This window comes from [Bacillus] enclensis (genome assembly GCF_001456935.1).
In the GTDB taxonomy this organism is placed as follows: domain Bacteria; phylum Bacillota; class Bacilli; order Bacillales; family Bacillaceae_B; genus Rossellomorea; species Rossellomorea enclensis.
Window position 1 is genome coordinate 476249 of record NZ_KQ758482.1, and the last position, 57671, is coordinate 533919.

Sequence of the window (57671 nt, forward strand, 5' to 3'; positions counted from 1 at the left end):
GTCGTGTGCTTTTTTCAACTTTTCCAATTCGGAAGGAGTGATGTGCTCACCGGATTGTTCAGCAGCCTTTTTCTCATTGTAAAGTTTGACCCAGCGCATCATGGTAGCATAAGGAATCTCTAACTCATAAGCCACTTCAGTCCCTTTTCTACCTTCTTCAGCAACCATTTTAGCTACGTATTCTTTATATTCGTTTGTATAATACTTTCCCATGGATACACGTCCTTATTAATAATAGTTATAGTTATGCCCTATTATCATCTTTGTGTGTCCACTTTTTAGACTAACTTTAAAATCATTATTAATCTTTGAATTCAGACCATAAATCTTCGAATATTGTTAGATAATCTTTCGAAATCGGCCAATAATCTTTCAAGTTTGACCAATGACCTCCTGAGTCTGACCAATGACTGCTCGTTTACCACTCGGTCTGACAATGACCTCCCGTTTTCCACCAATCAGCTTCCGGGTCTGAACCATGACCTTCCCTTCATTATCAACCGGCACCAAAGTTTGACCATTAATCACCCTGTACAGATCATCACCACATTCCCGTCCGGATCCCTAACCATAAAAAACGAAAAGTCATCAAACCGTACGATGCCTTCAGCAACCTCAATCCCCAACTCATTCACAAACGTGAAAGCCTCATCAATGTCGTCCGTGTGGAAATTAAACAGCGGTTCATCCAACGGATTCAGCTGTTTCCTCTTCCCTGCCGGCCCCGCATCCAGGGTCAGTCCCGTAAAGTGATTCATTTCCAAGTTATAAACGGGATCAGCCACTTCGTTCAAATCGTACTCCTGTCCCAATAATTCCGAATACCACCGTACGGATTCTCTCAAGTTGCTGACATGGACAAACACCGTATTTATCTGGTTACCAACTGGACTTTTCAACAAAAACCACTCCCCTGAATTTTTTCGCCATCACCATTAGAACGTATGGAACACGAAAAACCTTACAGAGGAAATTAATAAATATGATAAAAATAGGCGGCATTGAGCCCGACGCCGAGTTCATCGGCTGCGAGCTTCATGAGATCCCACGAAAAACAGTAAAACTTCCAGTAGGTGATTTCATCCTCATATGCCTCAACATAATGGATGTTGCTCAAATACAGTTTGCCGTCCGCCTTCTTTTCAAATTCGGCCACAACCGGCAAGCCCCACAATTCTCTATATTCAGCCACGATTTCATGCTGCTCGTCCACGATCTGCTTCCAGTCTTTCAGTGAATTCTTCTTCGTTTCATCCAGTCCCATTTCCACTCCAGCATGGGTGATGTCAACGATCACATCTTTACTCAGGATCGAGGCAATGTACTCGGGGTCCTTCGACCTGAATCCCTCGAGCAAAACCGCCAGCGGCCCGTCCGGAGAAAGATCTGCAGTACGAACCTCTCCTGATGCTGGAATGTCGCCAATTTTCTTAAGGACTGCCCTCGCCCTGCTGAGATTGGCATATACCGCGTTCTCCGATGTACCGATAATGCCGGCAGCTTCTTTCGCCTTGAACTGAAAAGCTTCTGTTAAAATTAATGTTACATATTGAACCGGCGTCAAATGGTCGATCAAATAATCCAGATTGTCGATCAATTGAAAATCGAAGGCTGCGCCGTTGTCGTGGTGAAGTTCCTCGATCAGCGGCTGCTCCTGATTACGGTCCCTTCTTTTTTTATCTATCCAAAGATTCGTGGCGATCCTGAATATGTACGCTTTCGTATGAACCGGCTGGTGCATTTTTGCAAGCATTCCGAGGGATTTCAGCAGTGTATCCTGAACGAGGTCCTCTGCATCCCATGGGGACCTCGTCAATTTGTAACAGTACCCCCAAAGTTCGGACCGGAACGGCTCGATCTCCTGTTTGAACCTGTGCTCGATTTCCCTGATTTCATTCCCAAGTGTGTGTAGATTATCCGCTGCCATATCGTCCTCCTACTCATTCTTATCCCAATTATTTCAAACCGGGATCATTAACTCAATAAAAAAGAAAAGGGTTTCTCCTATCAATCTTGAATTAGTTTAAGAGAATTTAATCAAGGAGGAGATAAGTTTGAAGCAACGTGACTTACTTTTATATGTACTGGATTCCGCCTACGATAAAGAGAGTTGGTACGCACCGTTCAAGGATGCAGTCGCAGGGCTGACAGCAGAGCAGGCGATATGGAAACCGTCAGGAAAAGCAGCGAAAAGTATTTGGGAAAATGTAAACCATCTGATGTATTACAAGGAAAGAATGGCTGCAACTCTTGAAGGGCGCGATTGGAATCATCATCTGGACGGCGATGAAACGTTTGCTCTCACGGATCAAAAGGAGTCAGATGAGGAATGGGAAAAAGTCGTTGAACGTGCTGAAAATGCACAGCAACAATTAAGGCAGGCCGTAAGTACGCTGTCTGAAAGCGACATTGAATCCCTTGAAAGAAAATTACTTGACATCTTTATGCACGAAGCCTATCATACCGGGCAAATCATCCAGCTGAGAAAAATGCAGGGATCATGGCCGTCCCAGCGCTAAATTCAACCTCTATCTCCATTCTTTACTCACTCCACAGATTATGTATATAATAAAGATAACAAATTAAACGTAAAAAGGAGCCCCGACTGCCATCAGGACTCCTCCACAACATAAACTGCACCCGGCGTGCAGCGGCTCACAATGAGTCAGCAGAATCGAAGTAATCATCAATTTACCTCATGAGCATGGGGGACGATGGTTACTTCTTTTTTTGCGTAACCGCGATAATTGCTACGATCAATGTTCCGAACCCTATCATGATTTGCAGCACCTCTCCGACAGCAATCATTCAGCGAATCACCTCCCTTCTCCTGGGAGAGTGAGCCGCTGCCCCGCAGCTCTTTATGTTGTGTACTTTCATTATAGCACATACGTTCGGTTTTAATATCCGGCCAAAGGAACCATTATGAAATTTATAAAGGGTGTCAAACCAAAACATTGGAATCTTATGGTAAAATAAAATTATGAAAGGAGATGATCTTCTGACTGTTTTGTTAGAGAACATATTCCAACTTTCCGCTGCCATACTTCTCCTCTGCTCGCTCTTTTACTTCCGTCATTTCAAAAAAACGAAAAAACAACGAAAACTGACTCCATTTGAACTCTCCGTTTATATCATCACTCAAGTGGCAATCTTTCTGTGTGCAGGAAGTTATCTGCTTCTGCTGCTCGATAAATAATTTGGAAGGAAGGGTGGTATCGGCGTGAATTTCTTGCTTTTAATGATATTGGGTTTCTTTTTCATCGGTGTGGCAGGTCTTGTTTATATTAAAAAAAGACTAGAAACCGTTCACTCCATCCTGTGGTGGATTGCGGCCTCCACTGCCTGGGGGATTGTAAACATTTTTCTTGTTGTCTGGTCGTTTCATACGAGTTTATGAGTTTTGTAATTTCTTACAAGGTGGGAACAGATGAAATATGTGAAGGGTATGTATGCCGTGATGGCATTGATGATCGTTATATATTTAATCAGTGAATATATTTTGAAAAGTAATTATTCAGCTATTGCAAGCTGAATCACGGTGGCGTTGTGTTTCTTGGGTACATTGTTTTTCATAAATACGAGATACGTATTTTCAAAGCAAAAGAACGAGAGGTGAATTTCTTGGAGATCGATTATTCGGTGATTCAATCAATGCCGGATGGAGATACGCTCCATGGCATCTTGCAGCTGCATAAGGGGATTTTCGGCAGTGGCGATGATCTAATTAATAAAATGAAGGAAAAACCCCGACTGTTGGTCATGATAGCTAAGCTGAATGAGAATGTAATCGGATATAAAGTCGGGTATGAACTTGACTCCCGCACGTTTTACAGCTGGCTTGGCGGCGTGAGCGCGGATTACCGAAAACACGGGATCGCTTCCCGGTTACTGGGTTTGCAGCATCAGTTTTTAAAAGAAAATGGATATCATATTGTCCAAACTAAGACCATGAACAAGTGGCGGGATATGCTGATACTAAATATCAAACATGGATTTGATGTCATGGAGACATATACCGATAAAAAGGGCCGGCAAAAAATCGTTCTTGAAAAAAAATTAATCGATTTAAAGGAGACAACTTTATGACGAGTACATACGTCAAATGGGGAGAAGCCAGGGTGAAATTGACCTGGAACCCCGTCGCGCAGCTTCCATCAAAAGAGTGTATCACGAGCGTTCACGGATTTTGTTTCAAGGATGACAGGTTGATGCTGGTCAATTTAAATCATCGGGGATGGGATTTTCCCGGAGGTCACATCGAGGAAGGCGAAACCCCTGAGGTATGCATGAAGCGTGAAGCTTATGAAGAAGGATATGTGTCGGGTAGCCTCACCCTTCTGGGGTATATCACTGTCGATCACAATGAAAACCCCGTGTGGGTTGAAAATGGGCTGTATCCAAAAGTAGGGTATCAGGTTTTTTTTCGAATGGATATTGACCAGTTCCATGAATTCAAAGGACAGTATGAGTCGGGTGAGAGAAAGTTGATCAGACCAAGTGAAGTTACTGATTATTATCAGGACTGGAATGGGATTTATCAACAAATTCTGGAGGCAGCTGTAAAGCAGAGGGGATCCTTCTTTTAAGGATAATGCTGACATAGTGTACAGTAAGCCTTTATTTTATGAAGAATGGAGTGGGATGCGTTTGAGGATAAAAATGGTGACGTTGTTTCTGTTGGCAGCTTTATTGTTGTTAACGGCTTGCGGTGCCAAGGATTTCAGTTTTTCCGGAAAATCCGATCACTGGCAGGCTGAGCTGAAGGTGAATCAATCGAGTGATTTTGAGAAGCAGGATTTCGTTTTGAAATATACGGGTGATGAAGTTGAGTCTGTAGAGGATGTCGAGTATGCAGTGGAAAGTATCGATGGATTTGGCAGAACCGGCGCTACGTTAGATAAAAACGGTATAATCAGGGATGGAAACGAAACGGATCCCTCCGGTCGGAAGATTAGTGATGATACAGAAGTCACGGTGACTGTAATGTGGGATGGGCAGTCCGAAACGTTTGATTTGAAGCTTCAAGAATAAGCAAAAAGCTCAGTGTTGAAGCTGAGCTTTTTTTAATGTTTATCGCTTATTGACTGCGGTGTGATTCTGGAAGATGGCTAAGTTTTCTTTGATATGAAGAACCTTCTTCATTCCGACCATGGTTGAGAAAACGCCATTCGTGCGAGTGACAGCCTTTAATACGTTTTGAGGGTCGTTCCCTTCGTCAAAAATCTTTCCCAAATTGAACGGGGCACTGGTAGTCGAATAGATCCCAAGCTCTTGTGCAGCTTCGATGATCGTCAGCCACTTACCGTTTACACGCTGGTTCAGATTTTTGACTGCCTGATTCATCTGTTTATTCAGGGGAAATTGAATGAATTTAAAGTGATGCCCCTCCCCTGCGACTCTTTTTGCGGTGTTCACGGTTTCTTCGATTGAAATATAGCCGTCTTCTTTCGGGGAGTTTAAGAGCCCGCTCCAAGTAGCAAATCCATAGTAGTGGAGATTGCCGCTTTGAACCTGCTCTTCAAAAAACGTGAAAAGCTTTTCCACTTGTTGATAAAATAAATCAGGGCCGAGTGTCATCATGGAGATTTCTGGGTTGTGGATGTAATAAAGATCAATCGTTTCAAGATGGAGATGCTTCTTGCTTTTTTCAATGGCAAACCGGTAATATTCAGGGGCCAGTACGTGTCGGTGTGTGTCGACGATGTTCAGCTCCGATTCTTTGATGATGCCGCCATCCAGGAGGATTTTTTGCAGATAATCCGCCGGGACCAGGTTTGCCTTTATATCCCCGGGTATGATGCCCGCTTTTGTGGAGACGATCACCTCTTCCCTCTTGATTGCGCCACTCTTTATCAAAGAATTTAACACATGGCCGACATCCCGTTCCGATCGCATCCCGCGGTAATTAATCGCCGTATCGATGAAGTTCAGTCCATTCAGCAGCCCATACTCAATCCCTTCACGGTAAAGTGCCGAATCCATCTCATTCATCTCTCCCAGGTGGGTCCCCATGGCTATAGGCGGAGCACAGAACACATGCGACTTACGATAAGGCATCCAGGATTTACTTAGGTATTCACTTGTTCCATTCACTGTCGCGTAACCAGAAATCATCCTTACACCCTCCTTTTTCGTTCTTTTTCAATATAATGGATAAAAAATCCAATTAATAGACTGAACATTTTTTATGGTGTTTGGTATAATTGGGGTATAGGGAAGAACCAAGTCGAATTGACTTGGTTCTTTTTTGTGTTTAAGGAGATATTAAAATGGACTAAATGATTAGGAGTGAAGATATTGCAATCGAAGTTAGTGGTTATTATCCTTCTATGCTCCGTCCTTGTTTCGATAAATGCCGCTCAGGTTATATGTGCCTCTCCCGACTATTTTTATCCTGATAACTGTGACAAAGAGCTGAACGCCTCAAGTGCTTCTGATTACTACTCTTCTCACCCGGCTTTAGAATATAAGGAACTTGATCATGCAGATATTACGATTCGTGAAAAAACCCTCTACCGAGACACATTTAATATTGTTGATCAAGAACTTAAAGGGCATAAACATCTTTTGTGGGAATATAAAAAAAACAAACTTGAAAATGTAAGTCCAAAACGTCAGGTCTATTTTTACTACAGTGTAACGATTAATAAAAAGAATAAGTACCATACACGGAAGGCAATAGTCGATATAGAAACTGGTAATGAAATAGTAGTCGGGGAATCGATTGATTACTGAGCCCCGCTTATAACAGCAGCCATTCTTTTTAAAAATCGACCTTTGGATAAGTCTTTACATGTTTATACCCCACCAACTTCCCGTCTGACCTCACAATGATAATATCCTCCCCGTACGTGATATGACCACGATAATAAGGCTTGACCAGCAGCGTTATGTCGTAGTCCCCTCCAGCTCCGAATATCTGCTTTATCTTCAAAATTTCTGTTTGATAAGCTGCCCAGGTGAGCCCATCCGGTGCACGCTTATCCTCTTTATAAATGATTTCAACAGCCTGATCAATAGGCTCTCTAAGGCTGCTGATTAGAGCATATTTCAGGGTATCGCATAATTCAGTATCAGCTTCAGTTAATGTGGTGGCATCTGCTCGCTGATAATAGCTAAAGAAAAATATTGTCAGACTGAACAGGATTTTAATTTTTTTCAAAGTGGTTCACCTCTTGTTCAGTATTTGTAACTTAAGAAGGGCTATTCCACAATTTATGTGCCTAAATACTTGGATTTATAAGAGTTCTTTGTAAAAATCCGGCTTTTCTAGCCCCCAATCTGGTGGGGTGGGGCATATACGATCCTAATTCAAGATTTATGATCCTAATCTGAGAAATACGATCCTAATTCAAAATTTACGATCCTAAACTTAGAAATACGATCCTAATCCAGGATTTATGATCTTACGAGAATGATTCTAAATAAAAACGCAACCACCCCTCCAAGGCACTACTTACCGGTTAATCAAAGATAGGCACATAACCAAACCAAAAAAGCACTTTTCAAACCAAACCTCACTTCTTATAAACCGTAAACTTCTCCTCAGCTGAAGTCCGCCCGCGTCCCGGCGGCACTTTATCAAAATAGCCCATGTGCAGGAAGCCGGCAATCTTTTCGCCAGGCTCCACACCGAGCAGGTCGCGCACCTTAGGATCATAGATGTGCGGGTTCGTCTTCCAAACTACGCCTAGCTTACGTTCCCAGGCGAGCAGCTGAAAATTTTGAATCAGCGCGCCGACCGCACCAAAATTTTCTTCCCACTGCTTTTGTCTTGGATCTTCTTTCATGACAACGATAAGGAATGCAGCAGGCTGGCTGAAATAGTTCCGTCTGTTTTCCTGCATGTCAGGAGAAAAGGTTTTTACTAAGTCTTCAACAAAGCCGTCCTTTTCTTTTGCAGAAACGAAAATAAATCGCCAAGGTTCGCGAAGCCCATGGTTCGGAGCCCAAACGGCGTCATCTAGAATCTCAAGTACGGTTTCTTCTGTCACTTTTTTATCAAGATAGCCGCTTTTAATCGAGCGGCGCTCACGTATCGTTTTAGCCAAGCTTGAATTTGTTTTATCCATCATTCATTCCTCCGTTGTATAGGATTCTCTCTTTATTTTAAATGATAACAATTATCATTATCACTTTCAAAATGTTTCTGCCTTCCCTCATGAAAAAATCGGCCTATCTTGGAGCCGACCCCACTTCATATTCGCTATGTTTACAAATCCCATCCAAACTCCAAAACCGTATCCATCATCCTATAACCCAACGCCAGATATAAGGAGAGAGCTCCTCCATTATCACCGAAAACACCTAAAGTCGCTTCCTTTTTCCCATGGGCTCTCAGGTGCTTCAAAGCCTCGGTTACAACAGCTTTTGCTACTCCTTTCCGCCTCCATTCAGGAAGAACAAAAATATTCTCAGTTGCGCCGCGTTCTTCTCCCAGGCTCCAGGTCATGACACTGCCGGCCACTTCATTTTTATAGAAAGCGGTAAACTCAGCCCACTCCCCGCCGCCTTTGGTCCATTTCAAGTGGTTGAGACTCCACGGAGCCCCGTTCAAATCTCCCTTCGCTTCCGCTTCAAGATACTGTTCTTCTTCCTGCTGCGAATCCATCTTCCAGTTTTTGATCACCATACCCTCCGGAAGGGGATGATGGGGTATCTCTTCCATCAGATCCCTCTTCATCACTAAGTGCGTCCTTTTCGTATCAAAACCTTTCGACAGATAAAAATCCATTTCCTCCAGGTCTACGGTGGAGATGGTATGGCTGACCCTGACCCTTTTTTCAGGATAACGGTCCCTATATTCAATTGCCCGATTTAAGATGCAGCCCCATAATTCTTCCTGCAGCTTTTCCGGAGGATTCAGGTATTCATTTAACGTAATATCTACATTCAATTTATGCACGAAATCTGCCGGCATGCTGCCATCTTCTATCACAAACCAGGTGGAGTCAGGTACAACGTGAGCGAAACCAAGGATTCCCCCTTCCGCATTTACCGCACAGAAAGTATTTTCTGAAATATAATCATCGTTATATCGATAGGCAAGCATCGCCATAAAATCAACGCCTGCGATTTGGTCTGCATCTTTATCTTGATAATTCCTAATTGTATATGAGTGCCCACGGAATTCTTTCATAGTGACTTCCTCTCTGATTTGTTTGATAGTTTTATATTCTAGGGGCCACTCCTTTTTTCCTTTTTCAGGTAAAAAAAGAAAGCCTGTCCCGGTATGTATTACATACGCCGGGATGGCCTTCATATGACAAGTCAGGATTCTCCCCCAACCAATCACTTCAAATACTCAACTCCGACACCCAACCCCGATAATATCCCAAAATAACCCGGGCAGGTCTTCGACACACAGCCAGGGTCCTGGATGACCACGCCGGGAACCTTTGTCCCGATCAACGCCAGCGACATAGCAACGCGGTGATCGTCGTAGGATTCAAGTGGGGCAGCTTTCGGAATGCCCGGGTGGACGGTCAATCCATCGCAAAACTCCTCGACCCTGATTCCAAGCTTCCCTAACTCTGTACAGATCGCACTGATCCGGTCCGATTCGTGGTGGCGGATATGTTCTACATCCCTGATAGTAATCGGGCCTGATGCGAATGGCGCGATCGCAGCAAGGGTCAGGGCCTGATCGGACATTTCTTTCATGCTGATGTTAAATCCGCCTACTAATGACGGGGTCCCTGTCAGTTCGATATAATCTTCGCCCCTGACAACGGTGCAGCCCATCCTTTCGTACACATCCACCATTCCGATATCAGGCTGATTCGTTTTGATGGAAAGATTATTGATTTTGATCCGACCATTCGTGATGGCTGCCAAAGCCATGAAATAGCTTGCCGTTGAGGCGTCGGCTTCAAGCTCAAGTTCCCTGCCAACATAGTGAGAAACTGGAACCTTCATTTCAGAAAGGTCCTCATTGAAAGCTGCTTTCACACCGAATTGCTCCATCAAGTTCAACGTGATTCTTACATACTCCTTCTGAACGATGGAATCAGGAATCGTCACGGTTACTTCTTTTTTAGCATATGGAGATGCCATGAGGACCCCACTTGTGAATTGACTGGAGACTTTGCCGGAGATGCTCACCCGGCCTCCCTTGATGCCGCATGCTTTTATGCGGATTGGCAGGTACCCTTTTTTATCCAGGTATTCAATCTCGGCACCGAGATGCTCGAGGGCATTCAGCAACGGTTCAATCGGCCGTTCACTCATCCGGCTGCTAGCCTCGATGGTCCAATCGCCTTCTGTATCGGCTGCGAGCGCACCAGGCAGGAAGCGGGCAATCGTTCCAGCAGCCCCGATGTAGACTCCTCCTGCTTTTACCGGCCACTTCCCGCCGCATCCATGGACCGTCACCTTTTCCTGTTCGACTTCGACGTGAACGCCGAGCTTCCGGAGAGCTTCGATGCACCAATAGGAATCATCGCTTTTCAGAATCCCCGTCAAGGTGGTAGTTCCTTCAGCTAAAGCAGCCATAATCAATGCCCGGTTTGTAAAACTTTTGCTCCCGGGTATCGTGATGTCATGGTCAACCCTATTATCTTGTGGTGACAGTTTAACAGCCTGAACATCATTTAATTTGGACCAAGGTGATCTCGCTTTTAGATCTGGACCATTCATGGTAGAACCCCTCTCTATTTATAAAATTGGTCGCTTCCACCGGTTAAAAGTTAAATAACACCAAACTTCCTCAACGCAAACTCTATCCCGTCTTCCCCCGACGGTTTCGTTACGAAATCGGCAGCAGCCTTCAATTTTTCACTCCCGTTGCCCATCGCGATGCCAAGACCGGCCAATTCGAGCATATCAATATCATTTTCGCCGTCGCCAAAGGCAATCGCCTCCGATTGATGGAATCCGAAGTACTCCAGCGTTTTCAAGATCGCCCGTGATTTTGAGACATCCTCCTGCAGAACATTCAAAACATAGGGATGCCATCTCCTGAAAGTAAGATGCGGGAATCTTTTTATGTATTTTTCAACTTTTTCATCATCTGCAAACAGGCACAATAAAAACACATCTTCTTCATGGATGGCGGAATTTGTCTCGGGGTACTCATAAAGAGACAGGGTTTCCTGAAGAGCCGTTGAGATTTTCTCTTCCGCTACCCCATTCATAGTAAACCCTTCGGTATAAAACGACAAACCGTTCTTTTCCAGTTTGGCAAACTCCATTACTTCTTTCACGATTTCCTTCGCCATTGGCACGCTGTGAATTACTTCATGTTGATGCTTGGCGTAACCCCCATTTGCCGTGATAAACGTATCGATTCCCAATTCCTCCAGTTCACTGCACATGGATAACGGCCTTCCAGTCGCAGCCACCACTTTCAACCCTTTGTTTTTCAACTCTTTTACTGCCTCGATTGTGGACTCCGGAATGGTCCCGTCTTCGTGGTGAGTAATCGTTCCGTCTACGTCGAGGAATACGATTTTGTAGGTCATGAATAGCCTCCTTGGAATTCTGTCAATTAACTTAGTAATGATTTACTTGCCTTTAGTTTTATCTAATTCCTTTTCTATTTCTTTATCAGATAATCGTCCTCCAGGGCTTATACCTTTGCTATTAGTTAACAATATCATGCCTATAAGGGCAGCCAAACCTATACAAATCAAGGAAAAAGCGAATCCTTCTTCAGATAACATAACCGATATCAAAGCTGAAGTTAGAAGAACCATTGACATAATTAATGCTCCGAATAACCTGTCCATCGATTGCACCGCTCCCTTTTATCTTGTAATTGTCATACGTTTATCTTTTTTTAATAAATGGAGATGGGATGCCTCATTTCAATCAATATTATGTGGACCATTTGATTTGTTCATTGGTCACTTTTATGATCTCGTTTATTTTAAACTCTACTATTTCTTGAATCTGACCTTCGGAAGTGTAGCCAAGGAAAAATTTCTCGATTTCCCATGCGAGCATCATGGTGGTGTGGTCTATATAAAAGTAATTGAAATCCTGCAGATAATCTTCGAAAGGAATGGCAAGATTTTTTAACTTTTTGTAGTAAGATGTGCTGATGAATTGAATTAAGTTTGGATCATAGATATCCTGGCACAAAATAGTGATATCCCTTAAAGGAGAAGACTTCGCAGCCCACTCCCAATCGATGAACCAAACTTGGCTGTCTTGATAAAAGATGTTTTCTAGATGGGGATCTCCGTGAGTGATGACTTGTGGACATTTCTGCTTGTAATTAGTCACGTTCAACTTTGTATATGTTTGCTCGATCGTCTTACTCCAGTTTGATTCAGCCCAGCTACACTCGTAACATAAACGTTTCAGTTGATTTTTAGCCCATTCCAGCCATACTGAATTCAATGTGTGAACCTTTAACCCTTCTCTTATGTTTACTTTTGAATAATGCAGGGCGGCAAACCTCTTCAAAACTTTTTCTAAAAGAGCTTTTTTATGTTGGGCGGATAAGAGACTGAACTCATTTTTCAAAGGTGAACCCAAGTCATCAATCAAAATAGCCTGGGGGTGTGATGCCCACAGTGTTATTACTTTACTGAAGGGTTCAATACAGGAAGAAAGCATTGAAAAGATTTCAACTTCATTGTTTCGCTCTGATGCGAATTCTTTATAGATCAAACTCGTGTTTTCACCATTTTCCGTCAGAACTTCGAGTCTGTAGATTTCCCCAGCGTGAGCTCCTTGTATAACTTCCATTTTCAGTAACTTCATGTTTTTCTCTGTCAGTCTTTTTTCTATATGGGTCAACGTCTATTTCTCCTTTGTGAAAACGCAGGATACCAGTATTCATCCTACTAAACTCACTGATCCTCGTATTCCTCATATGCGAGATTCATAGCCTGCACTATTTTATGGTCAGCCTCCCCGTGTTCATTTCTATCCGGTACATTCACGACCCCTACAGCAAAGGTATATGGATTATTATTGAAATCACCCATTATACCAAGGTCTACAGCAGCATGTTTCAGACCCCCTGTCATGTGGTTGAGGTGATGTCCTGGAATCGAGCCTATGTCTCCCCTTTGTCTTACCAATCCGTTTATGATCGGAGTCCATAGCATGGGGTGCTTATTGTATCCTTGATAAATCCTCTTCATTAACTCAGCCAATTCAGAAAGCATTCCTTTGTTATCAGGATGTCTCGGATCTTCTTTTACCAGGATAGAACGAAAGTCTGCTTGAATTTCCTCATTTACCTTTTCCCATCCGCCGAATGCACCCACTATACTCTTTGCCGCAAAGCTGTCATGGCAGGCAATCATGACTTCCACCACTTCCCTTAAAGGCAGCGTTTTTCTATCTTGCAGATGGGGATAGAGTTCTTTGCTGTCTTCCTTCGGGTTAAAAGAAACACCCTCTACCATGTCGTCCCAATTCAGACTTCCTTCTTCTGCCCATTTAGCCATGCAATAACCTATGGCCACTTTTGCCGCAGAGGCCATAGGGACTGTGAGTCCTGCATTCCAGGATGCTATCATCTTTTGTTCTTTGATGGAGTAAATCATCATTCCGGCTTGGCCGGTTTCTATTTCTTTTAATTTGTCTATGATTCTATTCAATTGTGTTCACCTGCTTATTTTTACGTCAGTAGATGGGCTGATTCCTGACTTTCTTCTAAAAACCTTCTTACGATTCCATTGTAAATTCCCGGCTCCTCTATATTCGCTGTATGCCCGGTAAAAGGAACTAAGCCCGCATTAATTTTATGGTTTGCTTGCTTCAAGAAGGTGACCGCTTCCACTTCATGCCATTCGCTGCTTCCATTCAGTACTAGCACCGGTACCTTAATCTGTTCAATTTCTGCTTGAGTTACTGCAGGATAATGGAAAGTCATAATATGTAGAACCTTTTTGAGCGTAGCTTTCCACTTTTCTCCGTGCAGGGACATGAAGTGAGCTGCTATATCTCTATCATTCTCCTCAATGTTTAGAAAGTACTCGTTTTGCTTCTCCATACCGCCTTTTAACTCTTCGGGGATAGACGGTGAATAACCTGTAAGGACTATTCCTTTGACTAGATCCGGCTCCCTGAGGGCGATATGCATAGCTAAAGAAGCACCCAATGACAATCCCATGATGAAGCCTTCTCCCTTATTCTTGATTTGAGTGACGACATATTTTAAGGCATCTTCGAAATAATCGTGCGATGCATCAACTGCTGCATTACCGTGCCCCGGTAAATCAATGAGGATGCAATCGTAATCATTACTCATATTGGTAATCTGGTTTGAGAAATGTGTCTCCCCAGTTCCCATAAACCCGTGTAAAAAATAGACCCTTTCTATTGTCATCTCCCCCTCTTATGTACACAATTTATATTAACATATTATTCCATTGTATGGTTAGAACCAGGTGGACAGGTCATGTGACCCATTTTTAAGAGAGTACATAGTAAAAGACAGGTCCGATCAACGGTTCCTGCCCTTTTCAGATATATTTATCTCTGTTACTGAGAAAAATTTGTCTGTTTTAGTTCATTTCTTATCTTAAGCCCTGTTTTTCATCGGAGCTGCCAATCTTTTATGGACTGAAAATGATGAGCGGAACCATTTATGATCCATTTCAGGGATTTATGATCCATTCGACAAAAAATACGCGCCTGTTTCAGGATTTATGATCCATTCCAGAAAAATATGATTCATTTTTGAATTATATGATTCTTTGATAATCATTCTAATCTGCTATGGCACAGCACCACAATAACTTAAGTGGGATCTATCCCACCGACCCGCCGCAAAAGGGGCTGGCCGATTTAAATGACTTTCGCCACTCCCAAGGCATAGTGTTTGAAAAGTATGTTTTCTACCAGTTCGCCTTCAGATTCTTCGCAGTCTATGATCATGATGATTTCGGAATGGAAGCCTTTCAGTACTCTTCTTCTCTTTTTCATTATTTTTTCAGTGAAAAGACGGATGGCAAAGCCGAGGATGAAACCTGCTGCCGCCCCGATCAGTCCCCAATAGATGGGACCCCATTTCAATTCAAAACCAATACTGGCTCCGATTACTGCAAATGCGGTAGCTAGTGCGGCTCCAATATCAATTAAGGAAGTCCCATCAGAACGGTGCATCGTATCGAATACTTTCCGCTCCTCTGTCATGTTATCAAGGGGGACAATGAAGATATTCTCTTTGGCGATCCCTTTCTTCTCCAATGTCGCCACCGCCAATTCTATATGGATGGTATGTTCGAATGTCGAAAAGAGCTGCATTGACTATTTCACCTTCTGCCCCTTTAATACTTTAAAAGATGGAGATTGATAATGCTCCAAAAAAAATTTACGCTGTTCTTTATCATACAGTTTATTGTTTTCAACGGTATTGATATATGAGTCATATATAGAAAACCCATACAAAGAAGGGAAAAACAGCAGCCACTCAGATTCCACCACATTAGTTGCTTTTTCGATTTCTCCCAAAAATAAAAGTGAGATCGCTTCAAGTCCTTGTGAGTAATAAAAAAAGACAACCACCCAAATGATGACAAAGAAGGCGGTTACAATTCGATGTATGTACAGCTGGCCCAGCCCAGGAATGAATAAAGACCAAAGTACCGCCATAACAGGGTTACGTTTATCCAAATAATTGATTTCGAGTGCACCTATACTGAATGAATTGATTTTATGTTCTTCCCGGTCTGCCAGAACAAACACATTGTTCAAGTCCACCGTTGTGCGATAACTATCCCAAATGGCAAATATATAAACCGGAATATATATTAGCAGCCATCGTGTATCAAGGACTTCTTTTGCCAAATCAATTTCACCTTGAAATGAATATACCATTGCCAAATTCAGGTTTGACTGAATATTGACTACTACTTCCCAGATAAACAAAACAAAACCTCTGAGATATTTTGATAACAATAGGTGTCCAAACCCGGGAAATGCAGCACTCCACCATGCCATAATATAAGGATTCTTAAGGTGAATTTGTGTGGTGCCAAGGAGACTCACATGAGCTCTATATCTTCTGGCTGTGTTGTCATTTGTATAATTATCCATTTTCAGTCCTCTTGATCGTTTCTAACAGTACTTCCCAAAAGATATTTTTTTATACTAATGGTTATGAGTTGGCGGATGAGCCATGGATGTCAGGTCCCGTGACCAAGCTTGAAAGAATGCATAGTTAAGGACAGGTCCGATCGCCAGAACCTGCCCTTTTCAGAATTATTTATCTCGATTATTGGCAAAAATTTTTCCGTTTTCGTTCATTGCTTATCCTAAGTCCAATTTTTCAATGGAGATGACTGGTTTTATTGATTGAAGTGATGGCCGAAACCATTTATGATCCATTTCAGGGATTTATGATCCATTCGACAAAAAATACGCGCCTGTTTCAGAATTTATGATCCATTTCAGAAAAATATGATTCATTTTAGAATTATATGATCCTTTGATAATCATTCTAATCTGGGTGCACTTCAGAAGCACAAGCCGCTACCTCTTCTCATTGTGCAACGCCAGATAATCGGGTCAAGGTACCTTTCCCCTCGACCCGGTTAGGAAGCTTAATATAAATGATGAGCAGAGTCCTGAAATGGATAAGATAAGTGCGTTCAGGGCCAGGGAAGTTAAGCTGATTCCGGTCCACCCTCCTGCAGCAAGGCTGATCATCCATGTCAGAACCGATAGAATCGCAAGAATCAAAAAGAATGCAACATGAAAGAACGAGTTTGATTTTGTATATTTCTGTAAAACCTGAAATCCGGTCGCTATCACGATTCCAGCAAGAATAAGATAAATGTAACTCATAGCGCATCTCCCCTTTATCGTCTTTTTTGCATAAGTATGACGGCTGCGGAGTGGTTTTGGTTGTAAATGGCTAAAAAAAATGAAAACGATTGAATAATTTCCAGCTTAGACCGCTGTCCGGCCTACAAAGCTAATACGACCGCACCGGAGAAATCAGATGCAGGCAGGAAGGGTTTCCGACTGGTTCGATCAGGATAGGCTTCATGGAGCCGCCAAAACTTACATTTATTTCTTCTTCCTTTATTGCTTTCAGGGAGTCGATCATAAAATTCGCATCCAGTGAGATGCTTAATTCGCTTCCCCCTTCAATGTTTTTAAAAGGTTGGGTTTCTTCTATTCTGCCTATTTCAGATGAAGTGGAGGAAATCTTCAGCCGTGACCCGTTTATTATTTCCAGATGTACATTATTGTTCTTCCATTCACTTGCGAAAAGACAGGCACGGTCGATCCCTTTTAAAAATTGTTTTGTGTCGAGGGTTATGACTGTCTTGGAATCTTTGGGTATCAGTGCTGAAACGTTTGGATAGTTACCTTCAATCAACCTTGAAAATAGGGATGAATCAGCTGTTTTAAATACGATGTAACTGTCACTCAGAAAGATATGTATGATTTCAGTTTCGCCTGGAATCAACTTTACGAGCTCATTTATGCTTGTGCTTGGGATAATGAATGATCCTCTAATATTTGAATCGATCTTGAGCTCCCTTAATGCTAGGCGGTGGGAATTCGTTGCAGCACATGTTAGATGATTTTCTTTAAAAAACAGGTTAACCCCCGTCAGGACCGGTCGGCTTTCATTCTTTGCAACAGCAAAGGCAGTCTGTTTGATCATTTCGAGTAATTCAGTACTAGGGATTCTGATAGGACTGCTTTCGTCAATCACGGGCATGTTAGGATATTCTTCTGAAGGAAATCCTTTCAGACTGGTGATGATTTCACCGGATTGCAGAGTGATGAGCTGCTTCCCGTCTGCTTTTACATGGATATCTCCGGGTAATTTCTTCACGATTTCACTTATATATTTCGCCGTTACGACGACACTGCCGGTTTGCTTAACCTCCAATACCCTCGCGCCGTCGATTGTCAACGGTATCTTTTTTTCAATAATAAGATCTGAGTTGCTTCCGATCAGGACCAGGGCATCTTCTTCTGCAGTTATCTTAATGCCCGTCAATATCGGGAAAGGTGTCTTCAGGGATACGGCTTTACTGACTTCGGATATAGCTTTATGAAAACACTCACTATTTATGCTGAGTTCCATTATGGGTTCACTCCAATTTTTATATGCTAGTAGAAACATTCGACAAACTTCTCCAATATCCCTTTTATGGTAAATCGCAGCACTCTGCCGCTGATTAGCATAATTCTCAAAAACTTCCAATCAAGAAAAATACCAAATTGTTTTACATAGGTTTCATATTCCTCCATAATCTTCTTTGTAGAAAGGGTGTATGGATATGAAGAAACTATTAATGATGCTTGCAGCTGGGTCACTAATTCTCGGAGCGTGTTCGAGTAGTCCAGCGATAAAAGAGAATGCGAAGGAAACCCAAGATGCGGACAAGAAACAAGGAAAAGACAGTGCAACTGAGAAAAAGGAAAAAGAAGAACCGAAAGAACCAGAACAACCCTTTAAAGCACTGGAACCTTCTGAAGATGCTGTGTCTCTGAAGGAACGCCTTTCCAAAGAGGAGAAGAAGGAAATCCCTGAGGAAGAAAACGAAGAAAACCTTGATGAAGCACAGTCTGATTCTAAAGAAGAAAAACAGGATAAGGATACAGAACGAAAAGTACCTGTTGGTGAAACGCTCGCAAACGGAAAGGAAGATCTCTCCGATGGGCCATTGAAGGATCACAGGCTGGTTACCTACTACGGGACACCCCAGTCTAAAAATATGGGGATCCTGGGTACGGTGGAACCTGAAGCGTTCATGAAAAAATTGAAGGAACAAACTCAGGCTTACTCTGACCTCGATCCCGAACGTCCGGCGGTGCCGACGATTGAGCTGATTACAACGATGGCCCAAAATGAAGCGGGTCCAGACGGGGATTATGTGCGGATGACCGCAGAAAAGAATATTGAAACCTATGTGAAACTTGCTGAAAAGCATGATGCGCTTGTGATCCTTGATATTCAGCTCGGCACGGACACCGTCATGAATCAGGTGAAGATGGTCGAGAAATGGCTGAAGCACCCTCAGGTCCACCTTGCGATAGATACCGAATTTCACGTCGCAGAAGGGGAGAAGCCCGGCGAGGATCTCGGTCAGGTTGATGGAAGGAAGATACAGGAGGCAGTCGAGTATATTTCCGAGCTGACAGAAAAGAACAATCTGCCCGATAAACTTGTAATGGTCCACCAGTTCACAGGGCCCGTTTTGACCCATAAAGATAAGATCCAGGGAACGGAAAACGTCCAGGTCGCCATCAACTTTGACGGTTGGGGACCGGCTGCGGACAAACAGGCCCTATACGGAAAGTACATACGTGAAGAACCGAATCAATATGGAGGATTCAAGATTTTTTATGATAAGGATGTACCGGTCCTGACACCTGAAGAAGTGTTGAAGATGGATCCGAGTCCGGCGGTTGTTAATTATCAGTAATGGAAAAAACACAGGGACGAGTCGCACGAGCCGTCCCTGTGTTTTATTACTTCTAAATTCCTTATAACCAATCTCCGCTGTTATCTGCAAGATCCTGCAGTTCATTCATGAACACACCTGCATGATACCCGTCACAAACGGCATGATGAATCTGCATTGAAACAGGGAGCAGAACTTCACCATCTGCGTATGAATACTTGCCAGCAGTAATGATCGGCAGTAAATAATCACGTCCGGTTCCTATGTTCAAATTAAATGCCGTGAAGGAACTCCACGGAACCATTGAAATCGGAATATGATTTACGGGCATAGGTTTTTTGGGAAATAAACGTCCCGTCCCATTATAGATTTCAACATCCTTCAAATAGTGGGCATGAAACGTTGCAAAATCATCTGTAACCGGCGTCCAGATGCATGAAAAGGTGTGGGACCGCCCGTCAAAGATCGTGTAAGCCGGGCAAATCTCCGGCCAATACCCTAGCTCCCCTTCTTCATTGAAACCCGTCCTGAATTCTCTGTGCTCATTAACAACCCTCGTCACCATATAAATAAACCCAGGGTAGAGCTTATATTTCTTTTCCTTAAGATTCTCCAAAAGTCTAGTGATCGAAATATTATTTGTCATGCTGAACGTTGTCTGCTGCTGCAGATAGTACTCAAAGTATTCTTTCCTCTGCCAATTTTCCTGATCAATACGATTAAATGTCATATTACACGCCTCCTAAAGTATGGAATTTTCACCCTTAAGAGGCCGAATCCACTGCTTTCACCATCTTGTCACTCCTTTTTAGATTCGGAAATTTCATCCTTTAGATAACGGACATATAAAAAGGCCACGACGACCCCTATGATTGAAATGATGACGGAATATCTGAATATCTTAAAGAAAAACTCCGGAAATGGTGTTACTTCAAACAAGCTCATACCTTCCACATCGGTTGTCGACTTTTCTCTTTTAAGTAAGGCGACAAATAAAAAGAAAGGAACAATAAATGAATAAATCCCTGTTTTCACTAAAATCTTCTCCACTCCTACCCCTCCCATGCGAAGCTGCTTTTTCTATATACTCTTTAAAAATGAAGTATCTAACTCTTCGCCCTCTATAACAATCGCAGTGAGACCTGTTTCCGATTTCGTTTCATGCCATTCGCCGCCCTCCCAGTACACCGCATCCCCGGCGTGGACCTTGATGAATTCGTTTGATTCCCCTCTGGCCAAGCCTTCACCCTTTACGATCAGCAGAAGCTGAGGCACCACGGCTTCGTGATAACCAATCACCCCGTTTTCTTCAAGATACATGCAGCCTATATGAGCGGGTTTCTGGGTAAGTGTAATCCGGGACATCATAAAGTCCGAATCAAATTGAGTGATTTTCTTTCCTGCCTCTTTGCTGAATTGATAGATTTTCATTAGAGCCTCCCGAAAAATTCGATTTATTGATCAACCAACTTCTGAATCCTTCCCATCACGATGGTATGATAATAGTTTCCGTCAGATAACCGCTTGTCATCTTTTAGTACACCTTCCACTTCAAAACCAAGTTTCTTATACAGTTTTATCGCATTTTCATTGGTTTCAAGGACACTCAGCGTGATTTTCCTTAATTGATTCGAGTCTGCCCAAAGGATGGATTCCTGTAAGAGATTCTTTCCGATTCCATGTCCCCAGAACTCCTTCAATACCCCGACTCCGAACTCCACCCTGTGAGAAGTCCTTTTTAAATTATTCCCTTCACATCTGGAGAAACCCGCAATCCGGCCGTTTGTTTCTGCTACAAGAAACAGATTGACAGGACTGTCCGAATCTGTTTTTATGATTTCCTCAAATCCTTCCGCGTCTATGTAGGCTTCTCCTTTTTCCCTGTCCATGTTCTCAGTCTCTCCATCGATTTGCAGCCTGACAGCGGACAGTGCCTCTGCATCCTCAGGTTTGGCTGACCTAATTACGTAACGCAAACCTGGTACAGTGTATTCTCTTCCTTCAACAATCATGATGATCTCCTCCTCATTATGCTTTATAAGCAAACCTCAGCTTTATCCCCCAGCCTGTGCACGGCAACTAATTCTTCTCCATCAAACGCCATTTTATAAATATCCGGCTTGGTGGTGCTGTATAAGAAACTCAAGTCAAACTTATCATCGTAAAAATTCATCATCAGTGTCATAACGATTCCGTGTGTACCAAGTGCTATTTTTTGTCCTGAATAGGTTGTTAATAAATCTTTAAGAGCACCTATAGCCCGTTGCTGGCATGCAGCATTGGATTCCGCACCCTTCAAGGCAAAGTGCGGTTCAGAGAACGATTTAATCAGTAACGGCATCAGCTCTTTGTCTGCTACCCGAATGTCTTCTGCTGAGGAAATTTTCTCTTTAAGGTTTTCAATCACTACTACTTACTTCCCTAACTCTTTGGCGAGTGGTTCAACCGTTAGTACCGAACGGATATAAGGACTTGAAACGACCGCGTCTATCCCCTCTTTTTTTAATATCCGGGTAATTCGTTGAGCGTCTTGTCTTCCTTTTTCCGTTAAAACCCGTTTTCTTTCATTTCCTTCTTTGGGTGAGTCACCGTGTCTGATCATGTAGATGAAGGTTTGCATGATCATCCCCATCCTTTCATTTTCCAGTTAACCTGTTACGCCGGGTGTCTTCAATCTAAAAAACCTTTACCAGCTCTATATCAGCATATTTACAGGCACCGTATTCTCTATCGCCATAAATCCCCTGAATGGTATCAAGCCCCTGCTCCGTCCAAAACCTGAGTGCGGGCCAATTTTTGATTGCTACATTTGCCCGCACTTCTCGATATCCAGCTTGCTCCATAATAGATAAGAGTTCACTGACCACTTCCTGACCAAGACCTTTTCTATGGAATTCCTTTTCAATATACAGGTAGTTAATATAAAAGGATTCAGTTGCCGGGTAGCCGTGATACGTGGTCAGCAATCCAGCAAGGTGTCCATTACCCTTTAACCGGATCACTTGAATTTTAAATTGAGCATTAGTTCCACCAGGCGGAATGTCACCCTCGGTAAAACAGCGGTAAGCATACTCTTTATCAAAGCTGCCGCCGTCCCATTGATGGATGTAGCTTCCTTGTTCGTACAGTTCCTGGACGGGTTGAATTTCTTCTTCAGTCATGTCCTTTATGAAGAGTCTGTTTGTTTTCCATTGCTTCGGTATCATTTTTATCTTCATTGTTCCGATAACTCCATTCCCCTTGTCATTACCTTCTCTTAATTAATTTCATCACCCCGCCGGCTTCCCCGAAACAATATGCCAATGCAGATGCTTAGAATCCTGATAGTTCCCCAAATTGGTAATCACACGGCATGCACCGTGCTCCTCGGTTATCATGGCAGCAACCTTCCTGATCACTCCCATCAGTTCGAGCAGCAATTCATTATCACTGTCCTCCAACGTAATTAAAGACGAAATATGGCTCTTCGGAATGGCCACAATATGTACAGGATAAAATGGACGGGTATGATGATAAGCCAGCACATGATCGGTTTCCAGCACTTTCTTCACTTCGGTATTCCCGCTTAATACTTCATCACAATAAAAGTCGTTGGTCATTTCATTTCCTCCTTTGATTTGGTTAAAGAAAGGGAACTCCGATATTTTGGAATTCCCTTGTTAAATTAAATATCGGTATTTACATGAGTGTTAAGAAAGAGAACAGAAATATCAATACTACATACTTATAGGCTGTATTTGGTGATTTGTATTTAGAGAACCCCTTCTTAAGATCAGCTGTTAAAAAGGAAAGAAATACAATAATTAAAATAAATGTAAGGCTGCCTTGTATGGAAGCCAAGCCAGTAAATAGTGTCAACACTAAAACCGTGCCTATGATGACGATCAGCGAGAAAGTTATATACTCTGGTTTGAAGCGTGTGGAGTTTTGCATGAATTGTTCTCCTCTATTTCACACGATTTGGAAAAATATGATAATACCAGTTTATCACAGCCAGAATCTGCTGAGAACTGGTTTTCCCGGGCTCTTTCCATTTTCCCAACGGGAGAAGTGTACTCATTTAAATTCCATGCCATCCTTTTAATGGAAGTAAATATCACTCAAACCTCTTAACTGTTCAATTTTGCAAAATTAAACAAACAAACTCTATACACTGAAACCCCTTTCATTCCTTTAAAATAGCCCTTATACTAGATTCATAAGATGATCATCAATTAATTCAAGAATATAAAAATGCAAAATTCAAGCCAGATGACAGCTGTAAGGAGGATCCTCATGGTATTGGATAAGAGACGTGCACACCTATTATCCATCATTCAGCAATCTGACGAGCCTGTCCCGACGAAGGTTTTGGTCGAAAGGATGAATTTGTCCCAGCGGACCATTTATTATGACCTCGACCAGATCAATAGCTGGCTGCGGACTCAGAAGTTAGAACCGATTGATAGTAAACATGGTCAGGGTTTGTTCCTGCCCCCTCAATCGAAATCGAAGCTGATGCTGAAGCAAGATGAGAGTTTTGAAGATTGGCAGTATCAATTATCGAAGCAGGAACGCGGAGTGCTGATTAAGGCAAAAATCTTACTTGAAGAACAGGACGCGACCATGAAAGTCTTCATGGACTTGACGAGCATGAGCCGCGGGACGATTGCGAAGGAGATTAAAGAGATCAAGCAGGATTTCAAGGATGCCGGTTTAGAGCTTTATTACAAGAAAGGTTCCGGGTACCGCCTGCGTGGGTCCGAGGAAGCAAAGAGAACGATGCTCTCCACCATTCTCGCAGCCATCTTCTCACATGAAGATTGGCAGAATGTCCGGAATGAGGTCTACAAGATGATTCACCCCGAAGCTTCCACCTGGTCAAGTGAAACCGATCAGAGACGAGTAGTGAGGGAAATTCTTTTCGAAGCGGAAAGTGACATGGGGTTGACGCTGACGGATGAAATGGTCGAGATTTTATCGCTGCAGATCTTAATAGTCATAAAGCGGATCGATCTCGATGAATTCATCCAGGTGCCCAGGGCTGAAAAAGAGGTACTCAAGCAAACGGATGCCTTCAAGGCCGCCACGCTCATCACACAAAAACTTGAAGCTTACAAGGGGGTCACCTTCCCTGAAGATGAAACCTGCTTTATCACCATGAACCTGCTTGGTTCGAAGGTTCAGCATGATAATTTTGATCATTACACCGAACAGGAATTATCAGGACTCAGGGAAGTTGTCCGCAATATGATTGATGATTTTCAATTGTATTCGTGTGTGGTATTCGACGACCGGCGAGGACTGGAAGAAAACCTGATCTCCCATATTAAGCCGACCTATTACCGGCTGAAGTACGGGCTCCATATCGTCAATGATTTGGCCGGAAGCATCCAGGATACCTACCCGGACATTTTTCACCTGACCAAACGGGTGATCAGGCATTTGGAACTATATGTCGGGAAACGAGTGCCTGAAGAAGAAGCTGCCTATATCACCCTTCATTTTGGCGGCTGGCTGTCTAAAGAGAAAAAGTCAGTGGAAACGAAGTTCAGGTCCATTATCGTCTGTGAAAACGGAATCGGCACGTCCAATATGCTAAGGACCCAGCTGGAGAATCTGATTGCAGGACTGAATGTGACCGCCACGATCTCCATGAGGGAATACCAGACGAAACACCATTCGGCAGACGTCATTTTTTCAACCAATTATATAAAAGCAAAGGACATTCCCGTCATCCATGTTCCCGCTATCCTGACGAACGTGGAAAAGGAACGGGTCATGCATCGGATGAATGAGCTGTTCGATCCGAATGCACCCGGGAAAGCGATGACCGATCACCTCATCGATCTCATCAAACGCCATGCTGACGTCCATCAAGAAGATGAGTTAAAGCATGAACTGGTCCGCTTCCTTGAACAAAAAACTCCACAGCTAAAGGAGCTAAGAAAGCCTATGCTCAATGAATTACTGACAGAAGAAACGATCGTACTGAAAGACAGCGTGGACACTTGGGAAGAAGCCATCGAAACAGCTTCCCGTCCGCTCATCGCCCAGCACTCTATCACCCCGTCATATGTGAAAGCTATGATTGAAAATGTAAAGGAATTAGGCCCTTATATCGTGATTGCCCCGGGGATCGCCATCCCCCATGCACGTCCGGAAACAGGGGTCGAGGAGCTGGGGATGAGTTTTCTGAGGCTGAAAGAACCTGTTTATTTTTCCGAAAAAGAAAAGCATCGTGCCCAGCTGATCATCGTATTGGCCGCGATCGATAATCAAACCCATCTAAAAGCATTGGCCCAGCTCACTGAACTGCTGTCCAATGAAGAAAATGTGGAGAAGCTGATTTCAACAGAAGATTCAAACACCGTAATCGACTTAATAAACCAAACAATTGAAGTATAAATTAGAGGAGGAAAACAACATGAAAAAAGTATTAGTAGTATGTGGAAATGGATTAGGAAGCAGCATGATCGTGGAGATGAATATTAAAGCGGCTCTTAAGGACATGGGCAAAGAAGCAGAGGTTTCCCATACGGATCTGACAACTGCGAAAACGGAACAGGCGGATCTGTTCATCGGTTCCGAAGATATAGTGGGCAGCCTTGAAGACGGCCGCAAAAATGTCGTTAAACTGAAGAACCTGATGGATAAAAACGAATTGAAGTCTGCGTTGGAACAAAATATCTAGTCCCATTTTTCAAACAAAGGAGCGATATAAATGGTTGATATCATTATGAAAGACATCCTTGGTACACCTGCAATCCTTGTCGGACTCTTTGCTCTTGTCGGCCTTCTTGTCCAGAAGAAAAATTCCGGGGATGTCGTTTCCGGCACACTGAAGACCGTGATGGGCTTCGTCATACTCGGAGCGGGTGCGAATGTGCTTGTCCAGTCACTCGGTCAATTCAGCAGCATGTTCAACGAAGCCTTCGCGGTCGACGGGGTCATCCCCAACAATGAAGCGATCGTAGCACTGGCCCAGGAAAGCTTTGGTACAGAAACAGCGATGATCATGCTGTTCGGTATGGTCGTGAACATTCTGATTGCACGTTTCAGTCCTTTTAAATATATCTTCTTAACCGGTCACCATACGATGTTCATGGCCTGCTTGATTGCTGTCATCCTTACGACTGGAGGTCTTTCCGGTGTGCCATTGATCATCCTTGGCTCGATCATCCTTGGTTCACTGATGGTCCTTTCACCGGCGATGCTTCAACCGTTCACTCGCAAGGTCACCGGTTCTGATGACTTTGCCATCGGTCACTTCGGTTCGGTCGGATATCTGGCTTCCGCCGCAGTAGGGAAAGTCGTAGGAAAAGGTTCCAAATCAACAGAGGAAATAAAAGTTCCGAAATCACTCGGATTCCTCAGGGATACCTCCGTTTCCGTATCCTTGACGATGGTCATCTTGTTCTTCATCGTCGCTGGCGCGGCTGGGCCTGCTTTCGTTGAAGGTCAGCTGAGCGACGGACAGAACTTCCTTGTGTTCGCGTTCATGCAGGGGATCACATTTGCTGCGGGTGTCTACATCATCCTTGCGGGTGTGCGCATGCTCCTTGGAGAAATCGTCCCTGCCTTCAAAGGCATCGCGGACAAAATCGTCCCGAATGCTAAACCTGCCCTTGATTGCCCGGCCATCTTCCCGTTCGCGGGTAACGCTGTCATCATCGGCTTCCTGTTTAGTTTCATCGCAGGACTTGTCAGCATGCTGTTCCTGCCATTGCTCGGCTTAAAGGTCATCGTCCCGGGACTCGTCCCCCACTTCTTCACAGGTGCAGCGGCAGGAGTCTTCGGAAACTCAACCGGCGGCCGCCGCGGCGCAATCATCGGTTCAATGGCAAACGGTGTCATGATCAGCTTCCTCCCTGCTCTATTGCTGCCGGTCCTTGGATCGTTAGGATTCCAGGGAACCACATTCGGTGATGCCGACTTCGGTGTTGTCGGAATCGTGCTTGGCAACCTTGTAAAACTGTTTGATTCTGCCGGTGTCCTGTTTGCAGCGATCATCGTGGTTTTGGCGGTGTTGTTCTTTATCGGGTTTAGATCTAAAGCTAGTGAGGATAAGAATGGAACGGAAGCCGCTTAATAAGTGATATGTTGAAGTCCCGTGATTCCCTTTTTTGGGGGCGGGGCTTCTTTGGTTTGTTGTGGGTGCGGAAAGGGTTAGGGCACGGTTCTTTTCCTTACACCTCTTGGAATAGGTAGGTGCCACTGTTTTAAAGATTTTTCGACAAGTGGCTTGAAAAATTGGAAAAGTGGATCGTATTTTTGTAAAAGGGGTGCGTAAATTAAGAAAGTGGAACGCATTTTTAAAAAGTGGCTTGAAAAAGACGTAAAGTGGCTTGAAAACAAGTGACCAGCAGCCACATAACCCACTACTGCCTCGTTTCCCCTCTACAATAACCTGAGTGAGCCAGTATTATGCTGAATCTTCACCAATAATGATGATTTTTCAGATTTATGGTGATAAAAATGTATTTGTGCTGAATTTTTTTATATATGCTGACTTATTTTGTTTTTTGCTTAAATTACTTAGATAAGCAATACGGGTCAGCGGTCCTTTCTCCCGCCCTATCTAGCTTTCTTTTTTCTTCCACATATAATAGTTATAGAAAAATTGGATCGCAAACGCCACAAGGATGAAAAGAACAAAACTAATTTTTATTGCTTTGCTTAAGTCTATGTACATCATGAAAATCGTGATTAACACGATGAGCGGAAAGGATATTAATGTCCGAATCATTTTTCTCCTATAAGATAATCCAAAATAATTCATCTTAAATCCTTTATCAATTTTGGTTTTGTTTTTGAATAGGAGTGAGAAAATGATAACAGTTGCTATGGAAGCAATGGTGGAGATCAGGAAAATGTCCACGGTCAGTCCTCCTTCCTAATCATTATTATTTATTTACTATAGTATCAGAAAGACTTTTTTCTCTACTAAATTACACACTTCTACAATATCTCCACGAAAGATAACCTTCCCCTTCTGTATTCCCGAAACTCTCTTGTTCCTTTACAAACTCGAATTTTCGCGCTTCATAAAAAGGGATCCCCTTTTCATTTCCTTTGGCAACAGACACCCACTGCTTTTTCGCTCCGTTTTCCCGCTGCACGTCAGTAAAACCTTGTAACAGTTTGGTTCCTATTCCTTCCCCCCTGCGATTTGGGTCTAGATAAAGGACAAAGATTTCTCCCTCTTCTATACTGATCAGTCCTCCGCCGATTGCGCCGACAACTTTGTGTCCTTCTATCGCCACATACCATCCATTCCAATCGCTGCTTGTATGGGTGATTTCCTTAAGAATTCGATCATGATGATAAAATTCAGCTATGACTCTTTCTATATATGTATCTGCATGTGTTTCCTTATATGTATCTCTATATCCCTCTGAACAAACATTGATTATTCCTTTGATATGTTCAGTACCAGCCTTTTTCACTTCTATCATAAAAGGACCCCCTAAGTCTTTTATCATATTGTATTTGTGCAGCCACACTAGAAATTAACATTCACTCAAATCACTATTAAACCCTTAACAAAACCTTCCCCTCATACTGCCGGCCCTCCACCAGTTGATGAGCAAGCGCAGCATCCCTCAAGTCAAACACCCTCGCAATCGGAAGTTTCACTTTTTCCGTAGAAAAGAGTTCCAGCACTTTCTCCGCAACGGGCCATAGACGTTCCGGCCTGTACTTTCTCGTCGTTCCTAAGCTGAACCCCTTCACATTCCTGCAGCTGCTATGAACGTCGCTGGTTTTAAAGACGCCGGCTTTACCGCTGCTGTTGCCGAATTGCACAAGCGTGCCGTAGAGGGCAAGGCAATCCATACTTTTGCCGGTCACTTCACCTGCAACAGAATCGAAAATCACATCTGCGCCCCGCCCATCGGTTTTATCTGTGGTGATATCGGTAAAAGTGTCATATGTACAAACTGCATCCGCGCCTAATTCTTTCACGTACTCTTCTTTACCAAGGTCGCCAACCGTGGCGATCACGCTTTCTGCGCCTGCCAGTTTCGACATTTGCACCAGCATGGAACCGACGCCGCCTGCAGCACTGTGAACGACAACCGTGTCTCCTTCTTTCACTTCCCCAATTTCATGAATCAAGAGATAAGATAAAATCGAAACTGTTGGCATGGCTGCAGCCTTTTCGAACGACAACTTATCAGGAATCTTGAAGACCAATGATTCTTTCGCTTTTACATATTCTGCATATGAACCTGCACTAGGAAACGCCATGACGCGGTCTCCAACCGAAAATGGTGAATCACGCCCGGCCTCCTCAATTGTCCCGGCTGCGTCGAGCCCAAGAATCATAGGGAATTTCCCCTTCCCTTTTGCACCATTACGTTTCTTGATATCAGCATAGTTGACGCTCGTATATGCGGTCCGGATCAACACCTCCCCTTCTTGTATGTGCGGCCTGTCCACTTCTGCAAACCGCAGGACATCCGCATTTCCAAATTCATTTTGTATGACCGCTTTCATGTTGATTCCCCCATTTGAACAAATTATAAGTTATGCCTGCCTTCTTCAATTCCATAATAATTCAATACCAGTCATTTGGGATAATACAAAAAATGAATAAGAAGTGCTTCTATTTACTTATGAATCTTTTTATTTTCCGGTCCAAAAAGGGCAGGCTGTTATTCACGTCTCAAACCAATCCCCATTAACCGCTTTAATATAGCGCTCCGCAGATCTCTGAACCGCTTCATCGGCATTTTCTTTTACCACTTTATGAAAAGCATTGTATAACCTTTCAAAAGGCAGATCCCGCACTTTTGCAGCCATCTCTTCTACTTTTTCAGCTGGCAGGGGGATCAAGTTCGGGTAGCTGTACATAAAGCTCACCCATTTCGTATCCGCAACCACTTGAATGATATCCCCAGAAAGAAGCTTGCCTTTCCCGTCAACCCCATTTTCCCAATGTAGCACTGCTCCGCCTTTAAAATGCCCTCCGAGACGATGCAAAATCACCCATTCACTCAACGCTTTCTCTTCACCTTTCCAAAGTTGGATATATCCACTCGGTTCCATAATCCATTCGCGGTCATCATGATGGATATAAATCGGCGCGTCGAACACTTCGGCCCAATCTGCCTGCCTTGAATAGTAGTGGGGGTGAGAAAGGGCAATCGCATCGATACCACCCAATGAACGAATGAATGCAATTGTTTCGTCATCGAGGTACGTGATACAGTCCCATAGAACATTGAAACCATCACCAATGACCAGATAAGCTGTTTGCCCGATCCCTAGTTTCGGAGTTGTCGTGATACTGTAAAGACCTTCTTCCTCTTTTGTAATGGTATTTTTATAGTTTCCGCTCTCCGCCAATTCAACATGGGTCGTCCATGACTGGCCTTCAGGATTTACATATTGCCTTTCTTCTTCACAAATCGGACAGTGATCCGGCTCACAAGTACTTGCAGGATATTGGACTCCGCACGTCGTACAGATGTATTTTTTCATTATTCATTCCTCCAAAGATTTATGTATCTTTAGATTACAGAAAATTCCTGGTGGATTCTTCCTTCATTTAGATGATGGCCGGGTGCTACTTTAGTCGTAGGGTATTGTTTTGGAGTGCGAATTGCATTTGAAAATTAATGTTTTCGGAGAAAGATTAAAAAATGGAACTTCGGCTATAGGTCAATCCAGGCACGATGTTCTATTAAAACAGTTTTATCCCCCAAAAGAATAACCAAATAAAATAATCAGTGAAATCCCGGCAAAGATTAAGCCTATCAGTAAAGTAATAACCGAAATCATCCTTCCTGCACCCTTTTCCTTTTTCACGCCGAGGGCGCCGAATAACAGACCCATCACTGCCGTAGAAGGGGCAAATTGAATAAAATTCACCATAGCCCCAAACCCATTACTTGAAAACACAGCAACGATAAAGGCAATAAGTTGAATAACAAAAACCACCAGTATAATTGCTGCAATTTTACCTGGGAGAGTATTGACCATTTCAGCCGGTTCCCCTTTCTGTATGTTTTTACAGTGACAGGAATTCAGGCAAAATTAATCTACCTGACTTGAACCTGATAAAGCATCATTTCATACTGCACATCAAACCCCGCAGCTGTATATAGATTTACGGCCGTTTTGTTTTCTTCATTTACACAAAGTACTATCTCATTTATTGAGGAATGCTCAAACAAGGTATTGAGAGCCGCTTTGACAAGCAATGCGCCGACTCCCTTTTTTCGATGTTTCTTAGAGACAGCTATGTATTCAATCCTCCCTTCACCATGTCTTGGCGAGGCTTCAATATACACATAGCCGGCAAGGTCATCATTGCCAGCTACTGCAGTCAGCAGCTGATTTTCATCACTCAATTTATCCCAAATGTAATCTCCGTGGTAATACGTATTGGGAAATGATTGTTTGTGTAACTTCAAGAAACCAGACTTTTACTCAGGTTTGACTGAGGATACTTTCTAATGTTCATTGCTGAGTTGATGATTTTTCCTGGAAGCCTTTAAGATTAAATGTTTCCCCCTGCAAACTCCCTTCAGCAAGGATACAAATTGTATGGCAACTGTATTGAACTGGTTCAAGAAAAAAGAGACACTTTTAATATCATTCATTCTTAATAATATAGAGGCTTGCTGCCATATGGAAACGGCAAGGTCATCCCACCTCTCTCCGTCTTCTAAAAATGGCCCCCAAACCTCAGCCGTCTTTTCATCAATGTCAATATCAAACCCTACGGCTCCAACGATTCGATCATCTCTGTACGCAACAATGAATGAATCTTCGAGTTCCTTATCGGAAAAGTCATTCAGGAGAGCATCTAAGATTTCGTTTTTCTCCTCACCGCAATAGCCGACATGGCTTGATTGTTTCGTATTCATTTTTTCTATAAACCGTGCCAGTTGTTCTGCATTTATTGGTGAATGCAATGAAATGTTCATCAAATTCCCCCTGTCTGTATGTTCCTTTAAAGCATTGTGTGCTTAATGTCTTCAGTCCTTCAGGTCAGGGTAAAAAAATCATCTTCCAAAAAACGACGGCAGCGATACACCGATATCAAACAAAACACTCATGATCAGAAAGAAAAACATGATCAGGACACTTATCCCTACCACCAGTGTCCAGGTTCTGTTTTCCTCACTTCCGGTCCGGCGTCTGTATTTCTTTTTTCTGTATATGGATTGAACCTTACGCAGCTTTTGATTCTGTTTCGGATCCATCATGTACCTCCTCCTGTTCAGTTGAAGGTTAATACTTCACCAATACTTTCAAAGGGTTCATGCGTCCTTCTCCCAAATCTTCAAAACATCGGATCAACTCTTCCTTCCCGATGGTGAGTTCAAACAATTGATTGAGAACCGAGCCTCTGCTTTTCACATTTTCAAAATACCACAGGGAATGCTTACGGTAATTCCAGCCGTCACTCGAGCCTAAAATTCTTAATTCCTTCTCATAAAATTCAGGCTGGAGTTCAAAGATGTCCTTATTTCCGTCAGACAGGATGCATAGTCCAGCTTCAGGCAGAAGGGATATTTGCAGGCAATGAAATGCGGCATTGTTCCCTGAGCACTCCAAGCCGTAGTCATAAAAATCCTTTGGGCATTCCGAGGTGTTTGGAAATACATCACTTGCCCCTATTTTTTCCGCTAAGTGCCCCCTGGTAGCGTTCGGTTCTACAACATCAATGTGCTTCACATTCATATATTCCCTGAGAAAATAAACCGTCAGAATGCCCATAGTCCCCATTCCGGTCACCAATACTTTGTCTTCTTTGCCTGGATTTAGTTTCATTACTCCTTTTGCTGCGTCACATGACAATATGGTAAGCAGTGCATTGGTGTAATGGATATCTCTTGGAACTGGTAAGGCTTTATATTCTGGAATGACCCCAAAATCTTTATGCCCGAAGGAAGCAATGACTCTATCTCCTTTTTTGAGCTTGGCAACCCCTTTACCGACCTCTATGATTTCACCATAGTTTTCATACCCGGTTTCTTTAGGATAGACCGGCTGCCTCTCTGTGATGTCTGTTTCAAGATACTGCGGCAGTTCCGCTCCGATGCTGATCGCCCCTGCTATTGTTTTCACCAGGACTTCATCGTGTGCGAGCGGCGGTAATTCATTTTGTATCCATTTCAATTCTTTTTTACCAAGCAGCATAAGTGAGTTTTGTTTCATTTTAATCATTCCTATTCGGGCAGCCTGACCCAAATGACCGCACCCATCGGATGCTTATAAGGAACAGGCTGTTTATAGATCTTCGGATTATCAAGCACCCAGGCGTACGTTCTTTTGTATGGCAGTACAGAAGCAGCTTCACTTTCCACACCGTGGAATCTTCTGCTTTCCTGGTACTCTGTTAAATTCAACTCTTTACTATCAATGAGATCGACTTCGCCATAGACCATGCCCGAACCGCTTTTGATCAGCGCAATCTTCCCGCGGTTTTTTGTGTTCGATCCCCTTATTTCCCACGTTTTCTTTCCTTCAAAGATCCTATCGATCCAGGGTGATTTAATGATGAGTGCATTCATGGGAGCTCTCCTTTTTTAGATGATTAACTTCACCGATTATATTGAACTTCGAGAAACCCGGTTTCCTTAGGGAAATCTTTTCTGCTAAGCTCTCTGCCGGTGATAAACTGGCGGTAGGAAGTAATCGTCCCGTCATGGGAAACTATATATATTCGATGATTCCCGAACGATTTACACCATTCCAGAAAATCTTTCGCCAGTATCTGAAACTCTGTATCCGGCAATGTGTTTATCCCTTTTTCCCACCATTCCCCTGCACGTTCTTCCTCCACATGAAAGTCTGGAAAATCTTCTCTTATTTTGTCTTTAGTGAGTATTTGATCACAGGGCAGGGTCACCCATTCTGGATTCTGGGGAAACATTCTTGGTGATACGAGGGGACTGACTATTTTCTTGCATGCCGTGTCTTCACTCCAGATTTGAGCGGTTTGCAGTGTTCTTCTAACCGGGCTGATGATCAGGACATCGGAGTGGGTTAAAGAAAAATTCCTTTTCAGCTCCTTTGCTTGGTTGATTCCCTCAAAGGTTAAGGAAGGATCTGAAGTATGTAAGCTGTCAGGTACATCCAGGGTGTGTTCACCTTGTCCATGTCTAATAAATAGTAATTCCATTTAATCCTCCAAATAAAAAACGTTAGATTGATAGGTTTAAAATATATCTGTTTCCATTATTTCCACTAAAATAATCTTCTTGCAGAATCCCGTAAACCGCACAATCCTTATATTGATTCTTCGAATTCCGGATCATATCCCGGATTGTTCCTTCCTGCATCATCCCGGCTTTGTTCATGATTCTCCCGGATGCAGGATTATCTGTGTTATGAGCAGCAGAAATCTTATGCAGTTTCATTTTAGTGAAACCGAATTCCACAACTGCCCTCAATGCTTCTGTGCCATAGCCTTTGTTCCACCACCGGTATCCTAGCGAATAACTGACCTCACAATTTCCCGTAGCTTCTTCCATATCATATAAATCAATCTCGCCTATCAGTTCTCCGCTTTCCTTAAGCTTTATTGCCCAATAGCAGAACTCTTCACTTTCATAGTCTGAAAGAATCCGATTCACCCGCTCCTTTGTTTCTGAAACGGATTGATGCGCGGCACTCACCCGGTTGTCTGACACCCGTTCGTCAGAGAGCCAGTTGTCAAATGCGGCCAGAGTATCAGTAAGCGTGAACTTTTGCAGCAATAATCGTTCTGTTTCTATAGAAGGAGTTCCATAATAAATAATCATTCAGCACCTCAAATTAAACGTTTAATGGCTTCAACTACAACCATGGGCTCGTCATACTGAATATAGTGAGCACTGTTTTCAGCGAGAATAAACCGGCTGTTTGTCGATATGGTAAGCAGCTCCTTTTGCATATTGTTCCAGAGCTGTTGTGAGGAGGCAGAATAATGAGCTTTCTTCCCGGCTGCAATGACGGCCAAAGGGATATTGAGCTGCTTCCTTGATTTCTTAACCAATTTTAAACTCTCTATAAATTCTTTATAATTGCTTTCATAAACGAACTGATCCTTATATGCTTTTTGAAACTCAGCCGGCATAGTAGGAAGGAAATCTTCTCTATAATCCTCCGGTGTGGAGTCGACTAAAATCAACCCGCTGACTTTTTCAGGGTACTTGGTTGCAAACAATCTCATATTCACCCCGCCAAATGAATGGCCAACGAGTAAATATGGCGGATGTATGTTCATTTCCGTGAGCATTTCTTTTAACTCATCAACCATATTGTCACTTGTTCGCGGGGTTGAACTCTTTTCACTGTTACCAAGCCCCGCCCGGTCATACAGAATAACTCCTGTTTCTTCAGCAATAACTGGGGCGATGTTTTCCCACGTTTTAGAATAGTCTCCGTATCCTGCGTCCATCACTACCGTTGGTTTCCATTTCTGTTCTCCGAATACTTTCACACAAATATTGAAGTGTTTTACTTTTACATATTTTTCTTCAAAAAGGCAGTCCGACATTTTCATAGAATTCCTTTCTTCAACCTGTACTTTGTAAATTCTCTTTGTAAGATTGTGAACGTTAAGTAAGCCAAACCCTGTCAACCTATAATTAAATCGCTGCAACCTAAAATCGTCTGCACATCTTCCGGATACATGTGGTCCAAGTCATGTAGATTAGATAATGACTTCCAGGCTGCTTCACTAATTGTTTCATCCGGATCATTGATACCTGCACTATCACCCAGCTTTTCCACTTTAAAATAATGGGTTCTCACTTTGATTCCTTTTAATACGGTCTCTTTAATAGTCAGTTTCTCGAGGATCCTGACCTCATACCCTGTCTCTTCTTTCACTTCCCTTATGCAGCAATCTTCAGGCGTCTCTCCTATTTCAATACCGCCTGACGGAATGGCCCATCTATCACTATCATTGCCCCGAACCATAAGGACTTCATTACGCTCGTTGATGCAGATTGCTGCAGATCCAAACCATTGTTTCATCATGTCACCTCGATATATCTAATAAGTTAAATTTTACCACAACCATTCAGGGTTTTCTGATGATTCTTTGTTTACCGTCACCATCCCTTTCGATTTTCCAGTCCTTTTCCATAATGATGAAATTGTAATCTTCACCTCTGATTGTGTTCTCAAAGTCTCCTTTTCTTTTAAAACCTGCTTGTTCATAAACATGGATGGCGCGTTTATTGAATTCCGCGACCGCCAACTCCAAATGGTTATACCCTATTAATCTTCTTCCCTGTTCGATGATGGATTGTATAAATTCGAGTCCATTTCCTTTTCCTGTTAGATCAGGCCTCATTTGAACGCCAACAGCTATTATTTCTTCCGATGGGTCTCCCACCTCAAAGAATTCGCAGTTGCCGAGCAATTCTCCTTGACCATCCACAACTGAATACATTTGGTCGGTATTGACACTTTGGAGGAAGCCTTTTATTTTTTCCTCCTGAATGTTATTATCGTAAAATGAATACACTCCTTCATAAGTCCACGTAATGAATTCAGCCACATCTTCCTGAGTTCTCTTCCTGATTGTATAACCCATCTACCAATCTCACCCTTTCATTTCATTACTTCCATTTTATAGCATCCGGTTATATCTCGCTCCCTAAAGTCCTGTTATGTAGTGATAATGAGCAAAAAAAATGCCTTATGCTTTATCTCTGCATAAGACACTCCTCATAATCACTTATTCTTTTCTTTGTAGATAATCCTCTCGATGCTCTTGAGAGATAGGTGGTACACTTCAGCCAGTTTCGCTTTTGAAGCACCATTAATGTAACGCCTATAAATCATTTGATCTCTCTCTTTAAAAGCTTGCCTTGTCCCATTTTTCTCTCCCCAGGAAAGCTGACTTCCTCTTTTCCTCGGGATGTAAACATAATCCCCGTCAATATATTCCTGGATGATCTGCACTAATTCTTTCGGCAGTACATCGCTTGCCTTTTTATATCCCATAAACGTCCCTGCTTTCTCATAAAATGTATAAGAAACAGCAAAGACCGCTCTCTACTCACTTTCCAGCAGCCTCTGCCACTAGCGAGTGAATATCTTTAGGTTTGGATACTTTCCCATTTTGTCTAACCTCCTCCCATTTGTTTACCTTCTAAATTCTAAAGTCAATCCCTCTCCCACCAGGGATGACTGCTTGAGCAATTCTTTACTCACTGTGTCGATCCAGTAATATTGCAAGGTTTCCCCGAAGTATGTCTTCACTTTCCATGCATCGACGAATTCGCCTGGACCTTTTTTACTACGTTCCTCTTCTGCTACGCTAATCCTGACAGTAACCTCAGAGTCTGATACGGCATTGAATCCATTAAAATCCAATGTATACCTGCTTCTTAACGGCAAGGCCCTTAAGATCATCTCCACGGAAAAAGTATCATAACAACTTGGAAGCGTTTTGTTATATTGCTTTCCCTCTTTTTCTATACTCACCGTGTTATCCCCATAACTTGCTTTTACACTTTGGACATCATCTATGTAATCAGTAAAAGAAACGGGTTTGAAAGAAGCCTTTTCAACAATCGTGATACTTTTTCGATTCCCTAATATGTCGGAAGTTAAAGCCTGCTCTCTTTCAATGACCTCCTTTCCATCCCTTAAACCAAATTTTATTGTTTCTGTAGTAAAACCTGCCCTTGTTTCATTGCCGTTTTCAATTAGAAATACCTCTTTTTTATCTGTTTCTTCTTTTAATGCATTGCCGTCTATACCAATAAGATCAGGCATTTACCCCGCTCCTCTTCATGCTATGGATAGAAATCCGTCATTAATTTATCAAAAGAATGAATTTCAGGATTAAATCTGATAGCTCAAACTGAATTGATAAATCTCATTAATAAAGGCTTTGAAATCAAATCAACGCTTATAAAGCAATCCTATTCGATTTAGACGATCCCCCTCCTGGATTTTCACACTAAATGTCTTAAGTTGCTGCTGAAAACAGTCTTCCTTTAACTAAATTCACCTGCTCAATCATATGTCCAATATTCCCTTCTCCGGCATACAAGGACATATCATAGAAGTTCTGATCCAAACCAGACCAATAGAGTATATTTTCATCCCCTGAAACCGATACATTCCGGTTCAGTCTGCCGACATACACTTCTACAAAACATTTTAGATGGTAGTACGTAAAATCCATTAAATGATGAAGAGTAACATCCTCGGCGGTTATAGAAGTTTCTTCTAATAATTCTCTATAAGCAGCCTCCAGCCCTGTTTCTCCTTCTTCAATTTTCCCGCCGACTAAATTACGCAGTCCCTTGTACGGTTCTTTCAGCCTCTCACACATTAACAGCTTGGTCATTTCTTTGTCGTAAATCATTAAGACGTTGTAGCCTTGCATTTGATCACTTCCTAATTAATAATGTTGTTTACAGCCACCAATCCTTTTGCGGAATCAAATTAATAGTTTCCAGATCAAAATTCTCCTCAAACCAAGGAGCCATCAATGTTTTCTTCACTAAATATTCAGAAGCAGCATGGGAAACTCCAATCAAAGACATGTTTGTTTGACTGGCGTACTCAATAACTTCTTCAAACCTATTCCTCCCATAATCGTTATCGATATGGCAGTGGATTTCCCCAGAGATATATGCATCTGCCCCTTTGTCTTCAGCGAGCTTCATCCATTGAGTTTTGTCGCCGCAGCCGGCAACGATGGCCACTTTATTAATCTCTTTTTTCCGTCCCTCAAAATCCACATAAGGGACATCGAAAATACGTTTGAGATTATCGCTTAAGTCTTCAGACTTGGTAGGTTGAACATTGCCAATGATACCTATATAACCGTATTTTTCGTCATGGATGAACCTGTCTGTAATATCCACATTTAATGCTTCCGCAATCGCGTGGCTTGTCCCCAACGATCCGTGATAGTCCATCGGAATATGGCATGTGTAAACGGATAGTCCCTTGCTTATGATTTGATCCAACAGCGATTCTTCAATTGGAACGAATCCCCTTCCCCACTGTCCATTCGGATCACCGGACTCCATCAATATAGGATGATGCATAAAGAGCAGGTCTCCGGATTCCCCTTTTTCAATAAACCTTTCTAAAACATGTTTTGTTGGGAAAACGGCCAAAAAGATATTCTTCACTTTCGGTGAACCTTTTATCATCAAGCCATTGAAAAACTCATTGAATTCCGGCTCGAATTTTTTTCTCCAATCAAATTTCCCTTCATATACCTGAGGGATATATCTGCTGAAAGCAGGGTCTTTGCCGAAGTTTTTAATTTTGAATGTTTCATCCAGTTGGTGAACGATATTTAGTAGATTTTCCAATGTCGGGCTCCTTTTTGATAAAAAAATAGACTTGTTTTTCAACTTTCCTCTTCCATTAAACTTCATCAATTTCACAAGAAATTTAATATCCTTTACAGAGTTCGACGATGAGTTTTTATAATCTCTGCATATTGCGTATCCCCCAACCCGTACTCTTTAAATCTCCTGATTAAATCAGACACAAGTTCGGTTACCGGGACATCCGGGTGTTCCTGAATATATACCATAAGATCGCTATCTTTCTTAAGATAATCCAAATAAAGATGAATCCCTTTGTTTAAAGGAGGCGGATGGACATCCACAGGGATTGTTTGATGAATCATCACTTCTTTGTACAGTGAATCAAATCCTTTTGCCTTCAAGCTATAAGAATCCACAGGTTGAAAACGATTGCCGACAATGTTTAGATCGATCGGACCTCTATAATCGGATTGGTCCAACCAGGCAAGGATGGTCAGCAGATTCATCTGGCAGAACATGTCCTCGTCGAACCAAAGGCTGAGACGGTCAAATTCCCCGTTGAAGAGAGGCTGCAATGGCTTCAGGGTGATGTCAGCATATTGAGTTGGTGTGACTTGATGCACCTGCGCCCGAATGTTGTTGAATTCATCTGAAAAAACTACCTCGCATGTGTCCCCGTAACACATGGCCTCATTAAATGGGATCATTAGGTCAGAATCAAGAAACTTAGTTTGTTTGAAATGCTTGTGCATTTCTGTTCCGTTTAGAACGTGCAGGGTTTCTTTTGAAGCCACATAGATCCCTCCTGATTTTTTATTGAATGATGGTTGGCAATAGTGCCGTTCGCTTCACATTCTATATTTTACCATATCACTATAGTCTTAGATTAAATCTCTTTTTTTTGCTTTGCAGCCACCCTGCTAATTTCGTCCCTGAAAAATCTTATAAATCAGGTTGGGAAAATCTAGGTCTATATGCCCGTTAAAAAAGCTTGATCAGCCTCTGTTTCATGAAAATTTTCCTCACTTCCATTCAAATTGCAAATTCTTATCATATATATTCCACTTTTTTACTTTTATAAGAATTTTCAACCTATTCTGTTAATGACTAAATATTGTTACAATTCGGTTTGTAAGAATCTCTACATAGTTTTTGGTCTAGATGATTCTTGGCAATATACCAGAGCGGGGAGGCGAACTTTTTTAGGGAGAAAGAAGAAGGTTTGTTAGCAAACAAAATGGAGAGGATGTTGTAAATGAAAGTAGGAAAGATTCTTGGGACTGTCGTAATGAGTGCACTTCTGGTCAGCCCGTCTTTCAACAGTACGGCAGATGCCACGGCAAAAGGGGAAAAAGTCCGCGTTCTAATCTCATCCACCAATGACAGTGCAGAAGTCAATGCGAAGCAGAATTACGGTGTCCGCTGGGATTTTGACCAGAAGGGATTTTCCACCGAAGTGACAGAAGCGCAGTATTACGCTCTGCAAAAGAATAAAAACCTATCTGTAAAACTTGTAGAGGAAGTATCATTGGATGCCAAACCTGGTTCGAATGCAGCCGCCGCACCGAGTGATCAGACGCCATGGGGAATCGAAGCCATGTATGAGAACTCGGACATAAGTGCCACATCCGGCGGTGACGGCGTAAAGGTGGCGGTCCTTGATACCGGGGCAAATAAAAATCACCCGGATCTCGCTAACAATGTTGAACAGTGTAACGATTTCTCCCAGCGAAAAGCAAGCCTCGTCACAAACTTCTGTGAAGATAAAAACGGACACGGCACCCATGTTTCAGGGACGGTACTTGCCGACGGCGGTGCTGGCGATGGGATCTACGGGGTGGCACCGGATGCCAAACTTTGGTCCTACAAAGTATTAAATGACCGCGGATCAGGATACTCCGATGACATTGCAGCTGCTATCCGGTATGCTGCGGATGAAAGTGACCGCCTGAATGTCAACACGGTCATTTCCATGTCTCTCGGAGCCAGTTCTGAAAGTCCGCTGATCACGGACGCCGTCAACTATGCCTATAACAAAGGTGTGCTTGTCGTCGCTGCAGCAGGTAACGAAGGGCCAAGTGCCAATACGATCGGTTATCCTGGTGCAGTGGAAAATGCGGTTGCTGTCGCAGCGCTTGAAGATGTTCAGCAAAATGGGACTTACCGCGTAGCTGATTTCTCTTCCCGCGGAAATCCAAATACGGATGGCGACTACGTGATCGGTGTGCGTGATGTCGAAGTATCCGCACCGGGACGTGCGATTGAATCAACCTGGTACGATGGCACGTATAACACCATCAGCGGTACATCCATGGCAACCCCTCACGTCTCGGGACTTGCAGCGAAAATCTGGGCGGAAAACCCTAACTTCTCTGCAGCACAGCTCCGCTCAGAAATCCAGGACCGCGCGAAGAATAACGATATCCTCGGCGGCTCCGGAGCAGCAGCAGGCGATGACTATGCTTCCGGATTCGGGTTCCCGACTGTGAATCCTTAAGGAACGGAACAGGAAGAAGATGAAAGGACATGACTGAATCGGTCATGTCCTTTTTTGGTGGCTATTGGTCGGACAGATTAACGTGAAAAGTTGCTCGGTATTCCGGGCAGCGTTCCCTTTCCACAGCCCGGGCCAGTCCTTTCCTCTAGGTTCGATCTCCTCCCGTCCCACGGTTCATTTTCCCCGGTCATGGTCCAGAGATTTTTCGACAAGTTGGTAGATAAACGGGGAAAGTGGAACGTATTTTTGGAAAGAGGGATGTATTTTCAAAAGTGGAACGAAAATTTGGAAAGAGGAATGTATTTTTGAAAAGTAGAACGAAAATGCTGGGAAACGGCCTTGAAGTTTGTGGGTGGCAGCTCTTAGGACCAATTCCAGTACCATGATGACCCTTTCTGATCCTTGGAACGTCTTGTTTTATGCTGAATTCTGAAGAGATATGCTGAAAAATGAGTTTATGCTCAATTTCCCGGGTATATGCTGACTTATTCTTTTTATACTGAACAAACCAAAAAACCACATCCCAAACACTCACCAGTCAAGAATACCGGCCATGGTAACTGACCATGAAAATCAGGCCATTGTACCTGTCCAAACCGCTAATCCCTCGTCTAAAAAATGGGTCAACGTACCTGTCCCCCTGACCCGCTCCGGTTATTGTTTGACTTTCCATTACAGATATCCGATACTATACGCATATTAATTAATCAGTTGATTAATTAAAGAAAGGAACTTCGATTATGACTCAATCACATGAACATAAGAGAGCGCCGGGGAGACCCAGATTGAATAAGGAAGTAGCCAGGCAGGAATTATTGATCTCTGCCACGCATCTGTTTTCGACTAAAGGGTTCGAGGAAACGAGCCTGCGTGAGATTGCGGCGGATGCCAATGTGAATATGGCGCTGATCAAGTACCACTTCGGTTCGAAAATGGACCTGTGGAAAGCCGTCATCCTGAAGCTGTCCGGGGAAGTACTCGAAATTAATGACTTCGATCTCGGTTCAGTAAAGGATTCCGCTGATATGAGGCACCTCCTCGGCGAGCTTTTTGACAAATTGGTCGAAATGACGTTTGAGCATCGCGAGTTCAGTTTATTTGTCATGAATGAAAGCATTCAAAAAGGCGAAAGGTTCGATCATTTATTTGAACTCCTGATCAAACCTTTCCATGAACAGAGTTATCCATTTATCGTAAAGGGTATCGAAATGGGAGTGCTTGCCGATCAGGACCCGGAAGAGCTCATCGTGATGCTTTTATCATCCGTTTCCTATCAACAGGCAGCCCCCCATATCCTGAGTCCCTTCTCATCTGTCACAAAGGACGTAGCACAATGGAAGGAAATGATCAAACACAGCCTCCGGGCAAACTTCATCAAATGATCATTTGTTCCATCTATTATGATCTGAAAGGATGTTTTCAATGGAAAAATATGAAGAAATCCCACAACCTAAAACATATGGTCCGCTCGGACATCTCCCGCTTATTGACAAGGATAATCCGACGTTGTCGTTTATGAAGCTCGCAGAGGAGCAGGGTCCCATCTTCCGTCTGCAGACCCCTTCATCATCCACGATCCTCGTATCGGGGCATGAACTGGTAAGAGAGGTATGCGACCAGTCAAGATTTGATAAAAGCATTGAAGGTGCACTCGAAAAGGTGCGTGCATTCGGCGGAGACGGGCTTTTCACAAGCCGTACCGATGAGAAGAATTGGAGCAAGGCTCACAATATCCTCATGCCGACTTTCAGCCAGAGGGCGATGAAGGATTACCACGATATGATGGTGGACATCGGTGTGCAGCTTGTCCAGAAATGGGCGCGGCTGAATCCCAATGAAGAAATCGATGTGCCGGAAGATATGACGCGCTTGACATTGGATACGATTGGACTGTGCGGTTTCAACTACAGGTTCAACAGTTTTTACAGGGAAAGCCCCCATCCGTTCATTATCAGTATGGTCCGGGCAATGGATGAAGCGATGCACCAGCTGCAGAGACTGGACATACAGGATAAACTGATGGTGCGGACGAAGCGTCAATACAAGCATGATATACAGACGATGTTCTCGATGGTCGACAACATCATCGCTGAACGGAAGGCTAATGGATCTCAGGAAGAGAACGATTTGTTATCCCGTATGTTGAATGTGAAGGATCCTGAAACCGGAGAGAATCTGGATGATGAGAATATCCGGTACCAGATCATCACCTTCCTGATTGCAGGGCACGAAACAACAAGCGGGCTCTTATCATTCGCCCTCTACTTCCTGATGAAAAATCCTGATAAATTGATGAAGGCCTACGAGGAAGTGGACCAAGTATTTTCAGGACATGCACCGACCTATAAACAAGTGATTGATTTGAAATATGTCCGGATGATACTGAATGAATCACTTCGCTTATGGCCTACGGCTCCTGCATTCAGCTTGTATGCGAAAGAGGATACCCTCCTTGCCGGTAAGTACCCGGTCAAAAAAGAGGAAGAACGAATCACCGTTCTTATCCCAGAACTGCACCGGGATAGGGACGCATGGGGAGATGATGCAGACGAATTCCATCCAGAACGGTTCGAGAACCCGGAAAAAGTGCCTCATCATGCATACAAACCGTTCGGCAACGGGCAGCGTGCGTGCATTGGGATGCAGTTCGCCCTCCACGAAGCAACCATCGTCCTCGGCATGCTCCTGAAGCATTTCGAGTTCATCGATGATCAGGACTACCAGCTCAATGTCAAACAAACCCTGACGCTGAAACCGGGTGATTTTAAAATAAAAGTCAAACAACGTGAGCAGACGGCTGTCGACTTCTCTCTTTATGCTTCAGGTTCAAGTGAAAAAACACAGGAGAAAAAAGAAACTGGTGTTAACGAGGCACCTGTCGTATCTGGCCTCAATGACCGTCCACTTCTTGTCCTTTACGGTTCTGATGCCGGTACGGCTGAAGGTGTGGCGAAGGAGCTTGCCGATACGGCCAGTTTCCACGGCGTGCGAACGGAGGTCTCCCCTCTTAACGACCGCGTAGGCAGTCTTCCTACAGAGGGTGCCGTTTTGATTGTCACTTCCTCCTACAACGGCAAGCCGCCAAGCAATGCCGGACAATTTGTCCAATGGCTTGAAGAAGTGAAGCCGGGCGAACTTGAAGGCGTCCATTACGCTGTTTTCGGCTGTGGTGATCACAATTGGGCCAGCACATATCAGAACGTCCCAAGACTGATAGACGAAAAACTTGCAGAAAAAGGCGCCGAAAGATTTTCAAGACGCGGAGAAGGCGATGCGAGCGGCGACTTCGAAGAGCAGCTTGAACAGTGGAAAGACAGTATGTGGGCTGATGCTGTCGAGACATTCGGCCTGAAAGTTGAAAATAAGGGCGGAAAGGAACGTAACAGTCTCAGTATGGAATTTGTCAGCGGCATCGGCGGTTCACCGCTTGCGCTGTCTTATGAAGCAGTAAATACAACTATCCTTGATAATCGTGAGCTTCAGACATCTGACAGCGGAAGAAGCACCCGTCATATCGAGGTGGCCCTGCCGTCAGGGCTATCCTATAAAGAAGGGGATCACCTCGGGGTACTTCCGAAAAACAGTGTGAAAAATGTGAATCGCGTATTGAAGCGTTTCGGCCTGAAAGGAAATGACCAGGTAGTTCTGTCTGCAAGCGGACGGAGCGCAGCACATCTGCCCCTCGACCGCCCGGTTTCCTTATCGGATATTCTTTCTCACTGCGTGGAATTACAGGAAGCGGCCACCCGGGCCCAAATCAGGGAACTGGCGGCCTATACGGTGTGTCCGCCTCATAAGAAAGAACTGGAAGCCCTGCTTGAAGAAGGGGTCTATCAGGAGCAGGTTTTGAAAAAACGCATCTCCATGCTCGATTTTATAGAAAAATACGAAGCATGCGAGCTGCCGTTTGAACGGTTCATGGAACTGCTCCCTGCTCTTAAGCCTAGATATTATTCCATCTCGTCTTCCCCTTCTGTCGATGCTGGACAACTGAGCATTACGGTTGGTGTTGTCAGGGACGATGCTTGGAGCGGAATGGGTGAGTATGAAGGTGTCGCTTCCAATTACCTCGCGAGATTGGAAAAAGGAGAAGACATTGCATGCTTCATCCGCACACCTCAGTCGAATTTCGAGCTGCCGGCTGACCCTGAAACGCCGATCATCATGGTCGGACCGGGTACCGGCGTGGCTCCGTTCAGAGGCTTCCTGCAAGCGCGCCGCATTCTTAAGGAACAAGGAATGCCGGTTGGCGAGGCGCATCTCTATTTCGGATGCCGTCATTGTGACCAAGATTTCATCTACCGCGATGAACTCGAACGGGATGAACAGAATGGCATCGTCACACTCCATACTGCGTTCTCACGAATGGAAGGACAGCCGAAAGTGTATGTACAGCATCTGATGAATGAGGACGCCCACCACCTGATAGAGCTCTTGGACCGCGGCGCACATCTCTATATTTGCGGTGACGGCAGCAGGATGGCTCCTGAAGTCGAAGACACCCTTCTGTCGGCGTCCCGGGAAGTCCACGGTACTTCTGAGGAAGAATCGAAGAACTGGCTCGATCAGCTTGAACGGGACGGCCGGTTCGGCAAGGATGTTTGGGCAGGGATTTAATTTACTCCCACTAGAAAAACCGGTTCGCATTTGGCTAATGGGTTCCGTTGAGGGAGGGAAAACCTTAAATCACACCCCAATTAGCAGCAGAAATAGCGATGTAAACAGCACCCTTTTTAACAGTAAAAAACCCAGAGTTATTAGCTCTGGGTTTTTATGTCTTTATTATCTTCTTATTCCGTTAAAGTCCCTTTAATTGAACACTAGATACTTGAAATAACTATAATTCTAAAACGCATGCGTTTTGTCTAATCAAGGAACAGACCGATAATTCCACTTGGATGTAACCCTGTAAACGTTTGCTCTTAAAACAGCTTTTTAGCATCCAGCCGACCATTGGAAACAAAAAAATCAATGATACTATTAATGAAATGAATTTGGCTTACCGTCAAAGTTTTATCTTCTAAAAACTTTGAGAATGCTTCTTTTGCTGTTTTTATATCCAACCCTAGTAATTGTTTAAAATGTATTGAATTGGACATAACCTTTTTGATGCTTTAAGATAATTCAAATATAATAAATTTGAAAACTAAACAATCATGTCTTTATTTCTAATCATTAATATGTTTGAGCCAATCCGTATTTCATGTTCTCTCCGGATAAAAGGTGAAGAATTAGATGATTGAACATGAATATGCAGAAAACCTATTCTAAGTTATACACATTATTAAATATTTCATGTTTTTTTTCTTCTATAAACTGATTAAAGGGCATTAATTTTAATGGTTCTTCTACCAGTTTATAAATTCCTATGGAAGGCAATCTATTTTGCACAGCAAGGTCAACAAATTCTTTATGAATTATATTGTAATGGGGAGAAGAATCTTCATCTAAAATATTTTTATATACTTCCTTTAACTTAACAAAGTTTGATTTTCTTTTATCTGTTTCTTTTATAGAAATTACCCAATGGTATAATTCCAATAATATTTCACTATTTAATGGATAAAGATATTTAGTTTTAGCAAGTTTATTGATTAATTCTAATAACTCTTCCATAGTTAGTAGGTTTTCTGAGAAAAGTAACCCAACTATATTTGTAGTGTTATTAATATTTGTCAAACTATGGTGTATTTTTCTAATGAAGAGATCATCTGATACCAAAACCCTATTAGTTTTCCTACTGATTTCTATATCTTCTATATCACCATCTAAGAGGTGCTGTTCTAATAAATCATATATATAACAGTCTCCAATCTCATCACTCATAACTTCAATCTGCTTAATAGCAATTAAGATTTTTGTCCAATATTTCTTTCTATTCTTTTTATCTTCATCTGTATAAGAATAACTACTTATTTTTCCGTTTTCCCCTAACACAACATTTCCCACACTGACTTTTACATGCTTTTGAGATTCCTTTACCCCTCGTTCTATGCTTCCTAATGTAGCTTCAGAAATTACAAATTGCTCTTTAATATTTAATGTTTTTTCTAATATATTCAAATTAGCTAACATTATAATAGAACTAAGTGATAATACATATTTTTTACTATTAAAAACTGAAACTTCTCCAGCATACAGATGTTGCTTGGGAAAATTCAGTAAAGAAATTATCATCTCAGCATAACTATCAATATTTTTTCCTGACAAATGAGAAATTGGCACCCCTGTTTCAATACCAAAATTATAATTATCAATCTGTTGATTGGTTTGTTTGTTTATAATAGCTAAAGAAGCTTTTAATTGTTCGAACAAAACTTCAGGACTGACTGCTGATAAAACATCATAAAATCCATGTTCAGGATAGTCTTTTTCTAATTTCCCCAAAGCAAATTGGTTAAAATAAACAGGAAGATTTACTATGTTATCAATCTTATACTCCCCATCAAACAGTTGAATAAGTTCTCCTTTTTCTCCATCGGACAATAATATTAACCCGATAGGATCATCAGAAGAATAATTTTCACAGTTGAATTTGTATTCTCCTGGTTTTTTAATTAAATCCTTTTGTTGATGAATTGCAATGATTCTCGTTTTTTTGCTGTTACTTATAGTGACTACTGAATTTACTTTTACAGTACTTAACTCTGCTTCATTTTCCTCTTGATCTAAGTTCGAAAAATTAAAGATAACATAATTATATAGTATTTCTTTTTTTAAATGGTCGTGTGAAAGGTATAACGCTCTCATACTCAGAGTTTTTGCTTCTTCCCATAGTCCCTGTCCAGCTTTATAAGCTGCTACAAGTTGAAGGTGTTCAATATTTGAGGAATTCAACAAATATTTTATTTCTTCTTCACTTCCATGAAAACTTCTCTTTTCTAATTTAAAAACAATTAAGTTTTTAGCATAAAATTCATCAATACCAAATATGTTTTTGTATTCCTCTAAAGTCTTAATTACTTTTCTTGATATTCCTAGAGTCACTTCGAGATTAACTTTAAATTTCAATAAATTTTCAAATCGATTACCGCTGTCATAAAGGGATTTTACCTTATCATAAACTTCCCTTGTTAACTCGGAATGAACGTTCAATTCATCAAAAGTTTGAATATATAAATCAAATAACCGTTCGTTTTCTAATGATTCACCTTCAATTATTTGTCTAACCTCATCATATCTTTTATATTTTAATAGTGGCTCAGATAAAAAGATAATATTTTCTTCCGAATATTTTTTTGATTTGATTATAAATAATGTTTTATCGATGGACTCTTCATCACTATTTTCAAGTGCGCTTATTAAACAGTTATATAAAAAAACTGGAACACTACTTTCCCTCTCCAGTAAAAGCATATTTTCTTCTTTTATTGCATCATATCCAAATACTTTGTATTTTGCCTGTTGATGTATTGCAATAATTATAGGATGTTCAGAAAACTCTTGTGAGGGCAACTGTTGGTAATTATTCAAAATAGATTGCCAAGCTTCTTCTTTTTCTAAGATAATAAATAGTTTTATTGTATTATCAAGATTCCCCTTCCAAATATCCTCTAGAATCTCCTTTGCTTTATTTTCCATTCCATTAAAAAAATAAGTTCCTGCAATAAGGCTTTTAATACTAGTATCATTTATTATACTCTGCTCAATATTTTCAATCTCGTTAAGTAATTCTTTTTTATCAACTAAAGATATTAAGTTTAAAAGGCATTCCCAATAGGAAATAAGTTCTTCAACGCTAAAAAATTTAGTTATATACCGTATATTTCTAAATTGATGGATAAGATTTTCTATTTTCATTTTTTGATTATTGGTATAATCAAGAATCATTTCTTTTTCCATTATTACATTATGTTCCATAAGAAGAGCATTATATTTATATCGTATATTTTTTTGTATTGAATAAGCTTTTTCAAAAGATTTTTTTGCAAGATCAAAATCCCCTTGGTTCATTAATAAAAAACCATAAAGATACTGTGCTTCGTGATCTTCTTCTAAGTCATTCTTTAATTCATTCCCCTTTAAAAGAACATCTTTAACTATTTCTACTTGCCCATTAACTAAATAAAAGTGTGCTTCTTTTGTTTGTAATTTATTTTGAGAATACTTCAATTCTTTTAACCGCTCATAAACCTGAGTGAATAAGTGACGGTTTTTTTCGTGGCATGCAATATAAAAATTTATTTCATTTATAAATTTCGAATTTTTATTAATGTTTTCTATTTTATTCTTTACAGTTTCTAATTCTTTATAGTTGTTAGTATTAATATATATTCTTGCTCTTTGATAGTATAATTCCTCAATCTGAGAGTTACTTAAAGTATTTTGTGCTTCTAAAGCTTCGTTTAATTCATTTAAAGCTTCTTCAAACTTATAAACACTTATTAACTCTTTCACTTCATTTATTTTATCATCGGCAAATGGATTGTGTATCTTCCGCAATTCTTCAATTCTTTCAACTATCTCTTTCTTTCCGTCACGGATCTCATCAACAATAATTGCTGTTTGCGCAATATCTTTAAAGGGTAGAAGATTAGCTCTAATTCCTATTAATTCATCTATCAGTCCATTAAAGTACTCATAAAAAATTTCTTCATCCTTAATATTGCTTCTTCCTCTTAATTGATACTGTTGATTTACATAATCTATTGCATCCTTAGCAACTTCTATTTTGAACAACTCTATATTCGCTACTTCATCCGTGGATAAAGTAAAAATTCGATTAAATAGCCTATTTTCCACGTTTGATGTTTCAAAATACTTTTGAAAGGTGAAGGTATCTAATTCAGTATTATCATATTTACGATTAAAATCACTTATTCTAATTTGAATTCCTTTTATGGTATCTTTTTCGTTTAGTTTCAATTTTTGCTCCGATATTAAACTTGACAAAAAATTTATTGATAACCCAGTCGCCAACGTAATTAAAGTAGTAGACAAGATTCTCTCTCCTTTTGTTATAGAACCCCTATACCAACTCTTACCGATAGGTCTATGAATTAATTTATTGAATATTTTTAAGAGAAGCGTAGTGATAATCTCCTACTAAAAGTATTTCAAAGCTGAACCATAACTACAATACTGTTAAAAAATTATTAGTGGACTTATTTCATTCCTTCATAAATTTCTTCTGTACATATTAGAATTTGGTACTGCTCTAAGCATGTTTTTTCTACGGTATTAATTTTACCATAAACAACCAATCCTTTTGTTCCATATTTAATTAATTGACTAGTAAAAAGCAAATAGCCCCCACACCCCTTCATTGGGGGAGGCTCTATTCAGCAAAAATAATTGCGATAGAAGTCCTTGAAGCAACTCCCTACTATGTAACGTGCGCGGATAACTCCATTAATGATCTTATAAGTTCTTTCTCAGAACTCCTATTATTAGGAATGAATCACTCCATTAAAACTTTATTTATACAATGAAATAATACTAACTTAAGCACATCTACCTTCTTATTCCGTTATAGCCCCCTTTAGTTTAAGTGCATTGTTTCACAAAGTTAGGTTTATTATAGAAATGCTGCCCGATTAGAGGTCATAAGAAATATCTTATTTAGCCAAAAATCTGGGCAGCAATTCCGAATAATGTTTTGTTTCTAGGCGGCATTTCAGCAGAATTAATCACCATTACTGGTGGTTGACTCACTTGTTTAAAGCCTTGCTGCTCCAGAAATAACATAAAATCTTCATTGCCTGATGGCACATCAATCCTTAATTTCCCTTGATGTCTAGAAGCTAACTTATCTAATATTAAAGCAGCTGTTTGAGACTCAGGTGCTACAATAGGTCCTAATATCAGATTAACTGGTCCTAAAATAGATATTCCATAACCAATAATGTTCGCTTTGTTATCTCTAACTACTAGGCATTGTTCTGATTGGTTTATTCTATTTTGGAGAAATTTGCTTCTTTTATCTCCAAATGCAGCCTTATCTAACTTTAAAATTTCTGTAATATTATTACTACTGAACCTTTTAATAGTAACATCACCGCTTCTGTTTAATGGGTTATATTCATCGCAAAGGAACTTATGAACACAATCGACAGTAATAAAGCCCATTTTATCATAAAGGGGTCTGCCTTCTTCGGTTGCAATTAACATAATTGAAGTATTACTTGAAGTAAAATCTAGACACTTTTGGGTAGCGTCTTTTCCTAGTCCCATTCCCCTATACTCTTTATGAACAATCACCATACCAATCGAAGCCAACTTATTATCATAAAGGACTATTGCCGCACTAGAAACAATTTTCCCCTCCGCATTCTTATGTCCGAATATCTTACCAGATGATAAGACTGTGCCAATCTCATATTCATCATAATCCCACCCGACTGATGCTGATAACTCCATTAAATCCTTAATATCACTTTTATTAAATTGCACTAATTCTAATATTGAATTTTTGAATATAGCCATTACGGATTTCCCCTTTGCACCTCACATAATCACATTAAAATACATTCTTGTTTATTTAACTATCCTGCCCTATGCTTGAACAAAGGTCGGCTGCTTGTTAAGCAAACGCCCCCTTTAGCGGAACAAGGGGTACTAAAGTTGTTTTTCAACTTCCTCTTCATATTTTTCAACTTGTTTATTATTATCTGTGATGCCGTATTTCTTTTCTAGCTCTGGTTTGAGTTTTAACCACATAACATTCTTTTCATAAATGTCCCTGTCAAAATTGTGGTTAAGTTCTTCTAGAGATAAGCCTAAAGCATCAGCATATGCTTGTTTGGGGTAAATCAAAAGTATCAGGACCTTCCTTGATATACTTATCTACTTGATCTTCAGTAACAGTAACGTCGTATTTATCTTCTGCAATGGACTTCCACACTTTATCTTCTTCCAGAGATTTTTCTGCTAATTTTAAAACTTGGTCATCTGTTAAATCGGTTTCATAGTTTAATTTTTCTTGGGCTAAAGTCCTTATTATCCATTTGTTTAATTTCCCGTCTTTCTCAAACTTACTTGCTTCAGCCACTGCCTCTTCAAGCACCCTTTTATAATCCTCGTAAGTGTAAGTATCGGCAATTTCCTTCAATTCTTCATTACTCTTCATTTTTACTTCTATTGCAGCATTATCACTTGATTGGCATCCTGTGAATAAAAATAGTGCCGTTACACAATATGCAACTAATTTTAAAAATTTCATTATTAACTACCCCCTCTCTAAACTGCACCCCGTTTCTTCTTAATAAATTTGACGAAGACCAACAATTTTTAGTTTCGCTTATTCCGTTAACTTGCTCATAAATTGAATAAGGGCAATAGCCGGATCATTAGCTGATCTTCACTTATTGCCACCTATAATGGAAGAATCATTTATAGTTTAGACTTCATTTCCTTAATAGCATTTATAACTAATTGAGGTTCGTCGATGTGGACGGCGTGTCCAGCCTCCTTAATAACAAGGTGATTACTTGTTGTGGAGAGGTTGGCAAGTTCCTTCTGAAACATCATCCATTGAGCCATAGACTGGTTTGTATGATGGGACTGTGTACCGCCTGTAATGACAAGAAGAGGAATTTCTCCAAGTTTTATTCCTTTTACTTGCTCCAAACTTTCTTCAAACTCGCTTAGTGTAGCTTCTACTGCAAACTGTCCTAAATAATCTTTTTGGACTTTCTCTGTAAATAATGGAACCATCTTTTTATTTTGTTCTTCGTGAACGGAATCCAACAGAATTACTCCTGCGACCTCTTCTGGATACCTATTAGCAAATAATCTAGCGTTTACACCCCCGAAAGAATGCCCTACTAGTAGATACGGAGGTTTGACTTCGGCTTCTTTGAGTAAATTTCTCAGATTATTGATAATTTGCATACTATGTTTTGGTTTGCTACTCTTCTCGCTTCTCCCAATACCGTCCCTATCATAGAAGAATACATTTGCAAACTTTGAAACATCGTTTTTAATCGAATTCCAGTTATTCAAGTCCCAACCATATCCAGACTCAAAAACGATTGTTAAATTATCAGTACAACTTTTTATGTATTCATAATATAGTTCAATACCTTCTAAGTTTACTTTTTGACCAACAGCACTTCCAGTCATAAACTCCTCCAAAAATTTGTCATTACAGAAGTAATTCTAGGTATTCTTCAATTAACCTGCCCTTCACTTGAACAAAGGGCGGCTGCTTGTTAAGCACACGCCCCTTTTTGTGGAATAAGCCAATTATTCACAACGACTAAATACTCTTTTAATATCTTCCCGCCTAATCCTCTTCAAAAAATATCCCCAATTTAAACCCTCACCGGTCTTTTCATTTTTCTCAGGAGAGCGTAAGAATACTTATACTATCCGAGAATAGTAAGCTACATCGGCAACTCTGCCTTGTAAATGCGATTCAGGCAGCACCGCCACCAAAGTAAATCCGAGTTTTTCAATTAACTTTTTTGACGGTATAATTTTATTTTCTATAGTAGCAAATAGGCGTTTAAAGTTTAATGTGCTTTTACAATGCTCAATGACCGCGGAAACCGCTTCATACGCAAAACCGCTTCCCCAATGCTCCCTCATGAAGCGATAGCCAATTTCGCCAAGATAACCTTCTGCTATTTCTGGAATCATGACATCACCGATGAATTCATCCGTATCTTTTAAGGCGACCGTCCATTTTGTTTCAGTACGATTCCTAACCATTTCTACCATTGAGTGTTCATCACGAGGGGGATTAATTCCAAGAAATTCTCTTACTTCATCACTGTTAAACATTTTAAGCATATTTGGAATGTCTTTTTCCGCTCTCGGACGTAAAATCAATCGTTCTGTTTCAATTTTTGGTGCTTCTTTTTTTACCATGAGTTATTCCAGCCTTTCGTACGTTATATAAATAATCTTTCAATGTGAACGGTATTGAACTGCATCGGTTGTTATCTTTTCATGAAATTTATAAAATAATTCGATACGGAATATTTGGATTCCTTCTTCAAGTAACCTGCCATTTCGTTGAAGAACTTTCACGAAACGTGGCCTGTCCCCTGTCACACTAACGTTTTCGTGTGCCGGAGATCAGACCAAAAATCCAACTATTTTATTTTACTTTCTTGGAATTATAGAAGAACCAAAGGCTTAAAAACAAAAATAAAATGAAAAACCAATTGCCAAAGAGAGACGGTGAACCTGGTTGAGCTGAGAACATTTCATCACTAACATTTACACCAACAAACACAATGGCATTAGTTAATCGCTCTAAAGTATAAATGACTCCACTGGTAAGAATACTTAGCCATCCTAACAACATATAAGTTTGCGAATTCATTACATAACCCCTTTTCTAAAAAACTCTTTAATATTAAACGAAATCCTCATTATCTAAGTTTCGACTATTCCAGTAACCTGCCCTTTAATGGAATATCCATTATTTTCAATTGTATCACAGAATTCCTCAATGAAGGTTCATATCCGCAAGAACGAAATGCGAATTGACAAGTCATTTAACACCCTAATTAGCACCTCATTTTTTAGCTGTACAATAATTATTGTGCGATTGTTTATTAAGGTGCTATTTGGTGTGCTAATTTACCCTCAAATCGAATGAGAACACTGCTATAACAACAAATAAAGCAGGTCTAATTCATATGCGAATTAGCCTGCTATTTATAATGCTATTTGCTATTTTCTCTCCCTGAACGGAACCCCTTAGCATTTGGCGTGCCGGTTTTTTATTTTTAAATTCTTCTTTCTTGGAACGTTGCTTAAAAGCGATTAAAAATTTTTCGACAAGTTTCTTGAAACACAGGGAAAGTGGCTTGAATAATGAAAAAACGGCACGTAAGTTCGGAACGCGGCTCATAATTTTTGAAAAGTAGCTTGAATGTGGTGCAAGCAGTCTTGAATCGTTCTTTTAGGAGAGATGATGATATCATCCTTAGAGAGCCTCTCTCCCCTTCGAAACAGAGTCAATGACCATTTATGCTGTAAAAAATGACCACCTTACCCCCGCCATCCGCCACCACCATACTAGTGCCCATGGCTCTTTTACCAGTCCTGAAAAATTCAAAAGAAGCCCCGCGCCAGAAATATGGGCGGGGCCAATGAACAAAATCGGCGGATGCCGAGCATTTCATCATTTATCCTTCATGTATGTCCTTCAAAATTATGGAAGCATAGACGCTACATTATAATCGTCAAAGCCGCCATAATATTGCCAGATTTGTGCCTGCTCATCTGTACCTGGGAACGTGATCCAATATGGATTGCTTGTTGTCAGTTCAGACTCGGATGGTAGATCGCCAGTGTAATAAGCGAGCCAGTATGCACCCGGTGTGTCAGGTGAGTAGCTGCCCATCGTCACGTCCCAGCTCCAGGTAGAAGAATAGGTACCAGGTGTGACGCCTTCTCCAAATTCATTAAGGTAATTGACGAAAGCACTATAAATCAATTGATTATTGATATAGTCATACTCCCCCATGCCGGTAAGAGACGGTTCGACATCGATAAAGATAACCGGTCTGACTTTAGATCCATATACAAGTTTCATTTCCTCATAGGCATCAAGAGCCAGTTTCGCCTGCTCTTCTCCCCATTCTGTCGGAGACATTCCTTCAGGTGCCACCTGGATGCCGGATAAGAACCAGTACCCATATACATAGCTTGCCTCTTCCGCTCTGTCACTGCTGAAAAAGATTCCGCTGCCAGTACTCTCATCGAATTGGTCCAGACTTCCATAACCCAGCTTACCGATGTAGAAGTCCTGTCCTTCAGGATTTGCAGATGTGGCAGAGTCAGATCCGAAAAGGTAGTCTTGCAAAACTTCAGTATGGGAGATAATCGCTGCGTTTTCGTTCGCGTTCTCCAAAGCTTTTTCACTTGCATGGATGGCAGCCTGCGATTTACCCGCTTTTGCAGCCTTCTGCTGATTCTCAGCTTTTTCATCTGCTTTTGCATTTGAAGGCCGGGACGCCCGTTCAGGTTTATCTCCTGCTCTTGCATTCGCCTGGGCATCCAGCTTTCTGTCTTCTGCCTTTTGCTTCTGTTCGGCATTTTTGTTTGTATCTGCCTTTGAAGGAGTTTCAGGGTGTGCAGGCTTGACCGGGTCTGCGGCCTTTGATTCTGACTGTGATTGACCCTTGCTTTCTTCCTTCTGCTGAGCGTCCGCTTTTTCTTTTGTATGGGATTGGGATTTTTCTTCTGCTTTGATATGAGCAGGAACGTCTCGGTCTGCCGCTTCAGCCTTCTTGTCCGGCTGATTCATTTTGATACTGCCGGCTTCAAGGGTCTCGGCACTCTCCCCCGAACCTTTCTCGAATCCGGAAGCAGCTGTTACACTTCCGCCTGTGATCAATCCGAATGACAAGACCGCTGGAACAACGATAGTTTTTACTAGTTTCTTAGTGTTTAAATAATGTTTCATGTTTTATTTACTCCTTTTATCACTGAGATTCTAATTAGATTCATACTTTAGTAGATAAAAGGAGCTGCCTTGGGCGGCGGTGATGGTGGTGCATTTATCCATTGATAACAATATGTATCTTCACGTGAATGGTAGATAGTGCGAAGCTTCAACCCGATATCCCAATCGGCCGGATGGTGAATGAAGCTTACCATGCCTGTCCCTTGACTGACCGTTTCCTGAGAGTG

Annotated in this window: 66 protein-coding genes and 3 pseudogenes (1 of these 69 cut by a window edge); 14 read left to right on the top strand and 55 right to left on the bottom strand. The window is 41.7% G+C overall.

The window, feature by feature from the left end:
- The 3 genes from AS034_RS02305 to AS034_RS02315 all read right to left on the bottom strand — a co-directional run.
- Positions 1-213 (bottom strand): transposase (locus AS034_RS02305; RefSeq protein WP_141687679.1); only part of this gene is annotated, 213 nt, incomplete at its 3' end.
- 311 nt (positions 214-524) lie between these two features.
- On the bottom strand, positions 525-899 hold the full coding sequence (locus AS034_RS02310; protein ID WP_058298067.1) for a VOC family protein: 375 nt from the start codon (positions 897-899) through the stop codon (positions 525-527).
- Between the two features lie 74 nt (positions 900-973).
- Positions 974-1927, bottom strand: a complete 954-nt coding sequence (locus AS034_RS02315) for an RNA polymerase sigma factor (RefSeq protein ID WP_058297370.1) — start codon at positions 1925-1927, stop codon at positions 974-976.
- A 127-nt stretch (positions 1928-2054) separates the two neighbouring features.
- Between AS034_RS02315 and AS034_RS02320 the strand changes: the two genes are divergently transcribed.
- A complete protein-coding gene (locus tag AS034_RS02320; RefSeq protein WP_058297371.1) occupies positions 2055-2519 on the top strand; it encodes a DinB family protein in 465 nt (154 codons plus the stop codon).
- 199 nt (positions 2520-2718) lie between these two features.
- On the opposite strand, the gene AS034_RS23105 is transcribed toward AS034_RS02320, so the two are convergent.
- Entirely contained in the window at positions 2719-2808 is a 90-nt protein-coding gene (locus AS034_RS23105; RefSeq protein ID WP_231937972.1) for a putative holin-like toxin, read from the bottom strand.
- A gap of 415 nt (positions 2809-3223) precedes the next feature.
- On the opposite strand from AS034_RS23105, the gene AS034_RS22910 reads away from it, so the two are divergent.
- The 4 genes from AS034_RS22910 to AS034_RS02340 all read left to right on the top strand — a co-directional run bounded on the left by AS034_RS22910 (position 3224) and on the right by AS034_RS02340 (position 5034).
- Positions 3224-3400 carry a hypothetical protein gene (locus AS034_RS22910; protein ID WP_169792799.1) on the top strand — a complete coding sequence of 59 codons (177 nt, stop codon included), beginning with the start codon at positions 3224-3226 and terminating at the stop codon, positions 3398-3400.
- Positions 3401-3624: 224 nt separating this feature from the next.
- On the top strand, positions 3625-4089 hold the full coding sequence (locus AS034_RS02330; RefSeq protein ID WP_231937971.1) for a GNAT family N-acetyltransferase: 465 nt from the start codon (positions 3625-3627) through the stop codon (positions 4087-4089).
- Positions 4086-4589, top strand: coding sequence for an NUDIX hydrolase (locus tag AS034_RS02335; RefSeq protein ID WP_058297372.1), 504 nt, complete (start codon positions 4086-4088; stop codon positions 4587-4589). The genes AS034_RS02330 and AS034_RS02335 overlap by 4 nt, the downstream gene beginning before the upstream one ends.
- 61 nt (positions 4590-4650) lie before the next feature.
- A complete protein-coding gene (locus AS034_RS02340) occupies positions 4651-5034 on the top strand; it encodes a hypothetical protein (protein WP_141687649.1) in 384 nt (127 codons plus the stop codon).
- A 39-nt stretch (positions 5035-5073) separates the two neighbouring features.
- Here AS034_RS02340 and AS034_RS02345 read toward each other — a convergent pair whose 3' ends face one another.
- Positions 5074-6117 carry an aldo/keto reductase gene (locus AS034_RS02345; RefSeq protein ID WP_058297374.1) on the bottom strand — a complete coding sequence of 348 codons (1044 nt, stop codon included), beginning with the start codon at positions 6115-6117 and terminating at the stop codon, positions 5074-5076.
- Positions 6118-6300: 183 nt separating this feature from the next.
- Here AS034_RS02345 and AS034_RS02350 point away from each other — a divergent pair, with 183 nt between their 5' ends.
- Positions 6301-6738: a hypothetical protein gene (locus tag AS034_RS02350; protein ID WP_058297375.1), complete on the top strand. Its 438-nt coding sequence runs from the start codon at positions 6301-6303 to the stop codon at positions 6736-6738.
- A gap of 28 nt (positions 6739-6766) precedes the next feature.
- Here the strand turns inward: AS034_RS02350 and AS034_RS02355 are convergent, their stop codons facing one another.
- From AS034_RS02355 to dnaN, 13 genes are all read right to left on the bottom strand, one after another.
- Positions 6767-7165: a DUF3888 domain-containing protein gene (locus AS034_RS02355; RefSeq protein ID WP_058297376.1), complete on the bottom strand. Its 399-nt coding sequence runs from the start codon at positions 7163-7165 to the stop codon at positions 6767-6769.
- A gap of 355 nt (positions 7166-7520) precedes the next feature.
- On the bottom strand, positions 7521-8075 hold the full coding sequence (locus AS034_RS02360; protein WP_058297377.1) for a nitroreductase family protein: 555 nt from the start codon (positions 8073-8075) through the stop codon (positions 7521-7523).
- Positions 8076-8215: 140 nt separating this feature from the next.
- Complete coding sequence (locus tag AS034_RS02365) at positions 8216-9142, bottom strand: GNAT family N-acetyltransferase (protein WP_162266018.1); 927 nt, start codon at positions 9140-9142, stop codon at positions 8216-8218.
- Between the two features lie 152 nt (positions 9143-9294).
- Positions 9295-10641 carry a 3-phosphoshikimate 1-carboxyvinyltransferase gene (gene aroA, locus AS034_RS02370; protein ID WP_058297379.1) on the bottom strand — a complete coding sequence of 449 codons (1347 nt, stop codon included), beginning with the start codon at positions 10639-10641 and terminating at the stop codon, positions 9295-9297.
- A gap of 50 nt (positions 10642-10691) precedes the next feature.
- Positions 10692-11465, bottom strand: coding sequence for a Cof-type HAD-IIB family hydrolase (locus tag AS034_RS02375; protein WP_058297380.1), 774 nt, complete (start codon positions 11463-11465; stop codon positions 10692-10694).
- A gap of 42 nt (positions 11466-11507) precedes the next feature.
- On the bottom strand, positions 11508-11732 hold the full coding sequence (locus AS034_RS02380) for a hypothetical protein (protein ID WP_058297381.1): 225 nt from the start codon (positions 11730-11732) through the stop codon (positions 11508-11510).
- An 88-nt stretch (positions 11733-11820) separates the two neighbouring features.
- Positions 11821-12750: a phosphotransferase family protein gene (locus AS034_RS02385; RefSeq protein WP_058297382.1), complete on the bottom strand. Its 930-nt coding sequence runs from the start codon at positions 12748-12750 to the stop codon at positions 11821-11823.
- Between the two features lie 53 nt (positions 12751-12803).
- Positions 12804-13562 carry a serine hydrolase gene (locus AS034_RS02390; protein WP_141687651.1) on the bottom strand — a complete coding sequence of 253 codons (759 nt, stop codon included), beginning with the start codon at positions 13560-13562 and terminating at the stop codon, positions 12804-12806.
- A gap of 20 nt (positions 13563-13582) precedes the next feature.
- Positions 13583-14293 (bottom strand): alpha/beta fold hydrolase, encoded by a 711-nt coding sequence (locus AS034_RS02395; protein ID WP_074439942.1) that lies wholly within the window; start codon positions 14291-14293, stop codon positions 13583-13585.
- A gap of 461 nt (positions 14294-14754) precedes the next feature.
- Positions 14755-15213, bottom strand: coding sequence for a hypothetical protein (locus AS034_RS02400; RefSeq protein WP_058297383.1), 459 nt, complete (start codon positions 15211-15213; stop codon positions 14755-14757).
- A gap of 3 nt (positions 15214-15216) precedes the next feature.
- Complete coding sequence (locus AS034_RS02405) at positions 15217-16005, bottom strand: hypothetical protein (RefSeq protein WP_058297384.1); 789 nt, start codon at positions 16003-16005, stop codon at positions 15217-15219.
- A gap of 471 nt (positions 16006-16476) precedes the next feature.
- The gene (locus AS034_RS02410) at positions 16477-16755 is read right to left on the bottom strand and encodes a hypothetical protein (protein WP_058297385.1); all 279 of its coding nucleotides are present in this window, start codon (positions 16753-16755) and stop codon (positions 16477-16479) included.
- Between the two features lie 130 nt (positions 16756-16885).
- Positions 16886-18016 (bottom strand): DNA polymerase III subunit beta, encoded by a 1131-nt coding sequence (gene dnaN / locus AS034_RS02415; protein ID WP_058297386.1) that lies wholly within the window; start codon positions 18014-18016, stop codon positions 16886-16888.
- A gap of 196 nt (positions 18017-18212) precedes the next feature.
- Between dnaN and AS034_RS02420 the strand changes: the two genes are divergently transcribed.
- Complete coding sequence (locus AS034_RS02420) at positions 18213-19361, top strand: hypothetical protein (protein ID WP_058297387.1); 1149 nt, start codon at positions 18213-18215, stop codon at positions 19359-19361.
- Between the two features lie 61 nt (positions 19362-19422).
- On the opposite strand, the gene catA is transcribed toward AS034_RS02420, so the two are convergent.
- From catA to AS034_RS02460, 8 genes and pseudogenes are all read right to left on the bottom strand, one after another.
- Positions 19423-20070, bottom strand: coding sequence for a type A chloramphenicol O-acetyltransferase (gene catA / locus AS034_RS02425; RefSeq protein WP_058297388.1), 648 nt, complete (start codon positions 20068-20070; stop codon positions 19423-19425).
- Positions 20071-20138: 68 nt separating this feature from the next.
- A complete protein-coding gene (locus AS034_RS02430) occupies positions 20139-20390 on the bottom strand; it encodes a hypothetical protein (RefSeq protein WP_058297389.1) in 252 nt (83 codons plus the stop codon).
- Between the two features lie 30 nt (positions 20391-20420).
- Positions 20421-20771: a cupin domain-containing protein gene (locus tag AS034_RS02435; protein WP_058297390.1), complete on the bottom strand. Its 351-nt coding sequence runs from the start codon at positions 20769-20771 to the stop codon at positions 20421-20423.
- 23 nt (positions 20772-20794) lie between these two features.
- On the bottom strand, positions 20795-21352 hold the full coding sequence (locus AS034_RS02440) for a GNAT family N-acetyltransferase (protein ID WP_058297391.1): 558 nt from the start codon (positions 21350-21352) through the stop codon (positions 20795-20797).
- A gap of 23 nt (positions 21353-21375) precedes the next feature.
- Positions 21376-21960: pseudogene (locus AS034_RS02445) on the bottom strand (histidine phosphatase family protein).
- 55 nt (positions 21961-22015) lie between these two features.
- Positions 22016-22558, bottom strand: a complete 543-nt coding sequence (locus AS034_RS02450) for a GNAT family N-acetyltransferase (protein ID WP_058297392.1) — start codon at positions 22556-22558, stop codon at positions 22016-22018.
- A 51-nt stretch (positions 22559-22609) separates the two neighbouring features.
- Positions 22610-22939: an HIT domain-containing protein gene (locus AS034_RS02455; RefSeq protein WP_058297393.1), complete on the bottom strand. Its 330-nt coding sequence runs from the start codon at positions 22937-22939 to the stop codon at positions 22610-22612.
- 79 nt (positions 22940-23018) lie between these two features.
- Positions 23019-23273 (bottom strand): hypothetical protein, encoded by a 255-nt coding sequence (locus AS034_RS02460; protein WP_058297394.1) that lies wholly within the window; start codon positions 23271-23273, stop codon positions 23019-23021.
- Positions 23274-23615: 342 nt separating this feature from the next.
- Between AS034_RS02460 and AS034_RS02465 the strand changes: the two genes are divergently transcribed.
- Genes AS034_RS02465 through AS034_RS02475 form a run of 3 tightly spaced genes read left to right on the top strand, consistent with a single transcriptional unit; the run spans position 23616 to position 27411 of the window.
- The gene (locus AS034_RS02465) at positions 23616-25727 is read left to right on the top strand and encodes a BglG family transcription antiterminator (RefSeq protein ID WP_058297395.1); all 2112 of its coding nucleotides are present in this window, start codon (positions 23616-23618) and stop codon (positions 25725-25727) included.
- Between the two features lie 19 nt (positions 25728-25746).
- Positions 25747-26013, top strand: a complete 267-nt coding sequence (locus AS034_RS02470) for a PTS sugar transporter subunit IIB (protein ID WP_032088202.1) — start codon at positions 25747-25749, stop codon at positions 26011-26013.
- A 30-nt stretch (positions 26014-26043) separates the two neighbouring features.
- The gene (locus AS034_RS02475; protein WP_058297396.1) at positions 26044-27411 is read left to right on the top strand and encodes a PTS ascorbate transporter subunit IIC; all 1368 of its coding nucleotides are present in this window, start codon (positions 26044-26046) and stop codon (positions 27409-27411) included.
- Between the two features lie 489 nt (positions 27412-27900).
- Here the strand turns inward: AS034_RS02475 and AS034_RS02480 are convergent, their stop codons facing one another.
- From AS034_RS02480 to AS034_RS02575, 20 genes are all read right to left on the bottom strand, one after another.
- The gene (locus AS034_RS02480; protein WP_058297397.1) at positions 27901-28200 is read right to left on the bottom strand and encodes a hypothetical protein; all 300 of its coding nucleotides are present in this window, start codon (positions 28198-28200) and stop codon (positions 27901-27903) included.
- Positions 28201-28270: 70 nt separating this feature from the next.
- Positions 28271-28777 (bottom strand): GNAT family N-acetyltransferase, encoded by a 507-nt coding sequence (locus AS034_RS02485; protein WP_058297398.1) that lies wholly within the window; start codon positions 28775-28777, stop codon positions 28271-28273.
- Between the two features lie 76 nt (positions 28778-28853).
- On the bottom strand, positions 28854-29819 hold the full coding sequence (locus tag AS034_RS02490; RefSeq protein ID WP_058297399.1) for a quinone oxidoreductase family protein: 966 nt from the start codon (positions 29817-29819) through the stop codon (positions 28854-28856).
- Positions 29820-29981: 162 nt separating this feature from the next.
- A complete protein-coding gene (locus AS034_RS02495; RefSeq protein WP_058297400.1) occupies positions 29982-30806 on the bottom strand; it encodes an MBL fold metallo-hydrolase in 825 nt (274 codons plus the stop codon).
- Positions 30807-31019: 213 nt separating this feature from the next.
- Complete coding sequence (locus tag AS034_RS02500; protein ID WP_058297401.1) at positions 31020-31307, bottom strand: hypothetical protein; 288 nt, start codon at positions 31305-31307, stop codon at positions 31020-31022.
- A gap of 59 nt (positions 31308-31366) precedes the next feature.
- Entirely contained in the window at positions 31367-31741 is a 375-nt protein-coding gene (locus AS034_RS02505; RefSeq protein WP_058297402.1) for a GNAT family N-acetyltransferase, read from the bottom strand.
- 39 nt (positions 31742-31780) lie between these two features.
- On the bottom strand, positions 31781-32257 hold the full coding sequence (locus tag AS034_RS02510) for a hypothetical protein (RefSeq protein WP_058297403.1): 477 nt from the start codon (positions 32255-32257) through the stop codon (positions 31781-31783).
- 78 nt (positions 32258-32335) lie between these two features.
- On the bottom strand, positions 32336-32539 hold the full coding sequence (locus tag AS034_RS02515) for a hypothetical protein (RefSeq protein ID WP_058297404.1): 204 nt from the start codon (positions 32537-32539) through the stop codon (positions 32336-32338).
- A gap of 25 nt (positions 32540-32564) precedes the next feature.
- Positions 32565-33494: a zinc-dependent alcohol dehydrogenase gene (locus AS034_RS02520; RefSeq protein WP_058297405.1), complete on the bottom strand. Its 930-nt coding sequence runs from the start codon at positions 33492-33494 to the stop codon at positions 32565-32567.
- Positions 33495-33505: 11 nt separating this feature from the next.
- On the bottom strand, positions 33506-33850 hold the full coding sequence (locus AS034_RS02525) for an ASCH domain-containing protein (RefSeq protein WP_058297406.1): 345 nt from the start codon (positions 33848-33850) through the stop codon (positions 33506-33508).
- A gap of 29 nt (positions 33851-33879) precedes the next feature.
- Positions 33880-34461, bottom strand: coding sequence for a histidine phosphatase family protein (locus tag AS034_RS02530; protein ID WP_058297407.1), 582 nt, complete (start codon positions 34459-34461; stop codon positions 33880-33882).
- Positions 34462-34483: 22 nt separating this feature from the next.
- Complete coding sequence (locus tag AS034_RS02535; RefSeq protein WP_052011568.1) at positions 34484-35083, bottom strand: GNAT family N-acetyltransferase; 600 nt, start codon at positions 35081-35083, stop codon at positions 34484-34486.
- A gap of 8 nt (positions 35084-35091) precedes the next feature.
- The gene (locus AS034_RS02540) at positions 35092-35820 is read right to left on the bottom strand and encodes an alpha/beta fold hydrolase (protein WP_058297408.1); all 729 of its coding nucleotides are present in this window, start codon (positions 35818-35820) and stop codon (positions 35092-35094) included.
- Between the two features lie 80 nt (positions 35821-35900).
- Positions 35901-36302 carry an NUDIX hydrolase gene (locus tag AS034_RS02545; RefSeq protein WP_058297409.1) on the bottom strand — a complete coding sequence of 134 codons (402 nt, stop codon included), beginning with the start codon at positions 36300-36302 and terminating at the stop codon, positions 35901-35903.
- Between the two features lie 46 nt (positions 36303-36348).
- Positions 36349-36867 (bottom strand): GNAT family N-acetyltransferase, encoded by a 519-nt coding sequence (locus AS034_RS02550; protein ID WP_058297410.1) that lies wholly within the window; start codon positions 36865-36867, stop codon positions 36349-36351.
- A 140-nt stretch (positions 36868-37007) separates the two neighbouring features.
- Positions 37008-37280, bottom strand: a complete 273-nt coding sequence (locus AS034_RS02555) for a CD3324 family protein (protein WP_058297411.1) — start codon at positions 37278-37280, stop codon at positions 37008-37010.
- A 141-nt stretch (positions 37281-37421) separates the two neighbouring features.
- Positions 37422-38057, bottom strand: a complete 636-nt coding sequence (locus AS034_RS02560) for a DUF3108 domain-containing protein (protein ID WP_058297412.1) — start codon at positions 38055-38057, stop codon at positions 37422-37424.
- A gap of 196 nt (positions 38058-38253) precedes the next feature.
- Positions 38254-38676, bottom strand: coding sequence for an NUDIX hydrolase (locus AS034_RS02565; RefSeq protein WP_058297413.1), 423 nt, complete (start codon positions 38674-38676; stop codon positions 38254-38256).
- Positions 38677-38704: 28 nt separating this feature from the next.
- Entirely contained in the window at positions 38705-39619 is a 915-nt protein-coding gene (locus AS034_RS02570) for a Nif3-like dinuclear metal center hexameric protein (protein WP_058298070.1), read from the bottom strand.
- A 92-nt stretch (positions 39620-39711) separates the two neighbouring features.
- Complete coding sequence (locus AS034_RS02575; protein WP_058297414.1) at positions 39712-40374, bottom strand: hypothetical protein; 663 nt, start codon at positions 40372-40374, stop codon at positions 39712-39714.
- Between the two features lie 461 nt (positions 40375-40835).
- Between AS034_RS02575 and AS034_RS02580 the strand changes: the two genes are divergently transcribed.
- From AS034_RS02580 to AS034_RS23460, 4 genes and pseudogenes are all read left to right on the top strand, one after another.
- A complete protein-coding gene (locus tag AS034_RS02580; RefSeq protein WP_058297415.1) occupies positions 40836-42077 on the top strand; it encodes a S8 family serine peptidase in 1242 nt (413 codons plus the stop codon).
- Positions 42078-42862: 785 nt separating this feature from the next.
- Positions 42863-43459, top strand: coding sequence for a TetR/AcrR family transcriptional regulator (locus tag AS034_RS02585; RefSeq protein ID WP_058297416.1), 597 nt, complete (start codon positions 42863-42865; stop codon positions 43457-43459).
- 40 nt (positions 43460-43499) lie between these two features.
- A pseudogene (locus AS034_RS23455) lies at positions 43500-44856 on the top strand (cytochrome P450); the annotation flags it as partial.
- A 122-nt stretch (positions 44857-44978) separates the two neighbouring features.
- A pseudogene (locus tag AS034_RS23460) lies at positions 44979-46694 on the top strand (diflavin oxidoreductase); the annotation flags it as partial.
- A 645-nt stretch (positions 46695-47339) separates the two neighbouring features.
- Here the strand turns inward: AS034_RS23460 and AS034_RS02595 are convergent.
- The 9 genes from AS034_RS02595 to AS034_RS02635 form a co-directional block, all read right to left on the bottom strand.
- The gene (locus tag AS034_RS02595; protein ID WP_058297418.1) at positions 47340-51017 is read right to left on the bottom strand and encodes a PIN domain-containing protein; all 3678 of its coding nucleotides are present in this window, start codon (positions 51015-51017) and stop codon (positions 47340-47342) included.
- A 621-nt stretch (positions 51018-51638) separates the two neighbouring features.
- Positions 51639-52502 carry a GNAT family N-acetyltransferase gene (locus AS034_RS02600; RefSeq protein ID WP_058297419.1) on the bottom strand — a complete coding sequence of 288 codons (864 nt, stop codon included), beginning with the start codon at positions 52500-52502 and terminating at the stop codon, positions 51639-51641.
- Between the two features lie 132 nt (positions 52503-52634).
- Complete coding sequence (locus AS034_RS02605) at positions 52635-52832, bottom strand: hypothetical protein (protein WP_058297367.1); 198 nt, start codon at positions 52830-52832, stop codon at positions 52635-52637.
- Positions 52804-53238, bottom strand: a complete 435-nt coding sequence (locus tag AS034_RS02610) for a hypothetical protein (RefSeq protein ID WP_058297368.1) — start codon at positions 53236-53238, stop codon at positions 52804-52806. The genes AS034_RS02605 and AS034_RS02610 overlap by 29 nt, the downstream gene beginning before the upstream one ends.
- A 170-nt stretch (positions 53239-53408) precedes the next feature.
- Positions 53409-54140 (bottom strand): alpha/beta fold hydrolase, encoded by a 732-nt coding sequence (locus AS034_RS02615; protein WP_058297369.1) that lies wholly within the window; start codon positions 54138-54140, stop codon positions 53409-53411.
- A 240-nt stretch (positions 54141-54380) separates the two neighbouring features.
- Complete coding sequence (locus AS034_RS02620) at positions 54381-54890, bottom strand: GNAT family N-acetyltransferase (RefSeq protein WP_058297420.1); 510 nt, start codon at positions 54888-54890, stop codon at positions 54381-54383.
- Between the two features lie 232 nt (positions 54891-55122).
- The gene (locus AS034_RS02625) at positions 55123-55350 is read right to left on the bottom strand and encodes a hypothetical protein (protein ID WP_058297421.1); all 228 of its coding nucleotides are present in this window, start codon (positions 55348-55350) and stop codon (positions 55123-55125) included.
- Positions 55351-56187: 837 nt separating this feature from the next.
- Complete coding sequence (locus AS034_RS02630; protein ID WP_058297422.1) at positions 56188-57444, bottom strand: hypothetical protein; 1257 nt, start codon at positions 57442-57444, stop codon at positions 56188-56190.
- 47 nt (positions 57445-57491) lie between these two features.
- Positions 57492-57671 carry the final stretch of a hypothetical protein gene (locus tag AS034_RS02635; RefSeq protein ID WP_141687652.1) on the bottom strand. 696 nt of this gene lie beyond the right edge of the window, so the window shows 180 of its 876 coding nt (coding positions 697-876); its start codon lies beyond the right edge, outside the window; it ends in the stop codon at positions 57492-57494.

Bases quoted from the DNA above. Each gene is read 5' to 3' on its own strand.
- AS034_RS02315 (WP_058297370.1), bottom strand. From the start codon at position 1,927: ATGGCAGCGGATAATCTACACACACTTGGGAATGAAATCAGGGAAATC.
- AS034_RS23105 (WP_231937972.1), bottom strand. From the start codon at position 2,808: ATGATTGCTGTCGGAGAGGTGCTGCAAATCATGATAGGGTTCGGAACA.
- AS034_RS02335 (WP_058297372.1), top strand. From the start codon at position 4,086: ATGACGAGTACATACGTCAAATGGGGAGAAGCCAGGGTGAAATTGACC.
- AS034_RS02345 (WP_058297374.1), bottom strand. From the start codon at position 6,117: ATGATTTCTGGTTACGCGACAGTGAATGGAACAAGTGAATACCTAAGT.
- AS034_RS02360 (WP_058297377.1), bottom strand. From the start codon at position 8,075: ATGGATAAAACAAATTCAAGCTTGGCTAAAACGATACGTGAGCGCCGC.
- AS034_RS02365 (WP_162266018.1), bottom strand. From the start codon at position 9,142: ATGAAAGAATTCCGTGGGCACTCATATACAATTAGGAATTATCAAGAT.
- aroA (WP_058297379.1), bottom strand. From the start codon at position 10,641: ATGAATGGTCCAGATCTAAAAGCGAGATCACCTTGGTCCAAATTAAAT.
- AS034_RS02375 (WP_058297380.1), bottom strand. From the start codon at position 11,465: ATGACCTACAAAATCGTATTCCTCGACGTAGACGGAACGATTACTCAC.
- AS034_RS02380 (WP_058297381.1), bottom strand. From the start codon at position 11,732: ATGGACAGGTTATTCGGAGCATTAATTATGTCAATGGTTCTTCTAACT.
- AS034_RS02395 (WP_074439942.1), bottom strand. From the start codon at position 14,293: ATGACAATAGAAAGGGTCTATTTTTTACACGGGTTTATGGGAACTGGG.
- AS034_RS02400 (WP_058297383.1), bottom strand. From the start codon at position 15,213: ATGCAGCTCTTTTCGACATTCGAACATACCATCCATATAGAATTGGCG.
- AS034_RS02405 (WP_058297384.1), bottom strand. From the start codon at position 16,005: ATGGATAATTATACAAATGACAACACAGCCAGAAGATATAGAGCTCAT.
- AS034_RS02410 (WP_058297385.1), bottom strand. From the start codon at position 16,755: ATGAGTTACATTTATCTTATTCTTGCTGGAATCGTGATAGCGACCGGA.
- dnaN (WP_058297386.1), bottom strand. From the start codon at position 18,016: ATGGAACTCAGCATAAATAGTGAGTGTTTTCATAAAGCTATATCCGAA.
- AS034_RS02420 (WP_058297387.1), top strand. From the start codon at position 18,213: ATGAAGAAACTATTAATGATGCTTGCAGCTGGGTCACTAATTCTCGGA.
- catA (WP_058297388.1), bottom strand. From the start codon at position 20,070: ATGACATTTAATCGTATTGATCAGGAAAATTGGCAGAGGAAAGAATAC.
- AS034_RS02435 (WP_058297390.1), bottom strand. From the start codon at position 20,771: ATGAAAATCTATCAATTCAGCAAAGAGGCAGGAAAGAAAATCACTCAA.
- AS034_RS02440 (WP_058297391.1), bottom strand. From the start codon at position 21,352: ATGATTGTTGAAGGAAGAGAATACACTGTACCAGGTTTGCGTTACGTA.
- AS034_RS02450 (WP_058297392.1), bottom strand. From the start codon at position 22,558: ATGAAGATAAAAATGATACCGAAGCAATGGAAAACAAACAGACTCTTC.
- AS034_RS02455 (WP_058297393.1), bottom strand. From the start codon at position 22,939: ATGACCAACGACTTTTATTGTGATGAAGTATTAAGCGGGAATACCGAA.
- AS034_RS02460 (WP_058297394.1), bottom strand. From the start codon at position 23,273: ATGCAAAACTCCACACGCTTCAAACCAGAGTATATAACTTTCTCGCTG.
- AS034_RS02465 (WP_058297395.1), top strand. From the start codon at position 23,616: ATGGTATTGGATAAGAGACGTGCACACCTATTATCCATCATTCAGCAA.
- AS034_RS02470 (WP_032088202.1), top strand. From the start codon at position 25,747: ATGAAAAAAGTATTAGTAGTATGTGGAAATGGATTAGGAAGCAGCATG.
- AS034_RS02475 (WP_058297396.1), top strand. From the start codon at position 26,044: ATGGTTGATATCATTATGAAAGACATCCTTGGTACACCTGCAATCCTT.
- AS034_RS02485 (WP_058297398.1), bottom strand. From the start codon at position 28,777: ATGATAGAAGTGAAAAAGGCTGGTACTGAACATATCAAAGGAATAATC.
- AS034_RS02490 (WP_058297399.1), bottom strand. From the start codon at position 29,819: ATGAAAGCGGTCATACAAAATGAATTTGGAAATGCGGATGTCCTGCGG.
- AS034_RS02495 (WP_058297400.1), bottom strand. From the start codon at position 30,806: ATGAAAAAATACATCTGTACGACGTGCGGAGTCCAATATCCTGCAAGT.
- AS034_RS02500 (WP_058297401.1), bottom strand. From the start codon at position 31,307: ATGGTCAATACTCTCCCAGGTAAAATTGCAGCAATTATACTGGTGGTT.
- AS034_RS02510 (WP_058297403.1), bottom strand. From the start codon at position 32,257: ATGAACATTTCATTGCATTCACCAATAAATGCAGAACAACTGGCACGG.
- AS034_RS02515 (WP_058297404.1), bottom strand. From the start codon at position 32,539: ATGATGGATCCGAAACAGAATCAAAAGCTGCGTAAGGTTCAATCCATA.
- AS034_RS02520 (WP_058297405.1), bottom strand. From the start codon at position 33,494: ATGAAACAAAACTCACTTATGCTGCTTGGTAAAAAAGAATTGAAATGG.
- AS034_RS02525 (WP_058297406.1), bottom strand. From the start codon at position 33,850: ATGAATGCACTCATCATTAAATCACCCTGGATCGATAGGATCTTTGAA.
- AS034_RS02530 (WP_058297407.1), bottom strand. From the start codon at position 34,461: ATGGAATTACTATTTATTAGACATGGACAAGGTGAACACACCCTGGAT.
- AS034_RS02535 (WP_052011568.1), bottom strand. From the start codon at position 35,083: ATGATTATTTATTATGGAACTCCTTCTATAGAAACAGAACGATTATTG.
- AS034_RS02540 (WP_058297408.1), bottom strand. From the start codon at position 35,820: ATGTCGGACTGCCTTTTTGAAGAAAAATATGTAAAAGTAAAACACTTC.
- AS034_RS02545 (WP_058297409.1), bottom strand. From the start codon at position 36,302: ATGAAACAATGGTTTGGATCTGCAGCAATCTGCATCAACGAGCGTAAT.
- AS034_RS02550 (WP_058297410.1), bottom strand. From the start codon at position 36,867: ATGGGTTATACAATCAGGAAGAGAACTCAGGAAGATGTGGCTGAATTC.
- AS034_RS02555 (WP_058297411.1), bottom strand. From the start codon at position 37,280: ATGGGATATAAAAAGGCAAGCGATGTACTGCCGAAAGAATTAGTGCAG.
- AS034_RS02560 (WP_058297412.1), bottom strand. From the start codon at position 38,057: ATGCCTGATCTTATTGGTATAGACGGCAATGCATTAAAAGAAGAAACA.
- AS034_RS02565 (WP_058297413.1), bottom strand. From the start codon at position 38,676: ATGCAAGGCTACAACGTCTTAATGATTTACGACAAAGAAATGACCAAG.
- AS034_RS02580 (WP_058297415.1), top strand. From the start codon at position 40,836: ATGAAAGTAGGAAAGATTCTTGGGACTGTCGTAATGAGTGCACTTCTG.
- AS034_RS02600 (WP_058297419.1), bottom strand. From the start codon at position 52,502: ATGGCTATATTCAAAAATTCAATATTAGAATTAGTGCAATTTAATAAA.
- AS034_RS02610 (WP_058297368.1), bottom strand. From the start codon at position 53,238: ATGAAATTTTTAAAATTAGTTGCATATTGTGTAACGGCACTATTTTTA.
- AS034_RS02615 (WP_058297369.1), bottom strand. From the start codon at position 54,140: ATGACTGGAAGTGCTGTTGGTCAAAAAGTAAACTTAGAAGGTATTGAA.
- AS034_RS02620 (WP_058297420.1), bottom strand. From the start codon at position 54,890: ATGGTAAAAAAAGAAGCACCAAAAATTGAAACAGAACGATTGATTTTA.
- AS034_RS02625 (WP_058297421.1), bottom strand. From the start codon at position 55,350: ATGAATTCGCAAACTTATATGTTGTTAGGATGGCTAAGTATTCTTACC.
- AS034_RS02630 (WP_058297422.1), bottom strand. From the start codon at position 57,444: ATGAAACATTATTTAAACACTAAGAAACTAGTAAAAACTATCGTTGTT.